Source organism: Brevibacillus sp. BC25, assembly GCF_000282075.1.
Classification (GTDB): domain Bacteria; phylum Bacillota; class Bacilli; order Brevibacillales; family Brevibacillaceae; genus Brevibacillus.
In genome coordinates this window covers 1-57,671 of the sequence record NZ_AKIX01000074.1, presented here as the reverse complement: position 1 = coordinate 57,671, position 57,671 = coordinate 1, and the positions used below count along the sequence as shown (strand labels likewise).

Annotated in this window: 56 protein-coding genes and 1 pseudogene (1 of these 57 running past the window's edge); 55 read left to right on the top strand and 2 right to left on the bottom strand. The window is 49.0% G+C overall.

Annotation, left to right across the window (positions count from 1 at the left end):
- The 9 genes from PMI05_RS19825 to PMI05_RS19785 form a co-directional block, all read left to right on the top strand.
- Nucleotides 1-39: the final stretch of a hypothetical protein gene (locus PMI05_RS19825; RefSeq protein WP_007725551.1), read on the top strand. Its footprint begins 1,080 nt before the window's first position; the window shows 39 of its 1,119 coding nt (coding positions 1,081-1,119); its start codon lies off the left edge, out of view; the stop codon is at nt 37-39.
- A 161-nt stretch (nt 40-200) separates the two neighbouring features.
- Nucleotides 201-1,379: an acetyl-CoA C-acetyltransferase gene (locus PMI05_RS19820; protein ID WP_007725549.1), complete on the top strand. Its 1,179-nt coding sequence runs from the start codon at nt 201-203 to the stop codon at nt 1,377-1,379.
- A gap of 15 nt (nt 1,380-1,394) precedes the next feature.
- Nucleotides 1,395-2,246 (top strand): 3-hydroxybutyryl-CoA dehydrogenase, encoded by an 852-nt coding sequence (locus PMI05_RS19815; protein WP_007725547.1) that lies wholly within the window; start codon nt 1,395-1,397, stop codon nt 2,244-2,246.
- A 213-nt stretch (nt 2,247-2,459) separates the two neighbouring features.
- Nucleotides 2,460-3,602, top strand: a complete 1,143-nt coding sequence (locus PMI05_RS19810) for an acyl-CoA dehydrogenase (protein ID WP_007725545.1) — start codon at nt 2,460-2,462, stop codon at nt 3,600-3,602.
- A 35-nt stretch (nt 3,603-3,637) separates the two neighbouring features.
- A complete protein-coding gene (locus tag PMI05_RS19805; protein WP_007725543.1) occupies nt 3,638-4,780 on the top strand; it encodes an acyl-CoA dehydrogenase in 1,143 nt (380 codons plus the stop codon).
- Nucleotides 4,781-4,951: 171 nt separating this feature from the next.
- Nucleotides 4,952-5,584 (top strand): TetR/AcrR family transcriptional regulator, encoded by a 633-nt coding sequence (locus PMI05_RS19800; RefSeq protein WP_007725542.1) that lies wholly within the window; start codon nt 4,952-4,954, stop codon nt 5,582-5,584.
- Between the two features lie 121 nt (nt 5,585-5,705).
- Complete coding sequence (gene icmF, locus PMI05_RS19795) at nt 5,706-8,957, top strand: fused isobutyryl-CoA mutase/GTPase IcmF (RefSeq protein WP_007725541.1); 3,252 nt, start codon at nt 5,706-5,708, stop codon at nt 8,955-8,957.
- Nucleotides 8,958-9,214: 257 nt separating this feature from the next.
- On the top strand, nt 9,215-9,775 hold the full coding sequence (gene rpoE / locus PMI05_RS19790) for a DNA-directed RNA polymerase subunit delta (RefSeq protein ID WP_007725540.1): 561 nt from the start codon (nt 9,215-9,217) through the stop codon (nt 9,773-9,775).
- Nucleotides 9,776-9,981: 206 nt separating this feature from the next.
- Nucleotides 9,982-11,583, top strand: coding sequence for a CTP synthase (locus tag PMI05_RS19785; RefSeq protein ID WP_007725539.1), 1,602 nt, complete (start codon nt 9,982-9,984; stop codon nt 11,581-11,583).
- 72 nt (nt 11,584-11,655) lie between these two features.
- Here the strand turns inward: PMI05_RS19785 and PMI05_RS19780 are convergent, their stop codons facing one another.
- Entirely contained in the window at nt 11,656-12,450 is a 795-nt protein-coding gene (locus PMI05_RS19780) for a lipid II flippase Amj family protein (protein WP_007725538.1), read from the bottom strand.
- A 171-nt stretch (nt 12,451-12,621) separates the two neighbouring features.
- Between PMI05_RS19780 and PMI05_RS19775 the strand changes: the two genes are divergently transcribed.
- The 15 genes from PMI05_RS19775 to spoIIR all read left to right on the top strand — a co-directional run bounded on the left by PMI05_RS19775 (nt 12,622) and on the right by spoIIR (nt 26,747).
- Nucleotides 12,622-12,996, top strand: a complete 375-nt coding sequence (locus PMI05_RS19775) for a response regulator (RefSeq protein ID WP_007725537.1) — start codon at nt 12,622-12,624, stop codon at nt 12,994-12,996.
- Between the two features lie 103 nt (nt 12,997-13,099).
- A complete protein-coding gene (fba, locus tag PMI05_RS19770) occupies nt 13,100-13,954 on the top strand; it encodes a class II fructose-1,6-bisphosphate aldolase (RefSeq protein ID WP_007725536.1) in 855 nt (284 codons plus the stop codon).
- A 14-nt stretch (nt 13,955-13,968) separates the two neighbouring features.
- On the top strand, nt 13,969-14,613 hold the full coding sequence (gene fsa, locus PMI05_RS19765) for a fructose-6-phosphate aldolase (RefSeq protein WP_007725535.1): 645 nt from the start codon (nt 13,969-13,971) through the stop codon (nt 14,611-14,613).
- Between the two features lie 79 nt (nt 14,614-14,692).
- On the top strand, nt 14,693-15,976 hold the full coding sequence (locus tag PMI05_RS19760; protein WP_007725534.1) for a UDP-N-acetylglucosamine 1-carboxyvinyltransferase: 1,284 nt from the start codon (nt 14,693-14,695) through the stop codon (nt 15,974-15,976).
- Between the two features lie 28 nt (nt 15,977-16,004).
- Nucleotides 16,005-16,967 (top strand): class II fructose-bisphosphatase, encoded by a 963-nt coding sequence (gene glpX, locus PMI05_RS19755; protein ID WP_007725532.1) that lies wholly within the window; start codon nt 16,005-16,007, stop codon nt 16,965-16,967.
- A 66-nt stretch (nt 16,968-17,033) separates the two neighbouring features.
- Nucleotides 17,034-18,314, top strand: a complete 1,281-nt coding sequence (gene rho / locus PMI05_RS19750; RefSeq protein ID WP_007725530.1) for a transcription termination factor Rho — start codon at nt 17,034-17,036, stop codon at nt 18,312-18,314.
- 75 nt (nt 18,315-18,389) lie between these two features.
- Nucleotides 18,390-19,292 carry a M23 family metallopeptidase gene (locus PMI05_RS19745; RefSeq protein ID WP_007725528.1) on the top strand — a complete coding sequence of 301 codons (903 nt, stop codon included), beginning with the start codon at nt 18,390-18,392 and terminating at the stop codon, nt 19,290-19,292.
- Between the two features lie 70 nt (nt 19,293-19,362).
- Nucleotides 19,363-20,628, top strand: coding sequence for a radical SAM protein (locus PMI05_RS19740; protein ID WP_007725526.1), 1,266 nt, complete (start codon nt 19,363-19,365; stop codon nt 20,626-20,628).
- 106 nt (nt 20,629-20,734) lie between these two features.
- A complete protein-coding gene (gene rpmE, locus PMI05_RS19735) occupies nt 20,735-20,932 on the top strand; it encodes a 50S ribosomal protein L31 (RefSeq protein WP_007725524.1) in 198 nt (65 codons plus the stop codon).
- Between the two features lie 87 nt (nt 20,933-21,019).
- A complete protein-coding gene (locus PMI05_RS19730; protein WP_007725518.1) occupies nt 21,020-22,474 on the top strand; it encodes a deoxyribodipyrimidine photo-lyase in 1,455 nt (484 codons plus the stop codon).
- A gap of 28 nt (nt 22,475-22,502) precedes the next feature.
- Nucleotides 22,503-23,078: a thymidine kinase gene (locus PMI05_RS19725; protein WP_007725515.1), complete on the top strand. Its 576-nt coding sequence runs from the start codon at nt 22,503-22,505 to the stop codon at nt 23,076-23,078.
- An 86-nt stretch (nt 23,079-23,164) separates the two neighbouring features.
- Nucleotides 23,165-23,662: a hypothetical protein gene (locus PMI05_RS19720; RefSeq protein ID WP_007725512.1), complete on the top strand. Its 498-nt coding sequence runs from the start codon at nt 23,165-23,167 to the stop codon at nt 23,660-23,662.
- Nucleotides 23,663-23,896: 234 nt separating this feature from the next.
- Nucleotides 23,897-24,973: a peptide chain release factor 1 gene (prfA, locus tag PMI05_RS19715; RefSeq protein WP_039961046.1), complete on the top strand. Its 1,077-nt coding sequence runs from the start codon at nt 23,897-23,899 to the stop codon at nt 24,971-24,973.
- Complete coding sequence (prmC, locus tag PMI05_RS19710) at nt 24,957-25,847, top strand: peptide chain release factor N(5)-glutamine methyltransferase (RefSeq protein WP_007725508.1); 891 nt, start codon at nt 24,957-24,959, stop codon at nt 25,845-25,847. The genes prfA and prmC overlap by 17 nt, the downstream gene beginning before the upstream one ends.
- Nucleotides 25,848-25,958: 111 nt before the next feature.
- Nucleotides 25,959-26,747, top strand: a complete 789-nt coding sequence (gene spoIIR, locus PMI05_RS19705; protein ID WP_007725507.1) for a stage II sporulation protein R — start codon at nt 25,959-25,961, stop codon at nt 26,745-26,747.
- A 58-nt stretch (nt 26,748-26,805) separates the two neighbouring features.
- On the opposite strand, the gene PMI05_RS19700 is transcribed toward spoIIR, so the two are convergent.
- The gene (locus tag PMI05_RS19700; protein WP_007725506.1) at nt 26,806-27,603 is read right to left on the bottom strand and encodes a DUF3298 and DUF4163 domain-containing protein; all 798 of its coding nucleotides are present in this window, start codon (nt 27,601-27,603) and stop codon (nt 26,806-26,808) included.
- Between the two features lie 230 nt (nt 27,604-27,833).
- On the opposite strand from PMI05_RS19700, the gene PMI05_RS19695 reads away from it, so the two are divergent.
- From PMI05_RS19695 to PMI05_RS19545, 31 genes and pseudogenes are all read left to right on the top strand, one after another.
- Entirely contained in the window at nt 27,834-28,913 is a 1,080-nt protein-coding gene (locus PMI05_RS19695) for an L-threonylcarbamoyladenylate synthase (RefSeq protein ID WP_007725505.1), read from the top strand.
- Between the two features lie 56 nt (nt 28,914-28,969).
- Complete coding sequence (locus PMI05_RS19690; RefSeq protein WP_007725504.1) at nt 28,970-29,530, top strand: manganese efflux pump MntP family protein; 561 nt, start codon at nt 28,970-28,972, stop codon at nt 29,528-29,530.
- A gap of 33 nt (nt 29,531-29,563) precedes the next feature.
- Nucleotides 29,564-30,034 (top strand): low molecular weight protein arginine phosphatase, encoded by a 471-nt coding sequence (locus PMI05_RS19685; RefSeq protein ID WP_007725503.1) that lies wholly within the window; start codon nt 29,564-29,566, stop codon nt 30,032-30,034.
- Nucleotides 30,035-30,174: 140 nt separating this feature from the next.
- A complete protein-coding gene (gene rpiB / locus PMI05_RS19680) occupies nt 30,175-30,630 on the top strand; it encodes a ribose 5-phosphate isomerase B (RefSeq protein WP_007725502.1) in 456 nt (151 codons plus the stop codon).
- Nucleotides 30,631-31,200: a TIGR01440 family protein gene (locus PMI05_RS19675; RefSeq protein WP_007725500.1), complete on the top strand. Its 570-nt coding sequence runs from the start codon at nt 30,631-30,633 to the stop codon at nt 31,198-31,200. It begins immediately after the preceding gene.
- 19 nt (nt 31,201-31,219) lie between these two features.
- The gene (glyA, locus tag PMI05_RS19670) at nt 31,220-32,470 is read left to right on the top strand and encodes a serine hydroxymethyltransferase (protein ID WP_007725498.1); all 1,251 of its coding nucleotides are present in this window, start codon (nt 31,220-31,222) and stop codon (nt 32,468-32,470) included.
- Nucleotides 32,471-32,652: 182 nt separating this feature from the next.
- On the top strand, nt 32,653-33,282 hold the full coding sequence (upp, locus tag PMI05_RS19665; RefSeq protein WP_007725492.1) for a uracil phosphoribosyltransferase: 630 nt from the start codon (nt 32,653-32,655) through the stop codon (nt 33,280-33,282).
- An 18-nt stretch (nt 33,283-33,300) separates the two neighbouring features.
- Complete coding sequence (gene wecB, locus PMI05_RS19660) at nt 33,301-34,449, top strand: non-hydrolyzing UDP-N-acetylglucosamine 2-epimerase (protein ID WP_007725491.1); 1,149 nt, start codon at nt 33,301-33,303, stop codon at nt 34,447-34,449.
- 223 nt (nt 34,450-34,672) lie between these two features.
- Nucleotides 34,673-37,837 (top strand): phosphodiester glycosidase family protein, encoded by a 3,165-nt coding sequence (locus PMI05_RS19655; RefSeq protein WP_007725490.1) that lies wholly within the window; start codon nt 34,673-34,675, stop codon nt 37,835-37,837.
- 417 nt (nt 37,838-38,254) lie between these two features.
- A complete protein-coding gene (bioA, locus tag PMI05_RS19645; RefSeq protein ID WP_007725488.1) occupies nt 38,255-39,637 on the top strand; it encodes an adenosylmethionine--8-amino-7-oxononanoate transaminase in 1,383 nt (460 codons plus the stop codon).
- 5 nt (nt 39,638-39,642) lie between these two features.
- Nucleotides 39,643-40,362, top strand: a complete 720-nt coding sequence (bioD, locus tag PMI05_RS19640; protein ID WP_007725487.1) for a dethiobiotin synthase — start codon at nt 39,643-39,645, stop codon at nt 40,360-40,362.
- A gap of 20 nt (nt 40,363-40,382) precedes the next feature.
- Nucleotides 40,383-41,378: a biotin synthase BioB gene (bioB, locus tag PMI05_RS19635; protein WP_007725486.1), complete on the top strand. Its 996-nt coding sequence runs from the start codon at nt 40,383-40,385 to the stop codon at nt 41,376-41,378.
- A gap of 10 nt (nt 41,379-41,388) precedes the next feature.
- The gene (gene bioF / locus PMI05_RS19630) at nt 41,389-42,597 is read left to right on the top strand and encodes an 8-amino-7-oxononanoate synthase (protein ID WP_007725485.1); all 1,209 of its coding nucleotides are present in this window, start codon (nt 41,389-41,391) and stop codon (nt 42,595-42,597) included.
- Nucleotides 42,585-43,322, top strand: a complete 738-nt coding sequence (locus PMI05_RS19625) for an alpha/beta fold hydrolase (RefSeq protein WP_007725484.1) — start codon at nt 42,585-42,587, stop codon at nt 43,320-43,322. Before bioF ends, PMI05_RS19625 begins: the two co-directional genes overlap by 13 nt.
- Nucleotides 43,291-44,109, top strand: a complete 819-nt coding sequence (bioC, locus tag PMI05_RS19620; RefSeq protein ID WP_007725483.1) for a malonyl-ACP O-methyltransferase BioC — start codon at nt 43,291-43,293, stop codon at nt 44,107-44,109. The genes PMI05_RS19625 and bioC overlap by 32 nt, the downstream gene beginning before the upstream one ends.
- Nucleotides 44,110-44,208: 99 nt before the next feature.
- On the top strand, nt 44,209-46,203 hold the full coding sequence (locus PMI05_RS19615) for an AraC family transcriptional regulator (RefSeq protein ID WP_007725480.1): 1,995 nt from the start codon (nt 44,209-44,211) through the stop codon (nt 46,201-46,203).
- A 148-nt stretch (nt 46,204-46,351) separates the two neighbouring features.
- A complete protein-coding gene (locus PMI05_RS19610) occupies nt 46,352-47,542 on the top strand; it encodes an acetyl-CoA C-acetyltransferase (protein ID WP_039961042.1) in 1,191 nt (396 codons plus the stop codon).
- Between the two features lie 165 nt (nt 47,543-47,707).
- Entirely contained in the window at nt 47,708-47,881 is a 174-nt protein-coding gene (locus tag PMI05_RS30150; RefSeq protein WP_307724157.1) for an AtpZ/AtpI family protein, read from the top strand.
- Between the two features lie 13 nt (nt 47,882-47,894).
- Nucleotides 47,895-48,263 carry an ATP synthase subunit I gene (locus tag PMI05_RS19605; protein ID WP_007725476.1) on the top strand — a complete coding sequence of 123 codons (369 nt, stop codon included), beginning with the start codon at nt 47,895-47,897 and terminating at the stop codon, nt 48,261-48,263.
- A gap of 113 nt (nt 48,264-48,376) precedes the next feature.
- On the top strand, nt 48,377-49,171 hold the full coding sequence (atpB, locus tag PMI05_RS19600; protein WP_007725474.1) for a F0F1 ATP synthase subunit A: 795 nt from the start codon (nt 48,377-48,379) through the stop codon (nt 49,169-49,171).
- A 44-nt stretch (nt 49,172-49,215) separates the two neighbouring features.
- A complete protein-coding gene (atpE, locus tag PMI05_RS19595) occupies nt 49,216-49,446 on the top strand; it encodes a F0F1 ATP synthase subunit C (protein WP_007725472.1) in 231 nt (76 codons plus the stop codon).
- A gap of 175 nt (nt 49,447-49,621) precedes the next feature.
- Nucleotides 49,622-50,125, top strand: a complete 504-nt coding sequence (gene atpF, locus PMI05_RS19590) for a F0F1 ATP synthase subunit B (protein ID WP_007725469.1) — start codon at nt 49,622-49,624, stop codon at nt 50,123-50,125.
- On the top strand, nt 50,122-50,649 hold the full coding sequence (locus tag PMI05_RS19585; protein ID WP_007725465.1) for a F0F1 ATP synthase subunit delta: 528 nt from the start codon (nt 50,122-50,124) through the stop codon (nt 50,647-50,649). Before atpF ends, PMI05_RS19585 begins: the two co-directional genes overlap by 4 nt.
- Nucleotides 50,650-50,692: 43 nt before the next feature.
- A complete protein-coding gene (gene atpA, locus PMI05_RS19580) occupies nt 50,693-52,204 on the top strand; it encodes a F0F1 ATP synthase subunit alpha (protein WP_007725464.1) in 1,512 nt (503 codons plus the stop codon).
- 74 nt (nt 52,205-52,278) lie between these two features.
- Complete coding sequence (gene atpG / locus PMI05_RS19575; protein ID WP_007725463.1) at nt 52,279-53,142, top strand: ATP synthase F1 subunit gamma; 864 nt, start codon at nt 52,279-52,281, stop codon at nt 53,140-53,142.
- Nucleotides 53,143-53,190: 48 nt separating this feature from the next.
- A complete protein-coding gene (atpD, locus tag PMI05_RS19570; RefSeq protein ID WP_007725462.1) occupies nt 53,191-54,600 on the top strand; it encodes a F0F1 ATP synthase subunit beta in 1,410 nt (469 codons plus the stop codon).
- 27 nt (nt 54,601-54,627) lie between these two features.
- On the top strand, nt 54,628-55,026 hold the full coding sequence (locus PMI05_RS19565) for a F0F1 ATP synthase subunit epsilon (RefSeq protein WP_007725461.1): 399 nt from the start codon (nt 54,628-54,630) through the stop codon (nt 55,024-55,026).
- 221 nt (nt 55,027-55,247) lie between these two features.
- A complete protein-coding gene (locus PMI05_RS19560; protein ID WP_007725460.1) occupies nt 55,248-55,988 on the top strand; it encodes a DUF6042 family protein in 741 nt (246 codons plus the stop codon).
- Nucleotides 55,989-56,290: 302 nt separating this feature from the next.
- Complete coding sequence (locus tag PMI05_RS19555; protein ID WP_007725457.1) at nt 56,291-56,662, top strand: NADH-quinone oxidoreductase subunit A; 372 nt, start codon at nt 56,291-56,293, stop codon at nt 56,660-56,662.
- The gene (locus PMI05_RS19550) at nt 56,653-57,171 is read left to right on the top strand and encodes an NADH-quinone oxidoreductase subunit B family protein (RefSeq protein WP_007725455.1); all 519 of its coding nucleotides are present in this window, start codon (nt 56,653-56,655) and stop codon (nt 57,169-57,171) included. Before PMI05_RS19555 ends, PMI05_RS19550 begins: the two co-directional genes overlap by 10 nt.
- Nucleotides 57,168-57,671: pseudogene (locus PMI05_RS19545) on the top strand (NADH-quinone oxidoreductase subunit C); the annotation flags it as partial. The gene PMI05_RS19550 and the pseudogene PMI05_RS19545, both read left to right, overlap by 4 nt.

Genomic DNA, 57,671 nt, shown 5'->3' with positions numbered 1-57,671 from the left:
CAAGGTTTCTGGAAACTAAGCTGGATGGCACGACAATAGCAACAACAGCCTGGCTCTCACAAAAGTCAGGCTGTTCTTTTTTTCATTATTGATTGACTATTCGTACGGAAGACGGCAAAATAAAAGTATGCAAAATGAACGAACGCTCGATCAATTTAGTTTTTATTGATGTGAAACATCATCCGAATGGAGGTCATTCGATGAAAACAGTCATTGTAGGGGCAGCGCGTACCCCGTTTGGTAAGCTTGGCGGAGCTTTGAAAGCGCTATCGGCAGTGGAACTCGGCTCCATTGTAATCAAGGAAGCAGTAGAACGCGCTGGCATTTCCGGCGATCAGGTGGACGAAGTGATCATGGGTATGGTCTTGCAGGCAGGTGCGGGTCAGGTGCCCTCACGCCAGGCGGCTCGCAAGGCTGGTTTGTCGTGGAATGTAGCGAGTGAGACGATCAACAAAGTATGTGCGTCCGGGATGCGTGCAGTGACGATGAGTGACCAGATCATTCGCGCAGGGGACGGAGAAATCATCGTCGCGGGCGGCATGGAGAGCATGAGCAACGCACCGTATGCATTGCCGGATGCACGTTACGGAATGCGGATGGGAGATTCGACCGTTCGCGATCTCATGATGTACGACGGCCTCACTTGCCCGTTTCATCAAGTGGCGATGGCTGTTCATGGCAGCAATGTGGCGGAAGAGAACGGGATTACGCGAGAAGAGCAGGATGCGTGGGCGCTGCGCAGCCAGCAGCGAGCGGCACAAGCGATGGAAAAAGGACTTTTTGCCGACGAGCTTGTCTCGGTTTCCATTCCGCAAAGAAAAGGGGAGCCACTGCAAGTAACCGTCGATGAAGGACCACGTCCGGATACCACCGAGGAAGGATTGGCGAAGCTGCCACCCGTGTACAAAAAGGACGGAACAATCACGGCAGGCAATGCACCGGGAATCAACGACGGAGCGGCAGCAATGGTGCTGATGTCAGACGCGAAAGCACAACAGCTGAGCATCAAGCCGCTTGCGACGATACTGGGACACGCCGCGGTTGGTGCAGAGGCTCCTTATATCGCGACAACTCCGGGGCTTGCAATCAACAAGCTCTTGGAAAAGACAGGTGTCTCGCTTTCGGAGATCGATCTATTTGAGGTAAACGAAGCATTTGCCGCGGTGATTTTGACCAGTGGCAAAATCGTTGGCTGGGACGCAGAGAAAGTGAATGTAAACGGGGGAGCGATTGCGTTCGGACACCCGATTGGCGCGAGTGGTGCTCGGATCATTATGCACCTTGCTTATGAATTGAAAAGACGAGGCGGCGGCTTAGGGATCGCGGCAATTTGCAGTGGTGCCGCACAGGGTGACGCCATCTTGATTAAAGTAGAGTAAGGGAGGCCTTTTTGCATGAACGTACAAACGATTATGGTCATCGGGGCAGGACAGATGGGCAGCGGGATTGCCCAAGTAGCGGCACAGGCTGGCTTTCGCGTTTATTTGAACGACGTCCAGCAGGCTTTTGTGGAACGCGGCCTGGCTACGATTACGAAGAACTTGTCGCGCAACGTGGAAAAAGGCAAGCTCAGCGAAACGGAAAAGGAAGAGATTCTCGGTCGTTTGACACTGTCTACTGATCTAGCAGATGCGTCTGACGCAGATTTTGTGGTAGAAGCGGTGACGGAAAGCATGGCGGTCAAAACGCAAATCTATTCCAAGCTGGACGAGGTATGTCCGCCGCATACGGTGCTCGCGAGCAATACATCCTCCCTGCCAATTACAGAGATTGCCGCAGTTACGAAGCGGCCGGAAAAAGTAATCGGCATGCACTTCATGAACCCCGTTCCAGTGATGAAGCTGGTTGAGATTATCCGCGGCCTGCAAACAGCCGACGAGGTTTATCAGCTGACAGAAGATTTGTCCAAGCAAATGAGTAAGGTACCCGTGAGCGTAAACGATTTCCCTGGTTTTGTGTCCAATCGGGTACTGATGCCAATGCTGAATGAAGCAATTTATTGTGTGTACGAAGGAGTTGCAACACCGGAAGCGATCGACGAAGTCATGAAGCTGGGCATGAACCATCCGATGGGCCCGCTTCAGCTGGCTGATTTCATCGGCCTGGACACTTGCCTCTACATTATGGAGGTACTGCACGAAGGGTTCGGTGATTCAAAATACCGCCCATGCCCGTTGCTGCGCAAGTACGTCAAAGCAGGATGGCTAGGCAAAAAATCCGGTCGTGGTTTCTACGTGTACAGCTAGGCAAGGTAGTTCAAAAAGTCGTCTTTTGATCACGAAGTAGTACTGAAAGCGTATGCAACGTCGAAAGTGGCGTTCACCTTCGAAGTCCGGTGCTCATGTAGTTCTCTACATTCCGCTCCTCCTTCTTCAGGTTCTCGCCACTTTCTCGGTGCTAAAATGACGACTTTTTGAACCTTTGCTAGAGAGGACTTTTCGCAGAAAGGTAGGACGGACATGGATTTCCGATTGAACGAAGAGCAAGAGATGATGCGCCGTATGGTGCGAGACTTTGCCCAGAAAGAGATAGCACCTTTCGTCCCTGTGATGGAAGAGACGGACCAGTTCCCGCGTCAGATACTGAAAAAGATGGGCGAGATGGGGCTCATGGGCATTCCGATTGCCGAAGAGTGGGGAGGAGCAGGAGCGGACTTTATGTCCTACATTTTGGCCATTCACGAGATTTCCAAGGTGAGTGCGACAGTAGGCGTCATTTTGTCTGTGCATACCTCCGTCGGGACGAACCCGATTCTCTACTTCGGTACCGAGGAGCAAAAACGAAAATACGTAACCAAGCTTGCGAGTGGGGAATACCTCGGGGCTTTTGCCTTGACCGAGCCGCATGCAGGTTCTGATGCGAGCAGTATCCGAACCACAGCTGTGAAAAAAGATGATGAGTACATCCTGAATGGAAACAAAGTGTTCATCACGAACGGTGGAGAGGCAGATACGTATATCGCGTTTGCCGTAACTGACTCTACAAAGGGAACCAAGGGAATATCGGCCTTTATCGTAGACAAGGATACACCGGGCTTCACGGTTGGGAAAAAGGAAAAGAAGATGGGACTACACGGTTCCTATACGACAGAGCTCGTATTCGAAAATGCACGTGTACCGGCTGCCAACCTGCTGGGGCAGGAAGGGGAAGGCTTCTGTATCGCGATGGCGAATCTGGATTCCGGTCGGATCGGGATTGCTGCACAAGCCCTTGGTATTGCCGAGGCCGCAGTCCAATACGCGACAGAGTACGCGCGGGAACGCAAGCAGTTCGGACAACCGATTGCCAAGCAGCAAGCCATCGCCTTCAAGCTGGCTGATATGGCGACGAAAGCAGAAGTAGCCCGATTGCTAGTATACCGAGCGGCGTGGCTGCGCAGTCAAGGAATTGCTTGTGGAATGGAAGCCTCGATGGCAAAACGCTTTGCTACAGACGCCGCGATGGAGCTCGCCACAGAAGCCGTGCAAATCTTTGGTGGCTATGGCTACACCAGAGAATATCCGGTTGAGCGTCTATTCCGGGATGCGAAAGTAACGCAGATCTATGAGGGCACCAACGAAATTCAGCGAATCGTTATCGCCAAGCATTTGCTTGCTGATTAATAGAAAGATGAAAAACACATGGGGGAGTGATTCATATGAATTTTCAACTGACGGAAGAACATGACATGATGCGCAAAATGATTCGCGACTTTGCAGAGAATCAAGTAGCTCCGACAGCAGCCGAGCGCGATGAAGAAGAGTGCTTTGATCGTTCGATTTTTGAGCAAATGGCTGAGCTTGGACTGACAGGCATTCCTTGGCCGGAACAATACGGCGGAGCAGGTGCAGATTATCTGAGCTACGTCATTGCAGTGGAAGAACTCTCCCGTGTGGATGCCTCTATCGGTGTGACACTGTCCGCACATGTTTCCTTGGCGAGCTGGCCGATTTACAAATTCGGGACAGAAGAGCAAAAGCAAAAGTTTTTGCGTCCATTAGCAGAAGGCAAGAAGATGGGTGCGTACTGTTTGACTGAGGCGGGATCTGGCTCCGATTCTGCTGGAATGCGCACGACAGCCGTACGCGATGGTGATCACTACATTATTAATGGCAACAAAATTTTCATTACCAATGCGGGCGAAGCAGAAATCTACATCGTATTCGCAGTCACCCAACCAGAGCTAAAGCATAAAGGTATCACGGCTTTCATCGTAGAAAAAGGCATGGACGGCTTCACGATGGGGAAAAAGGAGAAAAAGCTGGGTATCCGTTCCTCGCCAACACTTGCGGTCAATTTTGAAGATGTGCGTGTGCCGGTAGAAAATAGACTGGGCGACGAAGGCCAAGGCTTCAAAATCGCGATGATGACGTTGGACGGTGGAAGAAACGGTATTGCCGCTCAAGCATTGGGAATTGCACAAGGTGCATACGAGCATGCACGGAACTATGCCAAAGAACGCAATCAGTTCGGCAAACCAATCGCTGCCTTGCAGGCAATCCAGTTCAAGCTGGCAGACATGGCTACCAAGATCGAGGCATCCCGTTTGCTCACTTACCAAGCAGCGTGGTTGGAGGATCAAGGTCTACCATATGGCAAAGCATCTGCAATGTCCAAAGTATTTGCAGGAGATACCGCAATGGAAGTTACAACCGAAGCTGTTCAAGTTTTCGGGGGTTACGGCTACACGCGGGAGTATCCTGTGGAGCGCTTCATGCGTGATGCCAAAATTACACAAATCTATGAAGGAACAAATGAAATCCAACGTGTCGTGATCAGCAACTTCGTCCTAAAAGAGTAGGTAGTTGTCCAGTCTTCCAACACGATTACACACATAGAAAAGAAAAGTTTGGCTTTGTGCTCTTACTCGCGTATAATGATCTGCGAATGATACAAAAGTAGAGTGTTTGCGCCTTCTTTTCTATGAGGCGTCTGACCAAACGCTCAGTCGGTTGGAAAGGTGGATTTTGGAGTGTCTGACAAGAGAAAAACGATACCGTCCCTGGTAAAGGACCCAAAACTGATCGAGAGAAGACGAGAGCAGATTATTGAGGCTGCCGTTCATCTCTTCATTAATAAAGGTTTTCATAAAACGACGACAAGGGAGATTGCCCGAGCGTCTGGATTTAGTATTGGTACGTTGTACGAGTATATCGAGTCAAAAGAAGACGTGCTCTATCTTGTTTGTGATGCCATTCATGCGGAGATGGAGACGCGCTTGCGTGAAGCGATCAATTTCAACGGAACTGGCTTGAAAACATTAAAGGTTGCACTAAAGAGTCTGATCCGCGTGATGGATCAGATGAGCGACCGCGTTTTGCTTATTTATCAGGAAGCCAAATCATTGCCGAAAGAAACACTCCGCTACGTGTTGGGGCGTGAAGAAGCCATTTCGCACATTTTCGTCGAAATCCTGGAAAAAGGGATTGCTGATGGTTCGCTGCGCATTGACGAAAAGAACGTCAAGCTGATGGCGGACAATATCATGGTACTGGGCGAAATGTGGGTGTTCCGCCGTTGGGCATTGAAAAAGCACTATACCATTGAGGAGTACACAGAGAAGCAAATTGCGCTTCTGCTTCGCGAAATCAGTGTCTCCGATTAATAAGAGAGTTTAAAAAGTCTGGAAAACATAGAGTGCCAAGCATACCTCGCGTCTACCGTGCCTTGATCTGCTTGGCCCTGTTTTTCCTCCTTTTTAAACTTATGAAAAGGAGAGTGGAACGATGGAAACGGAAGTGTATCGTCCGCAAAACAAGGTTCGCTTTGTGACCGCAGCCAGTCTGTATGATGGTCACGACGCCTCGATTAATATCATGCGCCGTATTTTACAATCGTCGGGAGTAGAGGTCATCCATCTCGGACACAACCGCTCTGTTGACGATATTGTAACAGCCGCTGTCCAGGAGGATGTGCAAGGGATTGCCATCAGTTCCTACCAAGGCGGTCATGTGGAGTATTTCAAATACGTAATTGATCTATTACGCGAGCGGGGAGCAGAGCATATCCGTGTTTTTGGCGGCGGTGGCGGTGTTATCGTTCCACGCGAGATTCGGGAATTGGAAGAGTACGGAGTCTGTAAAATTTACTCGCCAGATGACGGCAGACGATTGGGCTTGCAGGGCATGATCAACGACATGATCAGACATAGCGATTTCCCAACCGTTAAGCAGCTGGAGGAAGAAGTAGCAGGCTTGCGTGAGCAAAACCACCAGGCGATTGCCCGGCTTATTTCCGTTGCAGAGTATGCAGTGGACCAGCCCGTATGGACAGAACCTCTCCGTGAAAGTTTAGTGGAAGCTGATTCAACCATTCCGGTATTAGGGATCACAGGTACGGGTGGAGCAGGAAAAAGCTCATTAACCGATGAGCTTGTTCGTCGATTTATTCGCATTTATCCCGAGAAGACGGTTGCGATCTTGTCTGTCGATCCATCCAAGCAAAAATCAGGTGGAGCGTTACTTGGTGACCGCATCCGCATGAATGCCAACTCGACACCGCGTGTTTACATGCGCAGTCTCGCCACCCGCAAATCGGGCATGGAGCTGTCTGCTGCATTAAAAGACGCGATTCAAGTAACCCGTTCTGCCCATTTTGATCTGATTATTGTGGAAACGAGCGGGATTGGTCAGGGGGATGCGCAGGTCACAGAAGTGTGCGACGTCTCCATGTACGTCATGACCAGTGAATTCGGGGCACCATCTCAATTGGAAAAGATTGATATGCTCGACTTTGCTGATGTGATCGCGATCAACAAATTTGAGCGCAAAGGCTCGGAGGACGCTCTTCGCGAGGTTCGCAAGCAATATCGACGCAATCACCAGCTTTTTGAGCTGCCAGATGAGAAGGTTCCTGTGTATGGTACGATTGCGAGCCAGTTTAACGATCCAGGAACGAATGTATTGTTTGCTGCTCTGATGCATCGAATTGTAGAAAAGACTAGCGTTGACTGGTCTGTAGAGCACTTGGACACGACTCCCGTAAGGATTCATAAAACTTCGTTGATTCCGACAGAGAGAATCAATTATTTGCAAGACATTGCCAACACGGTCCGCCAATACCGTGCCTATGCCGAAGAGCAGTCGTTGATTGCGCGCAAGCTGTTCCAGTTGCAGGGCGCAAAGGAGACGGTTCTTGCCTCGGGAGATTCTGCAGCTGTTGAGCTGGCAGCGGTGCTCGATAAACAAATCGTTCTCTTTGAAGAAAAGCTGCATCCGGAGTGCCGACGTATCCTGGAAAATTGGCCCAAGCTCAAGGAAGCGTATCGGAAGGATCAATTCGTCACGAAAATTCGCGACAAGGAATTGGTTACCAAGCTTTTCAGCGAATCGTTGTCGGGTACACGCATTTCAAAAGTAGCCGTCCCTGATTACGAAGATTGGGGCGAAATTTTAAAGTGGTCCTTAAAAGAAAATGTTCCAGGGGAATTCCCGTATACCGCAGGAGTATTTCCGTTTAAACGCGAGGGAGAAGACCCCAAGCGACAATTTGCAGGCGAAGGTACTCCAGAGCGGACCAACAGACGCTTTCACTTCCTGTCTCAAAATGATGAAGCGAAGCGACTCAGTACGGCTTTTGACTCAGTAACGCTGTATGGTGAGGACCCTGACTACCGCCCGGATATATACGGGAAAATTGGTACGAGTGGTGTCAGTATTTGCACTCTGGATGACATGAAAAAGCTGTACGCCGGCTTTGACCTTTGTGCGCCTAGCACTTCTGTGTCCATGACAATCAACGGTCCTGCGCCGATGATTTTGGCTATGTTCATGAATACGGCGATCGAGCAGCAGCTGGATGCTTTTGTCCAAAAAGAAGGGCGCCAGCCTACCGAGGACGAAGCCAAGAAAATCAGAGCGTACACGCTGTCGACTGTTCGCGGAACTGTTCAGGCAGATATTTTGAAAGAGGATCAGGGGCAAAACACGTGTATCTTCTCGACAGAATTTGCCTTGCGGATGATGGGGGATATCCAGCAGTATTTTATCGACCAGAAAGTCCGGAACTACTACTCTGTGTCCATTTCCGGCTATCATATTGCGGAGGCGGGGGCGAATCCGATTACGCAGCTTGCGTTTACGCTGTCTAACGGATTTACCTATGTCGAGTACTATTTAAGCCGCGGCATGAACATCGATGACTTTGCACCAAACCTGTCCTTCTTCTTCTCTAATGGTCTCGATCCGGAATACACCGTGATTGGGCGTGTGGCTCGCCGAATTTGGGCAACTGTGATGAAAAATCGTTATGATGCAAATGACCGCAGCCAAAAGCTGAAGTACCATATCCAGACATCCGGCCGTTCCTTGCACGCACAGGAGATGGATTTCAATGATATCAGAACGACCTTGCAGGCCTTGATTGCCATTTACGACAACTGTAATTCTCTTCATACGAATGCATACGACGAAGCGATTACGACCCCAACAGAGAACTCTGTGCGGCGTGCGATGGCAATTCAGATGATCATCAACAAGGAAATGGGACTCGCGAAAAATGAGAACCCGCTTCAAGGGGCATTCATCATCGATGAGTTGACTGATCTGGTAGAAGAGGCAGTTATGCAAGAGTTTGAGCGGATCAGTTCTCGCGGAGGCGTGCTGGGGTCGATGGAGACTCAATACCAGCGCGGCAAAATTCAAGACGAGTCCATGTATTACGAAATGAAAAAGCATACGGGCGAGTTGCCAATTATTGGGGTAAACACGTTCATTAATCCGAATGCATCTGAGGATGATTACGAGATTGAATTGGCTCGCGCAACTGAAGAGGAAAAAGAACAGCAAATCATAAATCTCCGTGCATTCCAGGAGCGCCACAAGGATGTGTCTGCGGCTGCGCTGCGCCGTCTGCAGGAAGTAGCCATGGCGGGAGAGAACATCTTTGCCGAGCTGATGGAGACGGTAAAAGTAGCATCGCTTGGACAAATCAGTGCTGCTCTGTATGAAGTGGGCGGCCAATACCGCAGAAATATGTAAGACAAATCCCTCGGTAGCGATTGCCGGGGGATGTCTTTGGTTTTGGTGTCGACAAGAATTAGTCAGCCCCTGTTTGAAAGCCTTGCATTTTCGTCTAAAATAAGGAATACTGTATGATAGCCTTCTTATGTTGTACGATGTACAATCAAAGAAATCGATATCATTTATGAATGACTTATACAAGCCTGCGTCCCCCGAACAGGGCACCGGGTAAGTATTCAAATCAATCGTTTTCATATGGAAAGGACGTGCCCTGAGTGAGTCAATTGTTTGCTCATATTGATTCCGAGAAACTGAGTGAGATGGCGTTAGTTGACATTGCGTATGAAATTTTGCGTCAAACTAACCGCACTTACAACTTCCGCGAGCTGATGAATGAACTGGTTGCAGTGCGCAAGCTGACTGATGAACAACTCATGGCAATCATCGCGCAAGTATACACAGAAATTAACATTGATGGCCGTTTCGTGTGCCTCGGTGACAATGTATGGGGATTGAAACGCTGGTACCCAACCGACACCGTGGAAGAAACCCAAGAAGGTGGCGGAACAAAGAAGAAGAAAATCGTCACGGAAGACGACTTCGACGATTACGATTCCGAAGACGAAGGTGTCGAAGAATTCGAGGAAGACGATGTTGTCATCTTTGAGGACGAAGAGGAATTCGTCGACGAAGATTCTGAAATCGAAGAAGAAGAAATCGATGGAGAAATCGACGAGGAAGAACTCGAAGACGAAGATGATGAGATGTTCGAAGAGGGCGAAGAGCTTGCGGAAGAGGAATCTGACGAAGAGCCCGACGACGAAGACGAGAAATAGGTCCTTGACTTCCGCTTAAGGGACAGATAAAATACTCCTTGGGCTTCACATGAAGAAGGATCAAATATGGGAAACTATAAAACAAAAGTGCCCCTACCCCATTTCTTTACGGGATAGGACTCGCTTTTGTTTTTCTTTTTTTTTGGAGCCGTCTTCATTCGATTTTTATAACAACTTAAGGGTGAGGGAAAGAGGGGACGTAAACGATGACGAAGTATATTTTTGTGACAGGCGGGGTTGTATCCTCGTTGGGAAAAGGAATTACAGCGGCTTCTCTGGGCCGACTCTTGAAAAATAGGGGTCTGAAGGTAACCATCCAGAAGTGTGACCCATACATCAACGTTGACCCGGGAACGATGAGTCCGTATCAACACGGGGAAGTTTTCGTAACGGACGATGGTGCGGAAACAGACCTGGACTTGGGCCACTATGAGCGCTTTATCGATATCAACCTGAGCGCTAACTCCAATATGACGACTGGGAGAATTTACTCGACTGTCATCGCCAAAGAACGCCGTGGCGACTATTTGGGAGGAACCGTTCAAGTTATTCCTCACATCACGAACGAAATCAAAGATCGCATTTTCCGTGCAGGTCGCGAAACCGGGGCAGATGTAGTGATTACCGAGATCGGTGGAACTGTTGGAGATATCGAGAGCTTGCCATTCCTTGAATCCATCCGCCAGATCAAAAGTGACATCGGTCGTGAAAACGTCATGTACATTCACGTAACCCTGGTACCATATATCAAGGCAGCAGGTGAAATGAAAACCAAGCCTACGCAACATAGCGTGAAAGAACTGCGCAGCTTGGGTATTCAACCAAATGTGATCGTGACACGTACGGAGCAACCGATGACGCAAGAAATGAAAGACAAGTTGGCTCTGTTCTGTGATATCGATAAAAACGCGGTAGTGGAATGTGTAGACGCTGATAGCCTTTACGATGTACCACTGCAATTGCAAGCACAAGGCTTGGACGATTATGTATGCCGCCACTTGGGTATGACTTGCCAGGAAGCGGATATGACCGAGTGGAAATCGCTCGTATCGAAAATCAAAAACCTGTCCAAGACGACTACCATTGCAATCGTTGGTAAATATGTAGAATTGCATGATGCGTACTTGTCCGTAGCAGAAGCGCTGTACCATGGTGGCTATGCGAACGACTCCAAAGTAGAAATCAAATGGGTGCACGCGGAAGAAGTTACGCCAGAAAATGTTGGCGAACTGCTCGGTGATGTAAATGGTATCCTCGTACCAGGCGGCTTTGGCGATCGCGGTATCGAAGGTAAAATCATCGCTACGCGCTATGCTCGTGAAAATAAAGTACCATTCCTCGGAATTTGCCTGGGTATGCAAATCGCTGTGATCGAGTTCGCTCGCCACGTAGCGGGTATGGGCGGCGCAAACAGCTCCGAGATCAACCCGAATACAGCGTATCCGGTTATTGACCTCTTGCCAGAGCAAAAAGATATCGAGGACAAGGGCGGTACAATGCGTCTGGGTCTCGGTCCAACCAAAGTGGAAGAAGGCACGCTGACTGAGGCTGCATACGGAAGTACCCTCGTTTATGAGCGTCATCGTCATCGCTATGAAGTGAACAACGAATACCGTGATCAATTGGCGCAATTGGGCTTGCGTTTTGCGGGTACAACTCCAGATGGTCGTCTGGTTGAAATCGTGGAAGTTCCAGAACATCCATGGTATGTAGCGACACAGTTCCACCCAGAGTTCACATCCCGTCCGAACCGTCCACAGCCATTGTTCCGTGACTTCGTGAAGGCTTCCCTGAACCTGAACAAATAACATAGTTCGATAAATAGAAAGACGCACCCGCGATGTAAATTCGCAGGTGCGTCTTGTGCTTTCAAAAGCAGATCAATGGAACAAGGGAGATAGCCAGGCTACCCAGTAGGCGGCGGGAATGAGCAGGAATTGAGCCAGAATCGTTCCGATAAAACGAGAGATCATCAGCCACAGGTACATGTCGCGAATCGATTGCTGCGTGGTTTTTCCTTGCATTGCTTTTTCTGTCAAAAGGGCAATTTGCGGGTCTACCAGAATCGTCATGAAAATCGTGGCAAAACCGTTGATTAATCCAGAAGACATCAGAACGGTTGCTTTGTAATCCGGGGCTAGTAATGTCGCGTACAACACGGACAGCACGCTGCTTGTGTAGATTGCTGTCCCCAATGCATTTAATAACAGTAATCGTTTGGGAACGCCTTTGATTCGAAACCGAGAGATGGCTTGCCAGCTAGGAATCCGGACATGATGGTGGACACGGCGGATGGTTTCGACAGTAACTGCCGTGCGAATCATTTGCGGAATCGAGCCCGCTAGCTCCAAGTGCGAGATCATTCGTTTCGATATTTGGACAAAAGTGGGAAACAGTACGATAGCCGCCAAGGTTCCGAGCGAGGACGCTGCAATAATCACGTGCAAATACGTGCTAGGATCAAAGTGTTCGATTGCAGCTTGATCCATCAATCCCCCAGTGAAGGGTCCTTGAATCAGGTTGGAAGTACGGGAGAGGAGCAATACAATCCCGACCAGAGACATCGCTACAGCGATCCTGCCCGTTTGTACCCCTGCAAAACGGATTCCGTAGGTAAGTGTCTCTGTCGTATGGATAATAAAAGTTAACAAGCAAATCAGCCACAGAGCATCCATAGTAAGTATCTGGCTCCTTGTGTGTAGGGGAAATTAGTTTTTCCCATTATACTCGAAATGAGGCCTATGGGAAATTTTAAGCAGAGGTTCAGCAAAAAAGGTGAAGGAGTTTCCTGATTTTAGGCGAACCCATAATAATTAAGAAAACGCATTCGTCAGGGGGGAATCAGAATGTTCGACAAACAAGATAAAAAGGTACTGGTTGTGGATGACCAGTATGGGATTCGCATTTTACTGTATGAGGTGCTGGGAAAAGAAGGGTACAAGACCTTTCAGGCAGCAAACGGGAAAATGGCATTGGAAATCGTGGAAAAAGAATCGCCAGATTTGGTTATCCTCGACATGAAGATCCCTGGGATGGATGGTATTGAGATCTTGAAACACATCAAGAAGATCAATCAGGAAATCAAAGTCATTATGATGACAGCTTACGGAGAGCTGGATATGATCAAAGAAGCAACACAACTGGGAGCATTGACTCATTTTACAAAGCCATTTGATATCGATGAACTACGAATGGCGGTACATCAGCAATTAGCTTGTTAAGAACTGACTGCTAAGGTCAGGGTACAAGCGTCCCTGTTAACAAATGCTTGTCTGTGGTATAATAAGCCACATGACTGAAGTCTGCTAGAGGAGGATTTACAAAATGCCACTGGTACCTATGACCGCTTTTACCGAAGACGTCAAAAAGCATAAATACGCCGTCGGACAATTTAACCTGAACAATCTGGAGTTTACTCAAGCGATTACGGAAGCCGCGATGGAAGAAAAGTCGCCTGTGATCTTTGGTGTTTCTGAGGGTGCACTGAAATATATGGGGATCGATTATACAGTAGCGATTGCAAAAGTGGCTGCTGAACGCGCAGGAGTTCCTGTTGCTTTGCATCTTGACCATGGTAGCAATTTCGACATGGTAATGAAGTGCATTCGCGCTGGGTTCTCTTCTGTTATGTTTGATGGTTCCCATCATTCGTTTGAAGATAACCTCCGCCTGACCAAACAGGTTGTAGAGGCTGCTCACGCTGTAGGCGTATCGGTAGAAGGTGAACTCGGTACCATCGGCGGGGTGGAAGACGACTTGTCTGTTGACGAGGAAGATGCTACTCTGGCAAATCCTGAGGAAGCAATCCGCTTCTGGGAAGAAACAAAAGTAGACTACGTAGCGATTGCTGTAGGTACAGCACACGGTATGTACAAAGGAGTTCCGAAAATCCGCTACGACATCATCGAAAAAGTAGCGAGCAACATTGGAGCGCCGATCGTTCTTCACGGTGGTTCCGGCGTACCAGACGAAGCGATCATCGAATCCATCCGTTTGGGCGTAGGAAAAATCAATGTAAATACAGAAAGCCAAGTCGCATGCACGGAAACAGTTCGCAAAGTGCTGGCTGCCAAGCCGAATGAGATCGACCCACGCAAATACCTGACCCCTGCTCGCGATGCGATCAAGGAAGTAGTAAAAGGAAAAATGCGCTTGTTCGGAAGTAGCAACCGCGCGTAACTGGGAGGATAATCATGCGTTTTTTGATTGATACAGCAAACGTTGAAGAAATCCGCGAGATTCACGAATGGGGAGTTGTAGCGGGCGTAACGACAAATCCGTCCCTGGTTGCCAAAGAAGGACGCGATTTTGTAGAAACTCTGAAAGAAATCCTCGATATTGTTGACGGTCCGATCAGTGCCGAAGTCATCAGTACAGATGCAAAAGGAATGATCGAAGAGGGAGAAAAGCTCGCTGCTCTCTCGAAAAACATCGTCATCAAGCTGCCGATGACCGCAGAAGGTTTGAAGGCAACCAAGTATTTTGCTAAACGCAAAATCAGAACAAACGTAACACTGGTGTTCTCCGCGAACCAAGCACTTTTGGCTGCGCGCGCAGGTGCGAGCTTCGTGTCTCCGTTCTTGGGACGCCTGGATGATATTGGTCAAGATGGCATGCAATTGATCGAAGATATTGCAGAAATCTTTTCTGTTCACGGTATCGACACCGAGATCATTGCGGCATCTGTGCGCCACCCTGTTCACGTAACGGAGGCAGCACGCCGTGGTTCTCACTTCGCTACCATTCCAGCGAAAGTATTCAAACAACTGATTGCCCATCCACTAACAGACAGTGGCTTGGAGAAATTCCTCGCTGACTGGGCAAGCATGCAAAAATAAGGACACGTGTTGAAAGTCCAAGCACCTTTTCCATTGGGGAAGGTGCTTCTTTCCCGATTACGCCTGAGGAGAGCAAAGCATGGATAAGCTGATCATCAACGGTGGAAAACCGCTCGCGGGGACGGTGACCATCAGCGGAGCAAAAAACAGCGCAGTCGCACTCATCCCAGCAGCGTTGCTGGCAGATGGACCCGTTGTTATTGAGAATCTCCCCCGTATTCAGGATGTAGGTATTTATCACGAGCTCTTGCAGGAAATGGGAGCTGACGTGCTGTTCGAAGAAGATTGGATGGAAATCGACGGACGTAGTATGAGGCTGATGCTCATGCCAAATGGTCGCATCAAAAAGCTTCGTGCCTCGTACTATTTGTGGGGAGCCTTGCTCGCCAAGTTCGGTGAAGCGCAGGTTGGCTTGCCAGGTGGCTGTGATTTGGGCCCGCGTCCAGTAGATTTGCATATCAAAGGCTTTGAGGCGATGGGCGCCGAGGTGGAGAACAAAAACGGCGTCATGACCATCCGTGCCCAAAATGGACGTTTGCAGGGTGCGCGAATTTATCTCGATTTGGTCAGTGTTGGTGCGACCATTAACATCATGCTGGCTGCTGCCAAAGCAGACGGTGTGACAATTATTGAAAACGCTGCCCGTGAGCCTGAGATCGTCGATGTAGCGACTTTGCTCAACAACATGGGAGCAAACATCAAAGGTGCCGGAACAGACATGATCCGCATTAAAGGCGTAGAACGCTTGCGCGGATGCCGTCATACGATTATCCCCGATCGAATCGAAGCGGGGACGTACATGATTGCGGCAGCGGCTACGAACGGCAATGTGATGGTGGAGAATGTTATTCCGAAGCATTTGGAGTCTGTAACGGCCAAGTTGCGCGAAATCGGTGCGCAAGTGGTAGAGCAGGATGACAGTATTCAAGTCATCGGACATGATTCTTATCGATCAATCGATGTGAAAACAAGTCCGTATCCGGGCTTTCCAACGGATCTCCAGCAGCCGATCACGACCTTGTTGACTCTTGCCAAAGGCTCAAGCATCGTGACGGACAATATTTACAGCTCGCGTTTTCGACATGTAGATGAACTGCGCCGTATGGGAGCTTCCTTGAAGATTGAAGGAAGATCCGCTGTCATCGAAGGCGGAAGCAAACTGAATGGTGCCAAAGTGGTAGCTTCAGATTTGCGTGCGGGAGCAGCTTTGTTCATTGCTGGCTTGGCAACGAACGGCACGACAGAATTAGAAGGACTCGAACATATAGATCGTGGCTACGAAAACTTGGTGGGCAAGCTGCAAGCCTTGGGGGCCGATATTACTCGGGTAGGCCTGCAAAGCATGGAAAACCACCAGCGTTAACCAATCACCAGGAGAGGAGTCTTCCAGAATGGAACGCAGTTTAACACTTGAACTGGTACGTGTGACTGAAGCAGCTGCTTTGGCTTCTGCCAGTTGGATGGGTCTCGGAAAAAAAGATGAGGCTGACGATGCGGCAACGACCGCAATGCGCAATGAATTTATGAAAGTACCGATGGATGGCATCGTAGTTATTGGTGAGGGCGAAATGGACGAAGCCCCCATGCTGTACATTGGTGAGCGTTTGGGCCAGGGAGTGGCTCCGGCAGTCGATGTGGCTGTTGATCCTTTGGAGGGAACAAACATCCTCGCAAAAGGTACGTGGGGAGCGATTTCGGTCATTGCCATTGCAGACCGTGGAAATTTATTGCATGCTCCTGACATGTATATGGAGAAAATGGCAGTAGGGCCTAAAGCAGTCGGCAAAGTCGATATCAACGCACCGGTTCGTGACAACCTGAAAGCAGTAGCGCAGGCACAGGGGAAAGATATCAGCGATTTAGTCGCTATTGTGCTTGACCGTGATCGTCACTCTAAGGTGATCCACGAAATTCGTGAGGCAGGCGCGCGTATTCGCCTCATCTCAGACGGAGACGTAGCGGCTGCGATCAATACCGCTTTCCCGGATACAGGTGTAGACATTTTGTTCGGTTCTGGAGGAGCTCCTGAAGGTGTTCTGGCAGCTGTTGCCTTGAAATGCCTCGGGGGAGAAATTCAGGGCAAGCTTTTGCCACAAAATGAAGAAGAGATTAAACGCTGTGTCAAAATGGGATTGACGAACCCTCATCAAGTGCTGTTCATGGATGATTTGGTGAAAGGTGATGACGCCATTTTTGCAGCGACGGGTGTAACAGATGGCGAGTTGCTCAAAGGGGTTCGCTTCCAAGGAACTCGTGCGACGACCAATTCCGTTGTTATGCGTGCAAAAACCGGAACGGTACGTTTCATTGAAGGGAACCACCGCTTAGAACGCAATCCGAGTAACGGTTTGTAAGAAAACAATTTTCGCATTTATATGTTGAGCTAGGTTTTTCAAGAGTAAATAAAGAGTGGTGGATGTATGTTACTTTCTGAACTAGAAGAAAAGAAGCTGACTGACCTCTATAAGCTGGCCAAGGAATACCATATTCCGTACTACTCCCAGCTGAAGAAGAAGGAATTGATTTTCGCGATTCTTCGGGCACGTGCGGAGCGGGATGGTCTCATGTTTATGGAGGGGGTTCTCGAAATATTGCCGGAGGGATACGGCTTCCTCCGCCCCATTAACTATCTCCCCAGCTCGGAAGATATCTACATCTCCCAGTCGCAGATTCGCCGTTTTGATCTGCGAATGGGGGATGTGGTATCAGGAAAAGCAAGACCACCGAAGGAGAATGAACGTTATTTTGGACTCCTTCAAGTAGAGGCAGTGAACGGAGAAGACCCTGAGATAGCTGCAGAGCGTCTGCATTTCCCCGCATTGACACCGTTGTATCCTCAAACCAAGCTTGTACTGGAGACAGCTCCTGCACGTGTTTCCACTCGCCTGATGGATCTTCTCTCTCCTGTTGGACTGGGTCAGCGTGGATTGATTGTGGCTCCGCCAAAAGCGGGGAAAACCATGCTGATCAAAGAGATTGCCAACAGCATTACTGAAAGCCGGCCGGATATCCACTTGTTTGTCTTGCTCATTGATGAGCGTCCGGAAGAGGTGACAGATATGCAGCGATCTGTCAAAGGAGAGGTAGTTGCCTCGACTTTTGACGAGTTGCCTGAGAATCACATCAAAGTTGCTGAGCTTGTCTTGGAGCGTGCGAAGCGACTGGTTGAGCACAAAAAAGACGTGGTGATCCTGCTGGATTCCATTACGCGTCTCGCGCGTGCCTACAACTTGGTTATTCCTCCAAGTGGTCGAACGTTGTCCGGTGGTATTGATCCGGCAGCCTTCCATCGTCCGAAGCGCTTTTTTGGTTCAGCACGGAACATTGAAGAAGGTGGCAGCTTGACCATTTTGGCTACGGCTTTGGTTGAGACTGGCTCCCGTATGGACGATGTGATCTATGAGGAGTTCAAAGGAACCGGAAACATGGAGCTTCATTTGGATCGCAAGCTGGCGGAGCGCAGAATTTTCCCGGCGATCGATATCCGCCGTTCGGGTACGCGCCGCGAAGAGCTTCTGCTCACCAAAGAAGAGCTGGATAAGCTGTGGATGATCCGGAAAAACATGAATGAAACAAATGAGTTTGTAGACTCCTTTATTAAAAAGTTGGCAGATACAAAAACAAACGAAGAATTTTTGCAAACCCTTGAATCTAAGCAACAGGGCAGAGGGAAAGCAGCTAGCACGACGGTGAGTTCATGATGACTCACCGTCATTTTTTTTGTGGCGTTGGCATACCGTTAGGAAGGGAGCTGGAAAAGAAGGAGGAGATGCTTCGTGGAGTACGTGCAAGTTATCGCTCCGGTAGAGTCACAGATGGAAGCGAAAAAAGCAGTCGTGGAGCAGGCGCTATTTCAAGCGTTTAATCCCTATGCCAGTCTCGCTTCACCTGCACCAGTAACGAAAGGAAATTCAGTGGTGTACGCTGTTCGGCAAGGAGATACGCTATCCGGTATTGCCCAGCGCTACGGTCTTTCTTTAAAAAATTTGGTGGAGGCTAATAGCCTTACGAATCCCCATCTGTTAAGTGTGGGCATGAAGCTAATCATCAAGCGTGATGAAGTCGGACATATGGTGAAACGCGGAGAAACATTGGATTACATAGCAAGGCGATACGGTGTGAGTCGGGAATCGTTAATCGAACGAAATCCGCTACTAAAATGGCTGTCGGACAACCTGTATGTAGGACAGGTCGTGTATATTCCCATAGCTAAAGGCAATCCGATGTTGGGCAATGATCCTCAGCAGAAGCGAAGTGCCGTTCAAGCGTCAAGTCGACAAGTTATTACAAGGATTCGCGGCAGTCTAAGTTGGCCTGTCAGAGAAGCAACGCTTACAAGCGGATTTGGAGCGCGTTGGGGAAAAGAACACAAGGGTGTAGATTTGTGGAATGAACAGGAATCAAAAACCCCAATCTTGGCAGCGAGGGCAGGAGTTGTTGTGGAGGCAGGCGCCAACCGATCAGGGTATGGGCGGATGGTCGTGATTGATCACGGAGATGGCTTGCAAACCTTTTATGCCCATATGCGTCTGTTGCTCGTGTCACCTGGTCAAACCGTAGATGCGGGTGAGATATTGGGATACATGGGGCAAACGGGTAACTCTACGGGCTACCATTTGCACTTTGAAGTGCGCCAGGATGATGTGCCGATCAATCCACTTCCCTATCTTGGCAGGTAACCCTATACAATTTACATTGCTTTTTCAATGCGATACAATGGGCAAAGCAAAGAAGCGAGGCGATTTTCCCATGTATTTAGTTTACGCAGATGAAAAAGGCAATGTATACGACCACCCAGGTCTTTTTGCAGTGGCTCGTAACGGAGATATATTGACAGAAATTCTGGAAGAAGAACTGATCCCGCTCCCGGAAGGATCGACGTTGGTCAGTTTGCCAGACACCGAGCCGATTGGAATGGACCCTGAGACAGGTGAAATGGTCAAGTTGGATGGCTGTACAGCAGTAGGTGCACTTGTGCCACAAGGAATTACAAGGCTATTGCTGCCAGGCTACGTGAAAACGAACAAGGAAAGCAAGCTGCCATTGTTTGGCTATTCCGCAGTCGTTTGGAAGGATAACCGTTTCTGGGTAACGGGTCGGGCTAGTGACGATATCTACAAATGGGACCCGTTGAATTTCCCGATGGATGAACTGCGCCAGCGAGTGGCAAAGACGTTGGAGACGTTTCCGCAAAACCGCATTTTGAACCACTTGTCCCACTGTGCGTTGGAGTACGAATGCTTGACGGCCTCCAATAACTTTTTCAACCGCTGGGAAGGCAGCTTGCCTGTTTCCTATACCTGTAATGCCGGTTGCTACGGCTGTATTTCCGAGCAACCAGATGATAGTGGATTCCCTTCTCCACAGACGCGGATGAATTTCAAGCCGACAGAGGACGAGCTGGTGGAAGTCATGCTGCACCACCTGAAGACGCCGGAGAGTATCATCAGCTTCGGACAGGGGTGTGAGGGTGAACCTTCTACGATGGCTTCCATTATTGTTCCTGCTATGCGTCGTGTACGGGAAACGACAGATATGGGCTTTATCAACATCAATACGAATGCGGGCTTGACGGATCACATCAAAGGCATTGTCGATGCCGGCCTTGATCTGATGCGCGTGAGTATCATCAGTGCGATTGACGAACACTATAATGCCTACTACCGCCCGCGCAACTACACGTTGGAAAATGTAGCGCGTTCTGCTGAGTACGCTGCATCCAAGGGTGTGTATACATCGATTAACTACTTGTGCTTCCCTGGCGTGTTTGACCGCGAAGAGGAAATGGAAGCGATGATCGAGTTCATCCGTAGAACAGGCATTAAGCTGATTCAGCTGCGGAATCTGAATATCGATCCAGAGAGCTACTTGGCAATGATTCCAAAGGCACAAGGCGAAGTATTCGGCATGAAGCAAGCCATCGAAATTTATCAGCAGGAGCTGCCAGATGTGGTGATCGGTTCGTTTACACACATTCCTCCAGATCAACTCCAGCGTAGGAAAAACATGGCGTAATCGGCCAACCAGTTGCATTTCGGCAGTGATTCATGCTACTATCTGATATGTGTTTATATAACTCTGTTTCGGCAAACGATTCAGGGCGGAAAGAGGTGTAGAAGAGATGAAACAAAACATTCATCCTAAGTACAACGTAGTAACCGTTAGCTGCGCATGTGGTAACGAATTTGAATCCGGTTCCGTGAAACAAGTGCTGAAAGTGGAGATCTGCTCCAACTGCCATCCTTTCTTCACAGGAAAACAAAAATTCGTTGATGCTGGCGGCCGTGTAGACCGTTTCAAACGCAAATACAATCTGTAATAATCAGAATGTATGGGAACAACCAGGTAGAGCAATCTGCCTGGTTTTGTCTTTTTCTGGCACTGATTTTTTCGGGAGGACAAAACGATGACTGCCATAGTCTGGTTCCGTCGGGATCTGCGCTTGCACGACCATGCTGCTCTGCACGCAGCCATGCTCGCAGGCGATCCGATTATTCCTGTTTATATAGTGGAGGATTCGCTTTGTCGTTCTGCGGCTGTAGGAGATAAGCGACTGTATGCGCATTTTGCCGCGATAGCTGCACTCGGCGACGCTTTGGCTCAACTGGGAGGACGCCTCTTGATCCGCCACGGCAACCCACAGCAAGTGCTCTGTCAATTAGCGCAAGAGACGGGCGCAGATAAGTTGCTTTTCAATCGGGATTATGCGCCAGAAGCTCGCAAGCGAGACGAGCTCGTGTCAGAAGTGTTGAGTAGTCAGGGTGTGGTTGTACATACATGCAAGGATCTGATTTTGCATGAGCCCGGGGAAATTATGACGAAGCAGCGGACACCGTATGCCGTTTTTACACCTTATCGCCGCGTTTGGCAGACGCTCCCAAAAGACCGACCGTTCCCTCAGCCGACAAGATGGAATCTATTTGATCGGTTGAAGGAGTTGGCGAGTGAGCCAGTTCCTACTGTGGAGGCGTTTGGACGAAAACGACCGATCGGTACCGAGTGGGAAATGGAGCAGTTCGGTGAGCGAGCGGCACAGAAACGATTGCAGCAATTTTTAAATGGTGACATTTATACGTATAAAGAAAAACGTGACATGCCAGGGGTGAACGCGACCTCCCGGCTGTCATTTGCCCTAAACACAGGTACTCTGTCTATACGGACGGTGTATCATAGTGTACAGGAAGTGCTTGCTCGAGCGCGGGGTGAGCAGGTTACTTCGATCGAAGCTTTTCTTACGGAACTCATTTGGAGAGAATTTTATCAGCAGGTGCTTTATTTCCATCCACACACGACTGACCATGCCTACCTTCCGCAATTTGAAACGGTTGCTTGGGAAAACAGGAAGGACCTATTTACTCGTTGGTGTCATGGGGAGACGGGCTACCCGATTGTCGACGCAGCCATGAAGCAGTTGAATGAGACGGGATGGATGCACAATCGGCTGCGGATGATTACTGCCTCTTTTTTGACAAAGGATTTGCTTGTTGATTGGCGTTGGGGAATGGCCTATTTCGCACAGCAGTTGGTCGATTTCGATGAAGCAGCAAACATCGGGGGCTGGCAGTGGAGTGCTTCGACTGGTACCGATGCGCAACCGTATTTTCGGATTTTTAATCCTGTTACACAGGGGGAAAAGTTTGATCCAGACGGCGCTTTCGTCAAAAAATATCTTCCCGTTTTGCGTGAAGTACCTCTACAATATATTCATAAACCGTGGGACATGCCGGAGCAAATCCAAGAGCAAGCTGGCTGTAAGATTGGCTTCGACTACCCGATTCCTTGTGTGGACCATGCACAAAGAAGAAAGCTGGCCATGGCCTTGTTTCAGGAGGCAAAAGACCGCCATGCAAAGACTGAGTAACAACTTATAGGCAAAGGGAGATAGAGACGTGGCACAACTATATTTTCGGTATGGAGCGATGAACGCTTCCAAATCCATTCAATTATTGACCGTTGCCCACAACTACGAGCAATCGGGGAAAAAAGTAGTAGTGTTTACTCCGGCAGTTGATGATCGCTATGGCGTGGGAAAAGTTGCTTCGCGTGTGGGGATTAGCAGGGAAGCAATTCCGATTAGCGAAGAGACTGATCTGTATCAAATCGTAGAGGCAGAGTCAGTCAAGCCGCATTGCGTGCTGGTTGACGAGGCTCAGTTCATCAGCCGCCACCATGTGGATCAGCTCGTCAGGATCGTAGACAAGCTGGGCATCCCTGTTATCGTCTATGGCTTGTTGAAAAACTTCAAGAATGAACTCTTCCCTGGCAGTGCCGCCCTGTTGTGCGAGGCTGACAAGGTCGAAGAGATTAAAACCGTTTGTGTTTATTGCAATAAAAAGGCGACGCATATTCTCAAGTTCAAAAATGGACAACCCGTCTACTCTGGGGAGACGATTGAAATTGCTGGAAATGATACGTACAGCAGTGTCTGTCGCAAGCATTACTATACGCCTCCAGTTGCCGAATAAAGAAAGCATAAGCCACCCCCTATTTGTCCCGTGCATGAGCCCAAGAGGCGATGCGCAGACTAAGCAAAACAGGAGGTGGCTTTTTCATGCGGACACAGCCTATTTGGCGAAGCTCGTTGGTCATTCTGGGCTTGATGGCACTCACTTCTGCCCTCACCGTCGGCTGCGGAGGAAATACAGCTAAGCAACAGGGCTATAGTACGGATATGAGGAATACGCAGCACAATATGAAGGTCAGAGGGGATCAAAGCGGCAATACGCTGCAAGGCCGTACTCCTGTTGCTGCAGATCGAGACCCGCTAATGGGGCGCAATCAAAATCCGAATATGGTTACCGGTCAAACGAATGTGCGCAATACGCCAGTCGAAGTAACCAATATGGAGAGGATGGCCATGTCGGTGAAAGGTGTAGAAAATGCTCGCATCACACTCAGCGATGCCAATGCATATGTTACTCTTGACCTTGTGCATAACATCACTGCGAATCAAGCGCGTACCATCGAGCAGCAGGTCATTTCACTTCTTCGGGAAAGAATTCCAAACTACGATTTTCACTTAACCTCGCATGACGGTTACCATCGCTGACAGTGAGCAGGACGTATGTAGCAAGGCTCGGCATAGCCGGGCCTGTTTGGCATCGGTAAAACATTTCCAGTAATAATGCACTTTGACTTCTTACGCCTTTCCTCCTATAATTTATCTGTTATAACCGTTTTTATGGTAGATAGCATTTTATCGCAATTCATATCTAACATACATGCTACCAAGGCTTCGCCTGCGCCAAAAGGCTATTATTCTTTGCGATGGGGTGAAATAAAAATGTTTACACGCTTATCTGCAGTCGAAGAGCGTTTTGAAGAAGTAACGAATCTCCTATGTGACCCCGACGTCATTAGTGATACAAAACGCTTGCGTGAACTGTCTAAGGAACAATCTTCGTTGGAAGAGACGGTAACGACATACCGTGAATATAAATCAGTGGTGAGTCAAATCGACGACGCGAAAGCGATGCTGGAAGAGAAACTGGATGACGAGATGCGTGAAATGGTCAAGCTCGAACTCAGTGAATTGTCAGCACGCAAGGAACAACTGGAAGATCGCTTGAAGATCCTCTTGCTTCCAAAAGACCCGAACGATGAGAAAAACGTGATTGTGGAAATCCGCGGTGCTGCGGGCGGCGATGAAGCTGCATTGTTTGCAGCGGTGCTTTTCCGGATGTACACGCGTTTTGCGGAGCGGAACGCTTTTAAAATTGAAGTGTTGGAGGCAAGCCCAACCGATATCGGCGGATACAAGGAAATTGTCTTCTCGCTGTCTGGCCGCGGTGCTTACAGCAAAATGAAATTCGAAAGTGGCGCGCATCGTGTGCAACGTATCCCGGCTACTGAGTCCGGTGGACGCATCCATACTTCTACTGCGACTGTACTGGTTCTGCCAGAAGCAGAAGACGTAGAAGTGGAAGTACACGAAAAAGATATCCGCATCGATACGTTCTGCTCCAGTGGTGCGGGCGGTCAGAGCGTTAACACGACCAAGTCAGCGGTTCGCGTAACGCATATTCCTACAGGGATCATGGTTTCTTGTCAGGACGAGAAATCCCAGCATTCCAACAAAGACAAAGCGCTGCGTGTATTACGCGCACGTCTGTTTGATTTCTACATGCAACAACAAAATGCGGAAGCAGATGCTACGCGCAAAAGCTTGGTAGGTACTGGTGACCGAAGCGAGCGCATCCGCACGTATAACTATCCACAAAGCCGAGTGACCGACCACCGCATCGGTCTGACCCTGCACCGACTGGAATCGGTATTGGAAGGCGAAATGGATGAAGTGATCGACAACCTGATCATGCATGAACAAACGGAGCTTTTGAAAAGCCATGCACACTCAGCTTGATTGGTCTGATGTCACGACGATTCGAGAAGCCCTATTACGGGCTTCTTCCTTTTTGCGGGAAAAAGGGACAAAGGATCCTTTGTTCGAAGCGGAGCTAATGATTCGTCATTGTCTCGACTGGGATCGAACGCGCTTTTTAATGGCGATGACGGATTCAATCGATCCAGAAACATTGGTGAAGCTGGACGGACTGTGCGTGCGCAGGGCGAATAACGAGCCATTGCAATACATGTTTGGCGAACAGGAGTTTTACGGGCGTCCTTTTAAGGTGCGACCAGGTGTGCTGATCCCAAGACCAGAAACGGAAATACTGGTAGAGCAAGTGATGGCTGCTGCTGCAAAGCTATGGCCTGAACGGGAAGAGCAATCCGTGGTGGATATCGGCACAGGGAGCGGAGCCATCTGCATTACGCTCGCTTTAGAAAAACCGCAATGGCGCGTGACTACGGTGGACCTGTCTCCTGAGGCAACGGCAATCGCTAGGGAAAATGCTAGTCGTCTCGGTGCAGATGTCCGCTTTCTACAAGGGGATTTGGTGCAGCCGCTTTTGGAAGCAGGCGAAAAGGTAGACATTCTCGTGTCCAATCCACCATATATCCCGAGTCGCGATGTCGAGGAGCTGGACGATGAAGTGCGCGTACATGAACCTCGCTTGGCTTTGGATGGCGGCGAAGATGGACTGGATTGCTATCGTCGACTGTGTGAGGCGCTGCCGAATCTATTGAAAGAAAGAGCGGTCGTAGCGTTTGAGGTAGGCATTTATCAGGCTGGGGATGTAGCAGAATTGATGAAAGCATCCGGTGTCATGGATGAGGTAGAGATTGTTCCAGATTTGGCGGGGATCGAGCGAGTTGTTATCGGAGTGAGACGATAGCGCTGACTCGTCTCGCCTTTTTTATATAGGGAATGAATGTTTGAAATCGTGTGAATCCGTCCATACTGATTGCTAAAGAGAGAAGATCAGTATAGAGGGAGACGGATAACGATGAAACGGATGTTGTTTATGGCATTTAGCCTGTTTATGCTTATGATGAGCTGGGAGGGGCAGCTTACTTCGGCCAATGTGTTGGATAATGGGCCGATCCCTCAGGAATCCGTTCGCTTGCGCATTATTGCGAACAGCGATTCTGTCCAAGATCAATGGTTAAAGCGCGAAGTCAGAGATGCGATTATCGCTCAAATGAATACGTGGGCGGACGATATCAAGACTTTGGAGGAAGCAGAGCAAGTCATTCAATCCGAATTGCCTGTCCTTCAACAAGTTGTAGACAAGACGATCAAGGAACGCGGTTTTTCGTACAAAGCTGTAGTGGATTTTGGTGAAGTCCCTTTTCCGACGAAGCTGTATGGCTCCTATGTGTATCCTGCGGGTAATTACCGAGCAGTCCGTGTACAAATTGGAGAGGCAAAAGGTCAAAACTGGTGGTGTGTCTTGTTCCCGCCCCTCTGCTTTATTGACATGTCCAATGGCGACGCTGTACAAGCCGAGCCAACTCCAGAGCCTGAAGAATCTGAGCAAACGACAGTAGCTGTATCCGAGGAAGAGGAAGAGGAAGACTACGATCGATTTGATAGAAAGCAAGTAGCGGTCGTACCCCTAGAAGAGAACGAAGTAGGGCTAAATTCCGAATCAAATAAAGTGGACGCTGAGCAAACAGAAGTAGAGGTAGACGAGTCCGAAGAGGTAGAAAAAGTAGAAGGAGTAACTGCCTCTGCTCCTGAAGTAGAAGTGCGATTTTACTTATGGGAAAAAATCGAGAGCTGGCTCTCTTAAGCTGGACATAAAAAACGACACCCGCCATACGTGCAGGTGTCGTTTTGAATTGCTACGATTACTTTTTGAACAAAGCCTCACGAATCTCAGGCTTCAACAGACCTTGGTAACGATGTGCAGGGATCGCGAACTCTGGCATTCCTGCTGCATAAGCGGCAATTTCGTATTGACCAAAATGAATGACCAGGTTGCCGTCTTTAAAGGAGAAGCCTTGATCCTCTCTGATGCTTTCGAATGCATCGTAAGGGTTAAAGCCATCCGCCTCGGTCTCTGCTTTGATTTGTTGTGAAATGATTTGATTGAGAATGGTACGGTAGTCGTAGCCAGACTGGAACAGGTCAGCCAGCTTCAGCTCTTTTGCCTTGGCCTGATTATCGATGGAGTAATACGTAACATCCGTCATGCCATGTGCTCCGCCCGTATAAATGTATGTTTGTACGGAAAAAGAAACGAGTTTGCCAGCATTGTGTACCTCATAGGAGATGTCGAGTGCGTGAGGGCGGGGCTCCCAGCCGTGTTTTTTCGCTTCTGCCGCATCTTCTTTGCCGGCTTTTTGTCCTTCCGTCAAGCCTGTCTGTGCTTCTTTCAGCAGAGTAGCGTTCAGTTTTGCTTCAAAAGCTTTATCCTTCATCCCGCTAATCACTGGGATGGATACTTTACCTTGAAATTCTTTCGTATCGACCGTAATGGTTTTTGGTGTGAACACGACACCGTTAGCTTGTGGCTTTGGCGCTTGTACAGCAGGCTTTGTGGAGGTTGCAGGTGAAGCAGGTGCTGCAAATACTGGAGCAGCGACGGCTGTTAACAAGACAGCAGTGCCAAGCAAGCTGGAAGCTAAGGATTTAAAAGATGACATTTCATTCACGGTCCTTTCGATAAAGGGAAAGTTATTGTTTTGTTTTCGTGTTCATTCTACTACAAGGCAAAGACGGATGAAGTTAAAAAAAGGTAACAATGTTCTCTTTTCCACGCTGTTCAGAAAAGTTATTCACAAGTTACCCACAGCCTGTTGAAAACTTTTTGGTGCACATCTATACTTAAGGCACTCCTTACAAAGAAACGAGCTAGAGAAAGGATTTTTTAACGATGGAAATGAATTTTGTGACAAAAGTCTGGTCTGTGGATAACGATGTGGAAAATCAGCATAGTTGTGCACAGATTGTGGATGCGGCCCGTTTTCTTCGAGAAGGGGCAGTTGTCGCGTTTCCCACAGAGACGGTTTACGGCTTGGGAGCGAATGCATTATTAGATGAAGCGGTGGGAAAAATATTTACAGCAAAAGGCAGACCCAGCGATAATCCGCTGATTGTACATATTGGGGCGTGGGACCAGTTGTCCACAGTAGCAAGTGAGGTTCCGGAGAAAGGGAAAAAGCTGATGGAGGCGTTTTGGCCAGGACCGTTGACGGTGATTTTGCCAAAAACGGATCAGGTAGCTTCGCTGGTAACGGCAGGATTGGATTCGGTCGGGGTTCGTATGCCTGATCATCCGATTGCCTTGGCTTTGATCAAGGAAGCGGGGGTACCGATCGCAGCTCCGAGCGCCAATCGCTCTGGACGTCCGAGTCCAACGACAGCGGCGCATGTATTGGCTGATTTGGATGGACGCGTAGCAGGTGTAGTCGATGGTGGGGCAACAGGTGTTGGGGTAGAGTCTACTGTTATTGATGTGACGCAGGACCCGCCCATGATTCTGCGCCCAGGCGGCATCACACGAGAGCAAATGGAACCAGTGATTGGCTACGTGGAGCTCGATCCATCTTTTCAAGTGGGAGCAGCCGAGGCACCGCGCTCTCCAGGGATGAAATATACGCATTACGCTCCTGAAGGGGAAATGTGGTTAGTATCAGGAGAGAGTGAAAAAGTTCGGGCGAAAATGGAAGACATTCTGCAACAGGCGAAGCAACACGGTCAAAAAACGGGTGTGTTGGCAACGGAAGAAACAGCTCCTTTTTGGCAAAGTCACGCCGCGGCAGATGTCGTTCTAGTGGTCGGATCACAAGCGGATCTGGAAGTGGTTGCCCAACAGCTTTATGCTGTGCTGCGAGAATTCGACGATCAAGAAGTGCAGTATATTGTCGGTGAGACTTTCCCGCGAAACGGGTTGGGTATGGCTGTAATGAATCGCTTGGAAAAGGCTGCTGGAGGCCGTGTCTTGTCCGTGTAAACCTGTCCTAAACTCCCCCTTGTCCGCATAAGGTGAAGAGACGGGAGGGGAGCTGCTTGGACCAGGTGTTATTCCAATGGGGGCAATTTTTGACGTTGCTCATTATTGCTTTCGCCTTAAGTATGGATGCCTTTTCGTTAGGAATTGGCGTAGGGATGGTCGGGATTCGGTTACGAGAGATTATCAAAGTAAGTATCACCATCGGACTGTTTCACATTATGATGCCGATCATCGGGATTGTCGTTGGAGCGTACTTGTCCGATTTGGTTGGAGATATAGCCGTGTTTATTGGCGGCGGTGTCCTGATGATCATCGGCTTGCATATGCTATGGAATGGCTTCGTTCAAGGGGATCAAAAAAGTGTATTGAAGACAAAAGGGTTCGGACTGATGCTCTTCGCATTAAGTGTCAGCCTGGATGCTTTCACCGTCGGTTTCTCGTTCGGCTTGATCGAGGTCAATAGAATTTTGGCCATCTCCCTTTTTGGAATAATGGGTGCCACCATGTCCTACTTCGGTTTATTGTTAGGCAGGAGTGTGGGAGGGTGGCTTGGGGATTATAGCGAATTAGTAGGTGGACTTATTTTGTTTGGTTTTGGGTTAAAATTTATAATATAACCGGACTGATTAATAGGAGAGGAGGAACGATACGTGAAACGGATACTTTTCGTCTGTACAGGAAATACGTGCCGAAGCCCAATGGCAGAAGCGTTGTTCCGTTCGAAGACAGACGGGCAGGGACTTGAGATACGCTCAGCTGGCGTGGCGGCATTTGCCGGTCAGGATGCCTCCTTGCACGCCAAACAAGTATTAGATGAACGAGGAATTGCCCACGATCATAAGTCCAGCAAGGTAGACGAAGGGTTGATTGAATGGTCTGATGTCATTTTGACGATGACACACGGTCACAAGCGCGCGATCTTGACGTATTTCCCCTCAGCGGCTGAAAAGGTGCATACCCTGCAGGAGTTCGTTGGGGTTGAAGGCTTTAGTGATATTGCTGATCCGTATGGGGGATCACTGATGGATTATCGTAGGTGTGCCGAAGAAATCGATGAGTCACTGGAGAGGCTCTCCATGATGCTCAAGGACCCAGGTCTTCGTAAATCAGTGGATGAATAGGGTGCTGGTGTATAGCCAGGGCCTTGTTTTTTGTGATAGTACGAACAATTTTTTAGTGATTTGATAAAAATGTTCACTTTTTACTTATTGTTTTTTGATGTATACTAGACGAAGATTATGAGACAAGCGAGGGATGACAGATGAAAGTAGCACTTGCTGCTGATCACGGTGGATACAAGCTAAAAGAGGAGATCAAGACTCTGCTGGCCTCCATGAACATCCAGACGGAAGACTTCGGCTGCACCTGCGAGGAATCGGTTGATTATCCCGATTATGCTTTGCCGGTAGCGGAAAAGGTGGCAGCGGGGGAGTTTGATCGAGGCATTCTCGTTTGCGGAACAGGTATTGGTATGTCGATCGCAGCCAACAAGGTTCCAGGCATCCGTTGTGCACTTGTGCATGATACGTTTTCTGCACGCGCTACCCGTGAGCATAACAACACCAATGTGTTGGCGATGGGTGAGCGGGTCATTGGACCGGGTCTTGCGCTTGATATCGTGAAAATTTGGTTGGAAACAGAGTTTCAAGGTGGTCGCCACGAGCGCCGTGTGGAAAAGATTTCCCAAATTGAAGCGAAGCATGCGGGAGTGAAGTAAGTGGATTTATCCGCTATCGAAAAACAAATCAGTGACATTGTCGAAGAAGTAGCCGATATGGCAGAGTTGAAAGCTGGACAACTCATGGTGATTGGGTGCAGTACCAGCGAGGTGCTCGGGGAGCATATCGGTAAAGCTGGCAGCCAAGACGTAGCGAAAGCTCTGTATCCTGGGATTCAATCTGTTGTAGAGAAGCGCGGCTTTGCTGTTGCCTTTCAATGTTGTGAACATTTGAACAGGGCTCTGGTCGTCGAGCGTGAGGTTGCATTGCGATACGGACTGGAAGAAGTCTCGGTTGTTCCCGTTCCGACTGCTGGTGGCTCTATGGCTGCGCATGCATTTACACAGTTCACGGATGCAGTCGTTGTGGAGCATATTCTCGCGCACGCAGGCATTGATATCGGCCATACGCTTATCGGCATGCATCTGAAGCATGTGGCAGTACCGGTGCGTCCGACACAGCGTCTCGTTGGACAAGCACATGTTACGGCAGCGCGTACGCGCCCCAAGCTAATTGGCGGACCGCGTGCCGTGTATGAGAAGACACCACTGAATGAAAGCTGCACGTAAAAGAGGAGGAGAAACTATTATGCTAGATTTTTTGCGTAATCAAGACCCGCAAGTAATGGAAGCCGTTCAACTGGAGCTCGGAAGACAACGCGACAAGATTGAGCTGATTGCTTCTGAAAACTTCGTAAGCCGCGCAGTTATGGAAGCAATGGGAACCGTTTTGACGAACAAATACGCAGAAGGATATCCAGGCCGTCGCTATTACGGTGGTTGCGAGTATGTGGATATCGTGGAAAATATCGCGCGCGACCGCGTAAAAGAAATTTTTGGCGCAGAGCATGCAAACGTACAACCACACTCCGGTGCTCAGGCGAACATGGCAGTATACTTTACAATTCTTCAGCCTGGCGACACCGTACTGGGAATGAATTTGTCCCACGGTGGTCACTTGACGCATGGTAGTGCAGTAAACTTCTCTGGTACTCTGTACAATTTCGTTGATTACGGTGTAGACGAAGATACTCACCTGATTAACTATGAAGTTGTCCGTGCAAAAGCATTGGAGCACAAGCCAAAACTGATCGTTTGTGGTGCGAGTGCCTACCCGCGTACGATTGATTTTGCTAAGTTCCGTGAGATCGCAGATGAAGTGGGCGCGTACTTCATGGTGGACATGGCCCACATCGCTGGTCTGGTTGCGGCAGGTCTGCATCCAAACCCAGTACCGCACGCGCATTTCGTTACTTCTACGACGCATAAGACTCTGCGTGGACCACGTGGCGGTTTGATTTTGTGCAAGGAAGAATTCGCGAAAGGCATCGACAAATCCGTGTTCCCAGGCGTTCAAGGTGGTCCATTGATGCACGTCATCGCAGCAAAAGCGGTTGCCTTCGGCGAAAACCTGCAACCAGAGTTCAAGGATTACGCAGCTCGCATCATCAAGAATGCACGTGCATTTGCGGAAAGCTTGACTGCTGAAGGTCTGACGCTTGTTTCCGGCGGAACGGATAACCACCTCGTTTTGGTTGATGTAAGCAAAATCGGCCTGACAGGTAAAGTGGCTGAGCATCTGTTGGACGAAGTAAGCATTACTACGAACAAAAATACCATTCCTTACGATACACAAAGCCCGTTTGTTACAAGCGGTGTGCGCATGGGTACGCCAGCAGTAACAAGCCGCGGTTTTGATGAGGAAGCGATGAAAGAAGTAGCAGCGATTATCGCTCTGACATTGAAAAACCCAGAGGATGCTGCAAAGCACGAGGAAGCACGCCAACGTGTGGCAGCTTTGTGCCAACGTTTCCCGATGTATGAAGGCTTGAATATCTAAGCAAGGCAACGAGAAGCAGACCCAGTGGAAATTTTCCCATATGGGTCTGCTTTTTTTTTCACTTCCCGGCTGTAATTAGGGATCGAGGATGCGAAAAAGTACGAAGATTAGGCAAATTGACGGCGCCACTCTCACCAGCTATTATAGAAAGGATGTATTGATAGGGAAACGGAGGAAATGACATGAGCCGTGTATATGTGTTTGACCATCCGCTGATTCAGCATAAAGTTACGTATATTCGTGACAAGAATACAGGGACCAAGGAATTTCGCGAACTGGTAGATGAAGTGACTACTCTGATGGGCTATGAAATTACCCGTGATATGCCGTTGGAGCAAACCACCATCGAAACACCAGTGGCTACCTGTCAGTCGAATGTAATTGCTGGTAAAAAAGTAGGGTTGGTACCGATTCTGCGTGCTGGTCTTGGTATGGTGGATGGCCTGATGAGGCTGATTCCTGCTGCCAAAGTAGGACACGTAGGTCTTTACCGTGATCCGGAAACCCTACAGCCTGTTGAGTATTATGTGAAGCTGCCATCTGATGTTGCTGAGCGTGAGTTGATCGTAACTGACCCGATGCTGGCGACTGGTGGCTCTGCTGTTGCCGCTCTTACTGCTTTGAAAAAACGTGGAGCGAAAAACTTGAAACTGATGTGCCTCATCGCTGCTCCAGAAGGAATCAAGCTGGTTCAGGACGAGCATCCTGATGTAGATATTTACGTAGCGGCTGTTGATGAATATTTAAACGACCATGGATACATCGTGCCAGGCTTGGGCGATGCGGGTGACCGCTTGTACGGCACGAAGTAGTCGGAGAGGGAAAAACGGATGAAAACTGTAAAAGTAATGACGGTATTTGGCACACGTCCAGAAGCGATCAAAATGGCGCCGCTTGTTCATGAATTGAACAAGTACAGCGAGCAGATTGAATCGGTCGTTTGCGTGACGGCCCAACATCGTCAAATGCTCGATCAGGTTTTGGACATTTTTGATATTCAACCAGACATTGATTTGAACATCATGAAGGATCGCCAAACGCTGGTGGGTGTGACCACTCGTGCATTGGAGAGTCTGGATGAAACGATGAAGGAAGTAAAACCGGACATTGTCCTCGTACACGGGGATACGACAACCACTTTTGTTGCGAGTCTGGCTGCTTTTTACAATCAGGTAGCGATCGGACACGTGGAAGCGGGCTTGCGCACATGGGACAAGTATTCGCCTTTCCCGGAAGAGATGAACCGTCAGTTGACAGGTGTAATGGCTGACCTTCATTTCTCTCCGACCAATGGATCGGCTGACAATCTTCGTCGCGAAGCAAAGCCGGAAGAGAGCATCTACGTGACAGGAAACACAGCGATTGACGCGCTGAAAACAACGGTTCGTGAGGATTACACGCATCCGGTGCTTGATCGCGTAGCTGGTCAGAAGCTGGTGCTGATGACGGCACACCGCCGCGAAAATTTGGGCGAGCCGATGCGCCGTATTTTCCGTGCAGTTCGAAGACTGGTGGACGAGCATCCTGAGATTGCGGTTGTGTATCCGGTTCACTTGAATCCTGCTGTACAAGAAGTGGCGCAGGAGATTCTCGGAAACCACGATCGCATTTCGTTGATCGAACCATTGGATGCCCTTGATTTCCACAACTTCGCTCGTCGTGCCCATCTCATCTTGACCGATTCCGGCGGGGTGCAGGAGGAAGCGCCGTCTCTTGGCGTACCAGTCCTGGTTCTGCGCGATACGACAGAACGTCCTGAGGGGATTGAAGCAGGCACGTTGAAGCTCGTGGGAACCGACGAAGAGCAAGTTTATGCAATGGCAAAAGAATTGCTGACCAACCAAGCGGCTTACGATGCAATGGCGCATGCTGTCAACCCGTACGGGGATGGCGAGGCTTCCCGCCGTATCGTAGAAGCAATCCTCTATCATTTTGGTTTGCGAGCTGAACAACCAGAGCCTTTCCAACCAGGTCAGTAACATACAGCTAGGAAAACCCGCCAGGTACCGTTCGTCAAAACCGGGCGGGTTTCTTGTTGTAGAGGGATATTTTGGTTTTCGATGACTGACGATTTGGCATGTTTTTCTAATAGAGAATCGAGAGAATTGGCGAAACTATCCATGACCTTTTGCGTCTAATATTTAGTTGCTTGGCTTAGAGGGTAGAAAGACAGAGTTTGGAATACGGAGAGGAGTTACCAACATGAGAGCGCAAAGGATAGTGACGCTGCTCACGGCCACGACTATGGCCTGGGGAGCTTTTGTTCCGTTTGTGCCGTTTGCGACCAATGTCGCACACGCCAGAGCGGAGACAAGTGCATTGAATATGATGTGGCAAACCCCAATTGGTGAGGGGACCACTTTGCAGAAATATACGAAATCATTTGCCAATCAAGTAGTCACGATCATGGTGACCAAGGTTGATCTGAACAATCCTTACGTTGAGGTAAAACCGGTATACGGAACGAAAGGCAAGCTGACTGACAGGCAGACGGTTACACAAATGGCGCGTGAAACAGGAGCTGTATCAGCAATCAATGCCGACTTTTTTAACATGTCGAAGCGGGGAGCGCCGTTTGGCATTGTCATGAAAGACGATGAACTCATTTCTTCCATGGGCTTGGTCTCCTACTGGTACGCCCTAGGTTTGACGGGAGACAAGATGGCCATCGTCGATAAGTTTGGTTTTGGCGGCAAGGTTACTGCTCCTAATGGTGCTACCTATTCGATTCAGGGAGTTAACAAGGAAGAGTACAACCCAAGTGAAGGACGAAAGAGTCACCAGAACCAACTGAACGTCTATACCCCTTCCTTTGGCAAAAACAGCTTGGGGACGATATCGGGCTATAAAGATGTCGTCGAGATTCTGTTTGTAGACAACGTAGCCAAAGAAGTTCGTGTGAATCAACCTGGCGTATACATACCTTACAACGGCTATGTCCTTTGGGGACATGGAGCAGCAGGAGCATTTCTCAAACAAAACTTCCCAGTAGGCGCTACTGCGACAGTTGAATATCAAACGACACCGCAAACCCTCGACTTGAAACATGCGGTGGGTGGCAATGTCATTTTGGTCGATCAAGGGAAAGCACTGTCATCCTTTCAAGCGGACAAGTCCATCACGAACAAAACGGCGCGGACAGCGGTCGGTGTTTCCCAGGACGGAAAGACTTTGTACATGGTCACGATCGATGCGAGCCAAGGCGTTTATTTGGACGAGCTGGCAAAGATCATGGCGGAGCTCGGCTCTTATCGGGCTGTAAACTTTGACGGTGGTGGCTCTACGACCATGGCAGCTCGCATGCTGGGTGAGACACACGCGAATCTGGCGAATAAGCCGAGCGGCGGTGCTGAGCGTCGTGTGCCTACTGGACTGGCTGTATACAACACGGCACCTGCTGGAGAATTGAGAGGCTTCCAAATCGATGTACCGTCAGATGTGCTTATCGGACAAACCATCACGCTCAGCGCATCCAAAGGATATGACGTTCATTACCAGCCGTATGCGATCAATGCAGGCGATGTGAGTTGGGATGGTAGTCAGTCCGAAGCGGGAAGCGTAAATGGCAAGCAATTCACACCAGCTCGATCCGGCAAGATCACATTGACTGCGCGATTGGGCAATGTGACGCAAAATAAAGATATTCAAGTGATTTCCGGCAACGATGTGCAGCAAATCATCGTTTCGCCGAATCCGATCACGATTGCACCGGGACAATCCCTTAATCTCGATGTCAAAATCAAAACGAAAAAGGGCTCTACAGTACAAGCGACTCCACTTAGCGTAAAAGCGAGTGTCGATTCTTCTGTAGCGACGATTAACGACAATCTGCAGCTGGTAGCAGGCAATGAGCCGGGCAACGGAAACCTGACCATTACGTATGATGGCGTGTCGACAACCGTACCATTTGCTGTCGGACAATTTGAGCAGCCATGGCTCACCTTCGATAATCAGGCCGGTATGTACCATGCGGCAAATCCATCCAGCATCAGTTCCGCTGGTTCGTTCGCGCTCGTTTCCGATCAGACATTCCGCACGAAGAAGGCAGCGAAGCTAGTGTACAACTTCTCTGGAGCACCAGCGAACAACATGCGGATTTCGTACGGCGTTCTGGGGGCAAAACCTGTGACCATCCCTGGCAAACCACTCGGATTGGGCTTGTGGGTCAATGGAGACAACAGCGGACATTGGCTCCGTGCAGAAGTAGTCGATGCAAACGGCAAGCCGGTCTACCTTGATCTGGCAAAAGAGATCAATTGGACAGGCTGGAAACAGGTTAAAGGATACTTCCCGAGCAATGTTGCGTATCCGTTGCAACTGAAGAGTGTGTATGTCGTTGACCAAGCCAATGATGGCATTACACACGACAAAGGAACACTGTACATCGACGAATTCTCGCTCCTCTTGGGCAACCAGACAGGTCAACCGAGCGATGTAGCTGTTGTCCCTGAACTGCCAGGCAGCATGTCCCTCGGGGCGGAGCTCGATCTCCATTATTCCCTTGCAAATACTGCACCTTACCTGGATAGTGCGCTGATTGATGTGGAGTCGATCGTGACCCAGCCGATGCCAGGATATGTGCCTGCTGATTATTCGTTTACGATTAAGCCGGGCGAACTAAAAGCAGGACAAGAGGACGCGATTTCCACTTCGTCGATTCAGTTGACCTTGGCACCGAAGCAATGGCTCGCTGGAAAAGGCGTTGGACTCTTGTACGTAAACGAAGTGAACAATACATTGGATCCGCTGCTGGGAACCATGAATGCTCAAGGTCAGTGGGTATATGAAGTCAATAGCTACGGCAAGTACATTCCGTACTATCTGGACAATGCAGGCACGAGCAGCACTGGATTTACAGATATCGCGAAGCATCCAGCCAAGGCAGAAATCACCTACATGACGGAACAGGGCTACGTGAAGGGTTTGACGGAGACGACGTTCGGCCCAGAGGTTTCCTTGACCAGAGCACAGTTCGTCACCTTGCTCGCGCGCACTTTTGAATGGGAGCTTCCATCCTCACCAAAGCTGAAATTCAAGGATAAGGTGCCTTCCTATGCGCAAGGTGCCGTACAGGTAGCTGTTTCCAAGGGCCTGGTGAAGGGGTATAACGATAATACTTTCCGTCCGGATCAGCCGGTGACTCGCGCAGAGGCCGCAGTCATTCTCGATCGTCTCGTGAATAAAAAGGGAGCGACGAAAAAGGTCTCCGATAAAGGGACATGGCCATCCTGGGCATCTACATCCATCAACAACATGGTTGGACTCGGTCTGATTGATCCAGTCGGAGGAAATTATCAGCCGAATAAACCGACGACGAGAGCAGTGTGTGTCGTTGCACTGTATCGCATCTTGCATCAAGATAAATAGAATCGGAATATAAAAGGTCAAGCTTCTCTAGCGAAGAGGAGCTTGACCTTTTTGAGTTTTAGGAGGTATCGATGAGCTGACAAAGCTGGTGAGAAGAAAAAGCGCAGGGCTCGTAGACCTTGACAACGCCTACCCAGTCGGAACTTCCAAAAGGGGACCACGTTTGTCGAACACTTCTTCCTTGAGAAGCCTCCGCCCGTAGGGTGGCTTTGGCTCGACGGTCCCCTTTTGGAAGTGGAGACGGACAGTAAATCCCCCTTGCGGGCGTGTCAGAGTTGAAGAGAACTGCGCTTTTTCTTCTCCTCCACTATGTTGACTCAAACTAGAAGGACCTTCTTAGGTCTTTCTAATTTTCAAGACCGAAAAAAAGCTTTGCCAAAATAGGTTAACCATTTTAAAATAACGGTTAACAAATATATGTTAACCAAGGTTGTGATTTGGTTGTTAAATGGTTATGCAGAGCTCTCTGCCAAAAACAAGCAATACGTTTGGCATCCCTTCACCCAAATGAAAGACTATGTCGCACAGGAGCCATTGATTATTGCGAGAGGAGAAGGGATCAAGCTGTTCGATGTGAACGGCAAGGCTTATTATGACGGTTTTTCCTCTGTGTGGTTGAACGTCCATGGCCACAATGTTCCCGAGCTGAATCAGGCGATCACGGAGCAGCTGGACCAAATTGCCCACTCTACCTTGCTCGGTATGGCAAACGTCCCATCCATTCTATTAGCGGAAAAGCTGATCCACCTCGCTCCAAAAGGATTGAGCAAAGTCTTTTACTCTGACAACGGGGCAACGGCGGTCGAAATCTCACTGAAAATGGCGTTCCAATACTGGCAAAATCGCGGGCAAACCGGGAAGCATTCGTTTATCACGATGAACAATGCCTATCACGGGGATACGATTGGAGCCACCAGTGTGGGAGCCATTCCTCTATACCATCAGGTCTACAAACCACTGCTCTTTTCTCCACATGTCATTCCATACCCATATCCATACCGGCAAGGTGGCGAAGAAGCAGCCGTTCAGACCACATTGAGCAGTTTGGAGAGTTTGCTTAAGGAAAGAGCTCATGAGATTGCGGCGATGATCGTGGAGCCTGTCGTGCAGGGAGCAAGCGGCATGATTATCATGCCGGACGGTTGCTTGAAAAAAATCGCGGAGCTGTTGCGCGCCTATGATGTATTGCTGATCGCAGACGAAGTAGCGACAGGATTTGGACGTACGGGCAAAATGTTCGCTTGTGAGCATGATGGAGTCGTGCCAGACATCATGGCGGTCGCAAAAGGGCTCACGGGAGGGTATTTGCCAGTAGCGGCTACCTTAGTAACCGAGCAGATTTATGATGCTTTTTTCGCCGACTATGAGGAACAGAAAACCTTTTTCCACGGACATTCGTTCACGGGAAATCCACTTGGCTGTGCAGTTGCTCTCGCCAACCTGCGACTGATGGAGGAGCGAGGAGTCGTTCAACAAGTAGCACAAAAAGCAACTGATCTGGATCAATTGTTAAAGCCACTTCGCGACCTGCCTCATGTAGGGGAAATCCGGCAAAAAGGCTTGATGGCGGGAATTGAGCTGGTTCGGGATAAAGGGACCAAGGAGCCTTATCACTGGAATGAGCGGATCGGTGTGCGTGTCTGTCAGATAGCGAGAGAAAAAGGGCTTTTGACACGACCGTTGGGCAACGTCATCGTTTTTATTCCACCGCTTGTATCTACAACCGAAGAATTAGCTGACATGGTTCGGATTTTGACGGAATCGATTCAGGACGTAACGACAGGTGAAACGGAGGAGTGATTGATATGGCTGATCGCCCCTATTCCGGATTGTTCATCACAGGAACAGATACAGGGGTAGGCAAAACGGTTGTGACTGCTGGAATCGCATCCGTGTTGCGTGAGACAGGAGTGGACATAGGGGTTTGGAAGCCAGTCCAGTCAGGAGCACGAGCACATGATGAGGGCAGTGACGCTATGCACTTGAGATCGTGGAGCGGAGTGCCTGACGCGTGTGAGGAGATAGCCCCGCTCTGTTTTGAGGCACCGCTTACCCCTTTTCTGGCTGCGGAAGCAGAGGGGAAAAGCTTGACTATGGAGGACATAATCGCTTGCGGGCGACCCCTGATGGAACGTTATCCGGCACTTCTTGTCGAAGGAGCAGGTGGTCTGATTGTTCCATTGACACCAACCGAAACGATGGCGGATCTTGCTGCTCGACTGAACCTGCCAATGCTCATCGTGGCACGGGCTGGGCTCGGCACGATTAACCATACGCTCTTGTCCGTTTGGTATGCACGGGAACTCGGGATCGAGGTTGTAGGTGTCATCCTGAATCAAAACAATTCAGCTGGCGTCATCGATGAGAGTGCCAAAACAAACGCGAGCATGATTGAGAGCTATGGGGGAGTTCCTGTATGGGGCGTGCTTCCATGGATAGACCAACCGATAGAGCGCCAGCAGTTGACACAGCTGATCCAAGAATGTGTAGACATCGGACAGTTGTGTCAGTGGAGCCATAAATAATAAGAAGAGGAGACGAGAAAATGAAGCAAAGCATCTGTCTGGATTGGAAGGGATACTCTCAAAAAGCGATTACCAAAGAAGAGTTTACGCAGGAAGAGGCAATGAAGGTATTGCAAGCGCCTGATGATGAGCTGCTGCTGGTCATGAACGAAGCTTTTCGCGTCAGAAAGCACTTTTTCGGAAAAAAAGTCAAACTGAACATGATCATTAACGCCAAGAGCGGCCTTTGCCCGGAGGATTGCGGTTACTGCTCGCAGTCGATTGTTTCGAATGCTCCCGTATCCAAGTACACGATGCTGGACAAGGAGACATTGCTCGCAGGTGCGCAAGAAGCCATGAATCGAAAAGCAGGTACATACTGTATTGTCGCCTCAGGTCGTGGTCCCACTGAAAAAGAGCTGGGCCAGGTCATCGAGGCAGTCAAAGAAATCCGCGAGACGATGCCGCTGAAAATTTGCGCGTGCTTAGGAATATTAAGCGACGAACAAGCAACGCGCCTAAAAGATTCTGGTGTTCACCGCTACAACCATAATCTCAACACGAGTCGCAATCATTACGAAGCGATTACTACGACACATACGTACGATCAACGTGTACAGACAGTCGATACCGCGAAAAGAGCAGGGATGTCGCCATGCGCAGGCGTGATCATCGGCATGGGGGAGAGCGATGAGGAGATCGTCGAAATGGCATTTGCCTTGCGCAATCTCGACGCAGATTCCATCCCGATCAATTTTTTAAATGCGATTCCAGGAACCCCGTTGGAGGATAAAGGACGCACTCCGGCAATGAAGGCTCTTCGTGTTCTCGCCTTGTTCCGATTTATTTGCCCAGATAAAGAAATTCGCGTTGCGGGTGGTCGCGAAGTGAATTTGCGCACCTTGCAGCCGCTTTCCTTGTATGCGGCCAACTCGTTGTTTGTTGGCGACTATTTGACGACGCCCGGGCAAGAAATTACGACAGATCACCAGATGATTGAAGACCTCGGGTTTGAAATCGAGCTGTGTGCGCTGTAGTAGGTATACCATGAACACGCGATACACATGGCTGGAAGAAGAATACGATTCGTTGCGGAAACAATCGCTGGCAAGAGAATGGAACACCGTAGAGTCAGCCAGTGATCGCGCAGGCACCTGGATTCAAGTCGAAGGGAAACGATTATTAAACCTGTCATCGAACAACTATTTGGGCTTGGCCCATGATCAACGAATCGTGGAAGCTGGCAAAAAGGCGGCAGAGGAGTGGGGGGCAGGAGGAACTGCCTCTCGTCTCGTCCATGGCAACTACGCGTTGTACGACGAGCTGGAACAACAACTGGCGGCGTGGAAAGAAAGAGAAGGGGCGCTTGTCTTTGCAAACGGCTATCAGGCAAATACGGGGGTAATAGCAGCACTTGCCGGAAGAGGTGACGCTGTTTTTAGTGATCGGTTGAATCACGCCAGCATCGTCGATGGGATCGTGCTCAGTCGGGCGGAGCATTTTCGGTACAGACATAACGACATGGAGCATCTGGAATTTTTGCTGAAAAAGCACCAGGATGCAAGACGGAAGTGGATCGTCACGGACAGCATATTCTCCATGGACGGTGATAAGGCTCCCCTTCTTGAATTGGTACAACTGAGAGATCGTTACGATGCCATGCTGATGGTTGACGAAGCCCATGCAGGGGGAGTGCGTGGTGAAGAAGGGCAGGGCTTGTGCCACGAGCTGGGCATCTCCGGACAAGTCGATGTTTTGATGGGGACCTTCAGCAAGGCATTTGGTGTTTATGGGGCATACGTATGCGCAGATGAGATCATCATTCGTTATTTGATGACAAAAGCGCGCTCGCTGGTGTATTCCACAGCCCTGCCGCCTGCTGTGATTGGCTCAAATCTGGCGGCATTGTCTTTGGTACAAACAGAGTCTTGGCGAAGAAGAGCGGTGAGGCAGAATGCGCTCGTGTTTCGCCAATTGCTTCGATCACGCGGGTTTACCGTAGACGAAGAAGATACGCCAATCATCCCGCTCACGTTAGGAGAGAATGAAAGGACTTTGCAGTTTAGCAAAAGACTTCGGCAGCGCGGGATTGCAGCAGTGGCGATTCGACCGCCTACCGTGCCAGCAGGAACCGCGCGTATCCGTTTTACAGTGATGGCTGCCCATACGCGCGAAGAGCTGGAGTGGGCTTGCGAGCAAGTGAGCGAAATCAGGGACGAGCTTCATAAAGGAGGGACGATAACGTGGGAAAAGTGATGCTGTGGCTAACCGGATGGGGAATGCCGGAATGCAGCTGGGTTGCTGTTCGCTCACAATTTCCTTCCTATCGGCACATCATTCCTACTTATTCGGACGTCACTGACTCCTTGCAATTTTACGAGAGAGTAGAAGAGGAAGTCCGATCTCTGTCAACGCAGGAGCTGATTGTAGTGGGGTGGTCTTTGGGAGGGATGCTCGCAATACGCCTCGCTGCCCAGTACCCGGTCTCAGGACTTGTTTTGATCGGCACCACAGCACGCTTTACCAACGAACAGCATGACCTTCGCAAAGGGTGGCATCCTGTTGTTTTGCAAAGGATGAAAAGGCAGCTTTCCGTAGCACGCGAGCGGGTGATGGACGCATTTGTAGAACAGATGCTAACACCAGGAGAGCGTAAGCAAATAGGCTTGCACGTGGGGGTGGATAGCCAGATGTGGAGTACGGCAGCGTTGATTGCGGGCTTGACCTATTTAGAAGAAGAGGATTGCCGCCCGTTCCTGTCTTCCCTGACTTCTCCCACTCTCGTCATTCACGGAACGGAAGATGCTATCTGTTCACTCGCAGCCGGAGAAGAACTGGCGAGTAGCCTTGCAGGTGCCAATTTCGTGCAAATTCCTGACTGTGGTCATGCTCCGCATGTATTTGTTCCGGAGGTTGTAGGAGATTCGCTAAAGAGGATGGTGGAGCAGCTTGCAGAAGAGAGCAATCAGCAGCCGATTTAGTGAGAAGGCTGTCTCATACGAAAAATACGCACTCGTGCAAAAGAAGATGGCCGATCATTTGAGTCAAATGGTTACAGAAATAACGAACGAGAACGAGGTGCGAAACATCCTAGAGATTGGCTGTGGGACAGGGGGATTAACCCGCGTCATTCGCAGCCATTTTTCTGATGCCCATTACGAAGCAGTAGAGATTGCGTCAGGTATGCTGGAGCAGGCGAAGTACAATCTGGAACAGCACGGCCTGATTTGCTCATTTTTTCAAGCAGATGCCGAAGAATGGGTATGGGAACAACAGGCGAAGTCAAAGGATTTGATGGTTTCAGGAGCGTGTTTTCAGTGGTTTGCCAAGCCAGCGCATACGCTAAAAGGATTGGGAAGAATTCTGAAGCCCGGAGCACCTTTGGTTTTTTCAACATTTGGACCCGATACGTTTTGGGAGCTGCATGAATCGTTTGCAAATGCTCATGCGATTTTGAGGGAAAAGGGAGTACGCCATGGCTTGGAGTTTCTCGCTGCACGTGATTGGCACGAGCTATTGGAGCAAGCAGGGTTTACGGATATAGAGGTGATGAGGAAATATGAGCGGCTAACTTACCCGGGTGTACGGGAATTCTTGCATGCCGTGAAAGCAGTGGGCGCCAGTGCGAGTATGGAGCAAGGGAGCGGTCTGGGACGCAGAAAACTTCTTGCAGAAATGATTCGTTACTATGAGCAGACGTATAAAAGAGAAACGGGTATCCCTGTCACCTATGAAGTTATTTACGTTCGAGCGGTTTCATCGAGGTAGTGTGCTTTCTATGATTTTTGCTATAGATATGAGAATGGTTATCAAATAGAATGAAAAGAAGAACGATGGGAGGGCTATCAAGGAGTTGAGTGTGGGACAATGAACGTGGATGATCATATTTTTCTATGGAATCAGGCAAGTGTGCGATTGCATGATGTACGGCATATCGTCATGCGAGCCGGAGAGCAACTGCGATCCTATCAATTGCCGGCTAGTGCCTTTCTATTTTCGGTGAGAGGCAGTGGCCTGATTCGTCTTGACGGGAATGTGCATGCTATCAAGAATTGTTATATGGCCCATGCTGGCAAAGGTACATACGTGGATATCGAGGAAATAAAGGATGAGCTGGAATACTATCTGATTTTGTACAAAGCCCATTTGCCGTTGCCTTGTCGGCAGGAACTGCAACGTTTACTGGAGAAAACACAACCTTTTCACATCCAATACGGTTTTACCCCCATGCATCAGGCAAATGTATTTGTTGCAATATCACGTATGCAGCAAGCGTGGAATCAGAATGGCAACCTGGACAAGCTGCGAGCCAAGGCCCTGCTATATCAACTCGTATGTGAGCTAATGGCACAAATGCAGTCGCAAGGAATCGGGGTAACGGTACCGAATTTGGTCGCTCAGGCCGTCAGGTATATCGAGGAGCATTACGCAGAGACTTTCACCCTCGATGATCTTTCCACGCTCTTAAACTGCAGCTCCCGATCCCTGCAACGCACCTTTAAAGCCCAGCTAGCGGTCGGCCCTATCGACTATCTGATTCAGGTGCGCATTCAAAAAGCACAGGAACTGCTGCGTCAAACGAATTTGGGACTAAAAGAGGTAGCGGAATCAGTAGGGTATACAGACAGCTATTATTTCAGTCGTATCTTTAAAAAATATACAGGTTTCTCCCCGTCTGCGTATAAGGTAAATCCGCTGACATCGGAAATTCGTCGCCAAAGTCCATTACTCTTGTCGCGATATTCCATTGCTGGTCAAAAGCTGTGGAAATATAATGATCACATTGAAAATGAAAATCAAAATCAAAATCATTCGCATACAAGAGATGGAGGAGCCGTACCGATGTATAAGAGTACAAAAGCGATGCTGGCGCTGAACCTGATGCTGAGCCTTACCGTGCTGCTGGGAGCCTGCTCAGGCGGCGGTACGAATACGAGCAATTCGGGGAGCGCAGCAACAGGCGCTTCGAATCAGGTAGCGACGCAGTCGAATACCACGCAATCTAGCGCGAATCAAGAAGTGAAGAAAAGTGAGACGCGTACAATCAAGCACATGAAAGGCGAGCTGACGCTTGATTTTAAACCAGTCAGAATCGCTGTGCTGGACACACAATATGCAGATCAAATGATTGCCTTGGGCGAACTGCCAGTAGGTAGTGTTATCACAACGGGGGACGGTACGAAGTTTCCGGAGTATCTCATGGACAAGCTAAAAGATGTTCACGTACTTGGAACAAAGGACGAGCCCAATTCAGAAGCGGTCGTGGCTATGGAGCCTGACTTGATCATTTGCACGGAGTTCCAAGATAAAATCTATGATAATCTATCAAAAATAGCCCCAACCATCATGTTTAATCGAAACGAAGACTGGCGTGAAACACTGATTACCTTCGGGAAAATTCTCGAAAAAGAACAAGAAGCTGAGCAGATCGTAAAGGACTACCAAGAGAAAACGAACAAATTGAAAGCAGAGCTCGCAACCAAGCTCAAGGGTGAGTCTGTCGCGCTTATTCGTCCCCGTGACAATGCCATTCGACTGCACACAGTTGAACACCGGACGGCTGCTATCTTGTATTCCGATTTGGGACTGACTCCTCCCAAGCCAGCGATGGATAAATCAGATACAGCTACGATGATTTCTCTGGAAGTGTTGCCAGAGGTAAATGCCGATCACTTATTTGTCGTAACGGACAAAGCGAATCAAGCATTAACGGACGAGTACAAAAACAGCTCTATTTGGAAAGGGCTAAAAGCAGCCAAGGAAAATAAGGTGTACGAGGTAAACACAACCGTGTGGATCGCCTATTACGGCCCGATTGCCATCAACAATATCGTTGATGAAATCGCAGAAGCACTACTATAAATCATTCAGACCGTCACGCTCTTCTCTAAAAGCCGTGACGGTTTTTTCATAAACAGGAAAAGAAAGCGATTTCCTGGCAGGAATTATCATGAAAAGATGGAATCTTAAGAAGGTTGCCTATCCTGTGTATTCGAGGGGTGTGTGGAAGATGAGTCAAAGAGAAATCGTCATTGCGAGTGCTGTGCGCACTGCTATAGGTAGCTTTCAAGGAACGCTTGCAGGTGTCAGCGCGACAAAGCTTGGCGGAATTGTACTGGAAGCAGCGCTAGAGCGTGCAGGTGTTTCCAAGGATGTGGTCGATGAAGTGATTATGGGGAATGTACTGTCAGCAGGCTTGGGTCAAAACCCGGCGCGCCAGGCTTCTATTCACGCGGGCCTTGCTCATGAAGTCCCCTCCCTTACAATCAACAAGGTTTGTGGTTCAGGTCTAAAAGCTGTTCATTTGGCCGTTCAGTCAATCCTTGCAGGTGAGGCAGAAGTTGTCTTGGCTGGCGGGATGGAAAATATGAGCCAGGCACCATATTTAATGGAAGGTGCGCGTACAGGCTACCGCATGGGAGATCAGAAAGTAGTAGACTCTATGATTCGCGACGGGCTGTGGTGTGCTTTCAACGACTACCACATGGGCATTACAGCGGAGAATCTTTGCAGCAAATACGAAATCGGACGCGAAGAGCAGGATGAATTTTCTGCGTGGAGCCAGGAAAAAGCTCAACAAGCGCTCGCTAGTGGTCGTCTTCAAGAAGAAATCGTGCCGGTTCCGATCCCGCAGAGAAAGGGTGATCCGGTGCTTTTTGCTGTAGACGAATTCCCGCGTGCTGGTGTGACAGCCGAAGCGCTAGGCAAGCTGAAGCCTGCATTTAAAAAGGATGGAACCGTGACAGCTGGGAATGCATCCGGCATCAACGATGGAGCCGCCGCTCTCTTGATTATGACACGCGAGAAGGCAGAAGAGCTGGGAGTGAAACCTCTTGCCCGTATCGTAGCCAATGCGAGTGCAGGTGTTGATCCGAGCATCATGGGGTACGGTCCTGTTCCTGCGACCAAGCGCGTACTGGAAAAAGCGGGTCTGTCGATTGCTGACATCGATTTGATCGAAGCAAACGAAGCTTTTGCCGTCCAATCACTGTCTGTTGGCAAAGCTCTGGGCTTTGATCGTGAGAAGCTGAATGTCAACGGCGGAGCCATCGCTTTGGGACATCCAATCGGTGCGAGTGGCGCGAGAATTTTGGTCACGCTCGTGCATGAATTGCAAAAGCGTGAAGGGGTAAAATATGGGTTAGCGACTCTTTGCATTGGTGGGGGACAAGGCGTTTCCACAATTGTCGAGAAAATTTAATTTTTAAATTGTGAACGCTTTGTGTACACAGAAACGCTTGCGTTGACAAAGGGAATAAATCTTCGTTAATATGGATGAGGGCATTTGGAAATTGTGTGCCCTCTCCTTATGTGAAAGGAGAAGGATAAACTGGCGAAACTTGACAATCCATGGCGAGCACTTGGTTTGGTCAGCGTACTTGGTCTTGACTTTGCCATTTGTGTGGTTGCCGGTTTTATGATCGGCAGATACGCGGATCGCCTACTAGCGACTGATCCTTGGTTCTTGCTTATTGGCTTGATTACAGGGATTGCGGTTGGTGTATACACTGTCTATCGACTCATTCGCCCGTATCTTTAGGGGGTGACGAACGATGGAAGCGTTTGCTTTAGCGATGCGAAAGACTTTTCGCTATTCTTTATGGTGTATGGCATTGTTTGTGATACTGATGGTTGTATTGCCTGAACACAAGGTATTCTTGCAGAGTTTGTTGCTTGGAACAGTGACAGGAATCATTAATACCAGCGTTCTCGCAAGCAAGGTCTGGGTTGTTGGGCAAATGGCAGATGACCCTAATGTCAGACCAAAAGGAACGGGCACGATGCTTCGGTTCATGATTGCCGGGCTAGCCGCCTATACTACCTTTCTTTTCCCTCATATGTTCACATTATCAGGGGTTCTACTTGGGTTGTTTTTGATCCAAGGGATCAGCTATCTACTCGTATTCCGCAATTCAAAATAGATTTGTTACCAGCATTTCCTTTTAATGAAGTGATTTAACCAGAGAGCGTTCGATAGCAATGTGTAGACAGAGTTTCGGACAACCTCTATCTATCAATGGAAAGGGGTGAAAAGATGGGTCATCATTATACGTTACGGTTTGGGTTAGGCGGCATGGTATTTGACATCGCTACGATTCTCATGATGGTTCTTACCGCACTGCTTGTGTTTATCTTCCTGTTTGTAATGACACGAAAGCTGGAAACAGGAGTACCTGGTGCTAAGCAAAATGCAGTTGAGTGGATTTTTGACTTTGTCAAAAATGTTACTGCAGGATACATGGATCACAAGAAAGTCATGATGATGATGACGCTTGGTATTACGTTGTTTCTCTACATCTTCATTGGGAACCAGCTAGGTGTTATCGCCAACGTCACCACAGTGCACAAAGGTGAAATCAGCGAAAGTGTTATGAAGATGCTGACGATTGCTCCTACGCCAGAAGCCGAAGCGAAGAAGCGCGAAACCGTTGAGCACGAGCTGGCTGATAAAGGAGCTCATGTAATCTGGTGGAAGTCTCCAACTGCTACACCAAGCGTAACATTTGGTTTGGCGTTGGTAGTGTTGCTCTACTCCCACTACCTCGGTATTAAGAAAAGTCCAGGTGGTTGGTTTAAGCACGTATTCCTCAACCCGATCCACATTCTTGAGGAGTTTATCATTAAACCGTTGACGCTTCCTCTGCGTTTGTTCGGTAACCTCTTTGCAAAAGAGATCATGATTGCCTTCCTGTTGAGTGGGGGAGTTTTGGCCGCGGCACCATTGTTTATCTGGCTCGGCTACTCCGTCTTCGTAGGTGCAATTCAGGCGTTCATTTTCTTGACTCTTTCTATGGTTTACATTTCACAACTTGTGAATGATGAACACTAAAATCTAGTTATTTATTAACAACAATTTAGGGAGGTATTTTTAACATGGAAGTTATGGGTATAGCTATTGCTATGGGTCTTATTTTCGGTTTGGCAGCACTTGGTGGTGCTTTTGGTGCAAGTAACGTAATCTCTAAAACAATTGAAGGTGTTGCTCGTCAACCTGAAGCTCGTGGTAACCTGATGGGTATCATGTTCCTCGGTATGGGTCTCGTAGAGGCGATTCCAATTATCGCTGTAGCTGTAGGCTTCATCTTGATGGGTCGTCTGGGCTAAGCGAACAGTTGAACAGTATTAAATAGGCGGAGGGTCACCTTCGCCTATCTTTTAGTAGGGAAAAATCAGGCTTCGGCCACAAGCTTGGCATGGAAGTCTTCTAGTAATAATTCTGGTAAGTACGTAAAGAACTTATTGCAGAATCTTTCGTTTGTCAGGAAGGAGTGAACTAAAAATGGTTGAGTTTGGAGCCGTATCCCTGGAATGGGGCACATTACTACTCCAGGTGATTATTTTCATTTTGCTGTTGATCGTTGTTTCCAAATATGCAACAGGACCGATTGCGAGCGTGTTGGAAAAGCGCCGTGCTCATGTTGAGAACGAGCTCGCCACTGCGGAACGCAACCACAAGGAATCCGAAAAGCTTTTGGCTGAACAACGCCGTCTTTTGGATGAAGCTCGCGCTGAATCTAAAGCGATCATCGACCGTGCTGCAAAGCAAGCGTCTGATGAAGCAAGCAAAATCGTTGCTGAAGCACAAGCAGCTTCTGAGCGCATGAAAGCAGAAGCAAGTGCTGAATTGGCTCGTGAAGTAGAAAAAGCAAAACTCGAACTGCGTGAGCAAATGACTGGTCTTTCCGTGCTCTTGGCTTCTAAGATCATTGAGAAAGAACTGGACGAAGCAGCTCAAAAGTCTACTGTTGACAAATTTCTCGCACAAGTGGGAGATCGCCTATGAGTAGCGCAGTAGGAAAACGTTATGCTCGCGCTCTCTTTGAAGTAGCGAGTGAGCGTAGCAAGATTGATCAGGTAGAAGCAGACCTGGGTGCGATCGTGGAAGCGGTTGAAGGCAATGAAGATCTGAAAAAGATCATGCTGCACCCTCACATCGCAGCAGATGCGAAAAGCCAGCTCGCTGACGAATTGTTCAAAAACCATGTAGGGGAAGAAACCTTTAATTTTCTGAACGTCCTGATTGAGAACGGACGCGAAGTTGATCTGGTTGATATCTACCGTTCTTTTGTACAATTGGCGAACGAAGCTCGTGGATTCGCAGATGCGATTGTGACAAGTGCAAAGCCGCTTTCTTCTGAAGAGCAAAATGAGCTGGCTGAGAAGTTCGGCCAAACGCTGAACAAAAAGCTGCGTATGACAGCAGTCGTAGATCCAGCGATTCTCGGCGGCATTATTATCAAAATTGGCGACCGCCTGTACGATGGCAGTCTGAAAACGAAGTTGGAAACCTTTGCGCAAAAGGCGTAAAGTTCGATGGCTTTTAAGAAGTTGGATGAATGGGGTGAATTAAGTGAGTGCAATCAGACCAGAAGAGATTAGCTCCCTCATTAAAGAGCGGATCGCTAACTTTAAATCTGAAATCGAAGTTGTGGATGTAGGCACAGTCATCCAAGTAGGTGACGGTATTGCTCGTGTTCACGGTTTGGAAAAGGCCATGCAAGGGGAGCTTCTCGAGTTCCAAAATGGCGTAATGGGTATGGTACTCAACTTGGAAGAAGATAACGTGGGTGTCGTTATTATGGGACCTTTCCGCGACATTAAGGAAGGCGATACTGTAAAACGTACCGGCCGCGTTATGGAAGTTCCAGTAGGGGAAGCGCTGCTCGGCCGCGTTGTAAACCCACTGGGTCAACCAATCGATGGTCAAGGCCCTATCGCAAACAACGGTTTCCGTCCAATCGAGAGCCCAGCTCCTGGCGTTATGGCACGTAAATCCGTACACGAGCCACTCCAAACAGGTATCAAAGCGATTGACGCGATGATCCCAGTTGGTCGTGGACAGCGTGAGTTGATTATTGGTGACCGCCAAACTGGTAAAACAGCAGTGGCGCTCGACACGATCATCAACCAAAAAGGTAAAGACATGATTTGTATCTACGTTGCAATCGGTCAAAAGCAATCCACCGTTGCTAACATCGTAGAAACTCTGCGTAAAGCAGGGGCTCTGGAATACACAATCATCGTTTCTGCTACTGCGTCTGACCCAGCTCCAATGTTGTACCTGTCTCCTTATACTGGTGTAACAATGGCTGAGTACTTCATGTACAAAGGCGGACACGTTCTGTGCGTATATGATGACCTGTCCAAACAGGCTGCTGCATACCGCGAAATGTCCCTCTTGCTCCGTCGTCCTCCAGGTCGTGAAGCATATCCTGGTGACGTATTCTACTTGCACTCCCGCTTGCTGGAGCGCGCTGCGAAACTGTCTGATGATCTGGGCGCTGGTTCCATTACGGCTCTGCCATTCATCGAAACCCAAGCGGGTGACATTTCCGCGTACATTCCAACCAACGTGATCTCCATCACGGACGGTCAGATCTTCCTGGAGACAGACTTGTTCAACGCAGGTCAACGTCCAGCGGTTAACACCGGTCTTTCTGTATCCCGTGTAGGTGGTTCCGCGCAAATCAAGGCGATGAAAAAGGTAGCAGGTCCACTCAAGCTCGAGTTGGCTCAATACCGTGAGTTGGCTGCGTTTGCTCAGTTCGGTTCCGATCTGGACAAAGCGACCCAAGCTCGTCTGACCCGTGGTGAGCGTTTGATGGAAATCATGAAACAAGGTCAGTTCGATCCAATGTCTGTTGAGAAGCAAGTTGCTTCTATCTATAGCGCTACAAGAGGTTTCCTGGATGACATTCCAGTAGCAGAAGTGCGTCGCTTTGAGAAAGAGATGTTGTCTTTCTTGGATTCCAACAAACCGCAACTGTTGGAGCACATCCGCACAACGAAAGACCTTCCAGATGAAAAAGAATTCAACGCAGCGATCGAAGAGTTCAAAAAAGGCTTTTCGGTAACTCGCTAATCGTTAACCTGATAGACATCAGATGCATGCCGGGCCATTTGCCCGTGCATGCGTCCTCAAGGTGGTGAAAACGAGTGGCTAAAGGAATACGTGAGATTCGACGCAGTATCAAAAGTAAAAAAGATATGCGCCAAATCACGAAAGCGATGAAAATGGTGGCGGCTGCAAAGCTTCGCCGTAACCAGGATAAAGCTGAGGCGGCACGCCCGTATGCTGACAAGATCCAAGATGTGATCGCTAGCATCGCGAGTGGGAACTCTGGTTCCAAGCATCCAATGTTGCAAAATCGTCCGGTGAAAAAGACTGGTTATATTGTCATCACTTCCGACCGTGGACTTGCTGGGGGTTACAATGCCAACATTCTCCGTAAAGTGGTAACTACCATTAACGAGAAGCACAAGTCCAAGGATGAGTACGGTATTTTTGTGATTGGCCGCAAAGGTCGTGACTTCTTCAGCAAACGGAACTACCCGCTTTTGGAGGAAGTTACAGGTCTGCCAGCCAGCCCAGCCTTCGCTGATATCAAGAAAATTGCCGGTGCAGCAGTCCAAATGTTCGAGAATGAGCAGATTGACGAACTGTACCTGTGCTACAACAAGTTCCAAAGTGCAATTTCGCAAATACCTACCGTAAAACAATTGCTGCCATTGGAAGCTCCCGAGAGCAACAATGCGCGCGAATTGAATTACGAGTATGAGCCGTCCTCGGAAGAAGTATTGGCGGATCTGTTGCCGAAATATGCGGAAACACTGGTTTACAGTGCACTCCTCGAAGCAAAAGCTTCCGAAGAAGGTTCCCGTATGACTGCAATGGGCAACGCGACAGACAATGCTACGGATATGATCAACCGTTTAACGTTGAGCTACAACCGTGCTCGTCAGGCAGCCATTACACAAGAGATTTCCGAGATCGTTGCAGGTGCAAACGCACAGGCTTAGTGGCAGCGAATAGCTCCCAATTTAGCTTTACAGGAGGGAAGAAGTAAGATGGCGAATGGACGTGTGGTTCAGGTAATGGGTCCGGTTGTTGACGTCGAGTTCGACCGCGGACACCTGCCTGCCATTTACAATGCGATCAAGATTCAACATAAAGCACAAAGCGCTGGTGAGCGCGACATCAACCTGACAGTTGAGGTTGCTACTCATTTGGGCGATAACTTGGTTCGTACCGTTGCGATGTCTTCCACTGACGGTTTGGTTCGTGGCATGGAAGCAGTTGATACAGGTGCAGCTATCTCCGTTCCAGTGGGTGCAATTACCCTCGGACGCGTATTTAACGTATTGGGTGAGCCGATCGACCTGCAAGAACTTGGTCAAGTAGATCGTCGTGACCCAATTCACCGTAAAGCTCCTGAGTTCGTAGACCAAGCAACGACTGTTGAGATCCTGGAAACAGGTATCAAAGTTATTGACCTCTTGGCTCCGTATATCAAGGGTGGTAAGATCGGTCTGTTTGGTGGTGCGGGTGTAGGTAAAACCGTTACTATTCAAGAGCTGATCAACAACATCGCGCAAGAGCACGGTGGTATTTCCGTATTCGCTGGTGTAGGTGAGCGTACCCGTGAAGGTAACGACCTGTACCACGAGATGAAAGACGCAGGCGTACTGCCGAAAACCGCGATGGTATTCGGTCAGATGAACGAACCGCCTGGTGCACGTCTTCGTGTAGCGCTGACTGGTCTGACTATGGCGGAATACTTCCGCGATGAAGAAGGCCGCGACGTTCTTCTCTTTGTTGATAACATCTTCCGCTTTACTCAAGCGGGTTCCGAAGTATCTGCTCTCTTGGGCCGTATGCCATCTGCGGTAGGTTACCAGCCAACATTGGCTACCGAAATGGGTCAGCTGCAAGAGCGTATTACTTCCACGAAAAAAGGTTCCGTAACGTCCATTCAAGCGATCTACGTACCAGCGGATGACTACACTGACCCGGCTCCTGCTACTACGTTTGCTCACTTGGACGCTACAACGAACTTGGAGCGTTCCATCGCTGAGTTGGGTATCTTCCCTGCGGTAGACCCACTCGCATCCACTTCCCGTGCTCTGGCTCCTGATGTTGTAGGACAAGAACACTATGATGTGGCTCGTAGCGTTCAAAAAATCCTGCAACGTTACAAAGAACTGCAAGATATCATCGCGATTCTCGGTATGGACGAGTTGAGCGACGACGACAAGCAAGTAGTTGGACGCGCACGCCGCATTCAACGTTTCTTGTCCCAGTCCTTCCACGTTGCCGAGCAGTTCACTGGTAACCCAGGCCAATACGTGCCATTGAAAGAAACCGTTCGCAGCTTCAAGGAAATCCTCGAAGGTAAGCATGACCACCTGCCAGAGGGCGCGTTCCTGTACGTAGGTACAATTGAAGAAGCGGTAGAAAAAGCGAAGAAAATGGCGTAAGACACCCTGGAAAGGGGAGACGAGTAAGTGAGTAAGATGACAGTTGAAGTCGTAACTCCTGAACGGGTTGTCTACAGCGGTCAGGCTGAAATGGTGATTGCTCGCGGCTTGCAAGGGGAAATCGGTATTATGCCGAACCACGTGCCGTTGGTAACCCCGCTGAAAACAGCGCCAGTTCGGATTAAGACAGAAGGCGATAAAGAAGTAAAGATGGCTGTAAGCGGCGGCTTCATGGAAGTTCGCGGCGATAAAGTGACCATCCTTGCTGAAACGGCTGAATTGCCGGGAGACATCGATGTTGAACGCGCAAAGGCAGCGAAAGAGCGTGCTGAAAAGCGTTTGGATGAGAAATATGCCGAGCTCGACGTCAAGCGTGCAGAACGCGCGCTGCAACGTGCGATGGCACGTATCGACGTAGCGAAGTAAAGCGTAAGCTTGATATCCCCGCGCCCATGTGGCTGCGGGGATTTTTCGATTATAAGGCGATGAATGATGAGCCATAGAAATCGGGCATGATATTTCCAGTTGGTAATTGCCTAATGTTTCTGTGTATAATAGACCTAATGCCCTGCCGACGAGCTACGTTAGCATGAAAAACAGCGGGAAAAAGCGGCATTGGCTATTGGGATTAAAGGAGAGTGTAATTGATGCAAACCGTTCGCGATATCCGCCACAATCAAGATGGCGTAGTGATTCCTAGCAGCTTTGCGGCTAATGGCTGGACAAGCGTGCTATCTCATGAAATGAATGTTCTCTTCCAGGCAATGTGCTTTGTAGTAACGAAGCATGAGTCAAAAGAAGAAATGAGAAAAGCTCTGGACGAGTTCGATGCATTGAAAGGCACATTCACCGAGCCTGTTCAAGAAGGCTTTAAGTCTGAAGAGGATTTTAAAGGCTATGTAAACCTCTTGAACAGATTCAAAGCGTTCATGAGCCGTTCTGATTATGCATATCCGACATCTCTTGACGAGGCGATTGAGCTTTTCGTGAAGTGGGGTCTGGTAATCGATAATGGAGATGCTTGGGATGTACCGGTTTATCCATTCCCAGATGCATCTGAGTTGTTCAAACTGAGTGAAGCTGAATCTCTTGCATTGGCTCATATTAAATTGGAAGCTTTGGTTCATCCGATGTTTAGCCGCCTCGTGATGAAGCTGCATGAGCAAGAAGAAAATGCGTTCAGCATGTCCAAAGCAGAAATGAAGCAATTGCTGAACACCAATGACCAGATGCTGGCAGAGGTTCTGATCAAGCTGACTCCATATATGGAAGATGCGATTGAAAATATGTTGGAGATCCCAGAAGACGAGAAGATGAACTTCACGATTGTATGGGAGCGCATTTACGAGGATTTCCTCGGACAGCAATTTTCAAACAACGTTCAATAATTAAGAGAATATGAGAGCCAGACGGGCATATTCGTTTGGTCATCATACTATGCTGGAAAAACTCAGGGAGAAATCTCTGAGTTTTTCCCTTTATATGGCACAAAAGGAAGGCTTTCGTTAGACACCCTATTGGCAATTTGCTATAATGATAAAGGTATTTTTTTCTAGCAGTATCAATTAGCGACAGCGTTCATACCTACACCTTTGATGCTGCGAGCAGTACCCTTTTGAGGGAGTCTCAACTTCTTCTGGAGGACAGCGCAAGACGATTCATACCTTTCTCAAGAGCGGAGGGAACGTGGGTGAGTGACATCTATACCAACAATTATGTGATTGTCGCGATCTTTTTGATTCTTGGTGTGCTGTTGCCCGTGGCTACAGTCAGTTTCGTTGGTCCATTACTTCGTCCAAAGAAACCGACACGGGAGAAGCAAACTACTTATGAAAGCGGTAACATTCCTGTTGGTGACAGTTGGGTGCGTTTCAACGTGAAGTATTACATCTTTGCCCTCATGTTTGTCATCTTTGATGTAGAAACACTCTTTCTGTATCCGTGGGCCGTCGCTTACAAAGAACTGGGGCTCTTTGCCTTAGTCGAGATGGTCATCTTTATATCCTTGCTCATCGTAGGATTGATTTACGCGTGGAGAAAGAAGGTGCTGGAATGGAACTAGACCTGACAAGCATTGCGCCTGAATTGCAAGAGGAATTGAATCGCAACGTCATGTTCACGACATTGGAAACAGTGAAGGGATGGGTTCGTAGCAACTCGTTGTGGCCATTAACCTTTGGTTTGGCTTGTTGCGCGATCGAGATGATGGGAACGGGTGGGGCGCGTTATGACCTCGACCGGTTTGGCGTTATTTTTCGAGCATCCCCAAGACAATCTGATGTCATGATCGTGGCCGGAACCGTCACGAAAAAGATGGCGCCACTGCTGCGAAGGCTGTATGATCAAATGCCTGAACCGAAGTGGGTGATTGCCATGGGCTCCTGTGCGACAGCGGGAGGTCCGTACGTGCGCTCGTACAGCGTGGTAAAAGGTGTAGACCAGATTGTGCCTGTCGACGTATATATTCCAGGTTGTCCGCCTAACCCTGCCGCTTTGATCTACGGAATCAATAAGCTCCAAGAAAAAATCCGTTACGAAGCGAAGACTGGGAAGCAGGTGACCAATCTATGAGCGACGAGAAACGCAAGCCGACGCCAGAGGAAAAGGCAGCGGCAGCAGCTGAAGCCCGTGCGAAGGCCGAAGCATTGCGAAAATTAAGAGAACAGGAAGCGCAGGCTTCCCAAGAGACGAGCCCAGTGGAGGCATCTCAAGAGCCACAAGAAGAAGTCTCTGCTACGGAAGCAAAACCTGTGGCCGAAATGACACCTGAGGAAAAAGCTGCAGCCAAGAAAGCAGCAGCCGCGGAAGCGATTGCCAAGGCAAAAGCGGCGAAGGAAGCAAAAGAAGCTGCGGAAGCAGAAACTCCAGTTGCCGAGCAACAAGCAGAAGCAGTTGCTACACCAGCAAAGTCCGTTTCTGAAATGACGCCGGAAGAAAAAGCCGCAGCCAAGAAAGCAGCAGCGGCAGAAGCAATTGCCAAGGCAAAAGCAGCGAAGGAACAGGTAGAAGCTGCTTCACCACCAGCAAAGCCTGTGTCTGAAATGACGCCTGAGGAAAAAGCCGCAGCCAAG

Bases quoted from the DNA above. Each gene is read 5' to 3' on its own strand.
- PMI05_RS19820 (WP_007725549.1), top strand. From the start codon at position 201: ATGAAAACAGTCATTGTAGGGGCAGCGCGTACCCCGTTTGGTAAGCTT.
- PMI05_RS19815 (WP_007725547.1), top strand. From the start codon at position 1,395: ATGAACGTACAAACGATTATGGTCATCGGGGCAGGACAGATGGGCAGC.
- PMI05_RS19810 (WP_007725545.1), top strand. From the start codon at position 2,460: ATGGATTTCCGATTGAACGAAGAGCAAGAGATGATGCGCCGTATGGTG.
- PMI05_RS19805 (WP_007725543.1), top strand. From the start codon at position 3,638: ATGAATTTTCAACTGACGGAAGAACATGACATGATGCGCAAAATGATT.
- icmF (WP_007725541.1), top strand. From the start codon at position 5,706: ATGGAAACGGAAGTGTATCGTCCGCAAAACAAGGTTCGCTTTGTGACC.
- PMI05_RS19785 (WP_007725539.1), top strand. From the start codon at position 9,982: ATGACGAAGTATATTTTTGTGACAGGCGGGGTTGTATCCTCGTTGGGA.
- PMI05_RS19780 (WP_007725538.1), bottom strand. From the start codon at position 12,450: ATGGATGCTCTGTGGCTGATTTGCTTGTTAACTTTTATTATCCATACG.
- PMI05_RS19775 (WP_007725537.1), top strand. From the start codon at position 12,622: ATGTTCGACAAACAAGATAAAAAGGTACTGGTTGTGGATGACCAGTAT.
- fba (WP_007725536.1), top strand. From the start codon at position 13,100: ATGCCACTGGTACCTATGACCGCTTTTACCGAAGACGTCAAAAAGCAT.
- fsa (WP_007725535.1), top strand. From the start codon at position 13,969: ATGCGTTTTTTGATTGATACAGCAAACGTTGAAGAAATCCGCGAGATT.
- PMI05_RS19760 (WP_007725534.1), top strand. From the start codon at position 14,693: ATGGATAAGCTGATCATCAACGGTGGAAAACCGCTCGCGGGGACGGTG.
- glpX (WP_007725532.1), top strand. From the start codon at position 16,005: ATGGAACGCAGTTTAACACTTGAACTGGTACGTGTGACTGAAGCAGCT.
- rho (WP_007725530.1), top strand. From the start codon at position 17,034: ATGTTACTTTCTGAACTAGAAGAAAAGAAGCTGACTGACCTCTATAAG.
- PMI05_RS19740 (WP_007725526.1), top strand. From the start codon at position 19,363: ATGTATTTAGTTTACGCAGATGAAAAAGGCAATGTATACGACCACCCA.
- rpmE (WP_007725524.1), top strand. From the start codon at position 20,735: ATGAAACAAAACATTCATCCTAAGTACAACGTAGTAACCGTTAGCTGC.
- PMI05_RS19730 (WP_007725518.1), top strand. From the start codon at position 21,020: ATGACTGCCATAGTCTGGTTCCGTCGGGATCTGCGCTTGCACGACCAT.
- PMI05_RS19720 (WP_007725512.1), top strand. From the start codon at position 23,165: ATGCGGACACAGCCTATTTGGCGAAGCTCGTTGGTCATTCTGGGCTTG.
- prfA (WP_039961046.1), top strand. From the start codon at position 23,897: ATGTTTACACGCTTATCTGCAGTCGAAGAGCGTTTTGAAGAAGTAACG.
- prmC (WP_007725508.1), top strand. From the start codon at position 24,957: ATGCACACTCAGCTTGATTGGTCTGATGTCACGACGATTCGAGAAGCC.
- spoIIR (WP_007725507.1), top strand. From the start codon at position 25,959: ATGAAACGGATGTTGTTTATGGCATTTAGCCTGTTTATGCTTATGATG.
- PMI05_RS19700 (WP_007725506.1), bottom strand. From the start codon at position 27,603: ATGTCATCTTTTAAATCCTTAGCTTCCAGCTTGCTTGGCACTGCTGTC.
- PMI05_RS19695 (WP_007725505.1), top strand. From the start codon at position 27,834: ATGGAAATGAATTTTGTGACAAAAGTCTGGTCTGTGGATAACGATGTG.
- rpiB (WP_007725502.1), top strand. From the start codon at position 30,175: ATGAAAGTAGCACTTGCTGCTGATCACGGTGGATACAAGCTAAAAGAG.
- glyA (WP_007725498.1), top strand. From the start codon at position 31,220: ATGCTAGATTTTTTGCGTAATCAAGACCCGCAAGTAATGGAAGCCGTT.
- upp (WP_007725492.1), top strand. From the start codon at position 32,653: ATGAGCCGTGTATATGTGTTTGACCATCCGCTGATTCAGCATAAAGTT.
- wecB (WP_007725491.1), top strand. From the start codon at position 33,301: ATGAAAACTGTAAAAGTAATGACGGTATTTGGCACACGTCCAGAAGCG.
- PMI05_RS19655 (WP_007725490.1), top strand. From the start codon at position 34,673: ATGAGAGCGCAAAGGATAGTGACGCTGCTCACGGCCACGACTATGGCC.
- bioA (WP_007725488.1), top strand. From the start codon at position 38,255: ATGTTAACCAAGGTTGTGATTTGGTTGTTAAATGGTTATGCAGAGCTC.
- bioD (WP_007725487.1), top strand. From the start codon at position 39,643: ATGGCTGATCGCCCCTATTCCGGATTGTTCATCACAGGAACAGATACA.
- bioB (WP_007725486.1), top strand. From the start codon at position 40,383: ATGAAGCAAAGCATCTGTCTGGATTGGAAGGGATACTCTCAAAAAGCG.
- bioF (WP_007725485.1), top strand. From the start codon at position 41,389: ATGAACACGCGATACACATGGCTGGAAGAAGAATACGATTCGTTGCGG.
- PMI05_RS19615 (WP_007725480.1), top strand. From the start codon at position 44,209: ATGAACGTGGATGATCATATTTTTCTATGGAATCAGGCAAGTGTGCGA.
- PMI05_RS19610 (WP_039961042.1), top strand. From the start codon at position 46,352: ATGAGTCAAAGAGAAATCGTCATTGCGAGTGCTGTGCGCACTGCTATA.
- PMI05_RS19605 (WP_007725476.1), top strand. From the start codon at position 47,895: ATGGAAGCGTTTGCTTTAGCGATGCGAAAGACTTTTCGCTATTCTTTA.
- atpB (WP_007725474.1), top strand. From the start codon at position 48,377: ATGGGTCATCATTATACGTTACGGTTTGGGTTAGGCGGCATGGTATTT.
- atpE (WP_007725472.1), top strand. From the start codon at position 49,216: ATGGAAGTTATGGGTATAGCTATTGCTATGGGTCTTATTTTCGGTTTG.
- atpF (WP_007725469.1), top strand. From the start codon at position 49,622: ATGGTTGAGTTTGGAGCCGTATCCCTGGAATGGGGCACATTACTACTC.
- PMI05_RS19585 (WP_007725465.1), top strand. From the start codon at position 50,122: ATGAGTAGCGCAGTAGGAAAACGTTATGCTCGCGCTCTCTTTGAAGTA.
- atpD (WP_007725462.1), top strand. From the start codon at position 53,191: ATGGCGAATGGACGTGTGGTTCAGGTAATGGGTCCGGTTGTTGACGTC.
- PMI05_RS19560 (WP_007725460.1), top strand. From the start codon at position 55,248: ATGCAAACCGTTCGCGATATCCGCCACAATCAAGATGGCGTAGTGATT.
- PMI05_RS19550 (WP_007725455.1), top strand. From the start codon at position 56,653: ATGGAACTAGACCTGACAAGCATTGCGCCTGAATTGCAAGAGGAATTG.